This is a genomic window from Pseudomonas muyukensis, assembly GCF_019139535.1.
Classification (GTDB): domain Bacteria; phylum Pseudomonadota; class Gammaproteobacteria; order Pseudomonadales; family Pseudomonadaceae; genus Aquipseudomonas; species Aquipseudomonas muyukensis.
In genome coordinates, this window is the sequence record NZ_CP077073.1 from 308,961 (window position 1) to 365,915 (window position 56,955).

The 56,955-nt window shown below is 63.0% G+C and carries 54 protein-coding genes and 2 tRNA genes (2 of these 56 running past the window's edge); 27 read left to right on the forward strand and 29 right to left on the reverse strand.

Features of this window, described 5'->3' with window-relative positions:
• Positions 1-460, forward strand: partial view of a choline ABC transporter ATP-binding protein gene (gene choV / locus KSS95_RS01475; RefSeq protein ID WP_186653708.1) — the 3' end only. Its footprint begins 719 nt before the window's first position; only the last 460 of its 1,179 coding nucleotides appear in the window; its start codon lies beyond the left edge, outside the window; the stop codon is at positions 458-460.
• Between the two features lie 109 nt (positions 461-569).
• On the opposite strand, the gene hisF is transcribed toward choV, so the two are convergent.
• From hisF to KSS95_RS01505, 6 genes are all read right to left on the reverse strand, one after another.
• Positions 570-1,340 carry an imidazole glycerol phosphate synthase subunit HisF gene (gene hisF, locus KSS95_RS01480; RefSeq protein WP_186731760.1) on the reverse strand — a complete coding sequence of 257 codons (771 nt, stop codon included), beginning with the start codon at positions 1,338-1,340 and terminating at the stop codon, positions 570-572.
• 9 nt (positions 1,341-1,349) lie between these two features.
• On the reverse strand, positions 1,350-2,087 hold the full coding sequence (hisA, locus tag KSS95_RS01485) for a 1-(5-phosphoribosyl)-5-[(5-phosphoribosylamino)methylideneamino]imidazole-4-carboxamide isomerase (RefSeq protein ID WP_217851008.1): 738 nt from the start codon (positions 2,085-2,087) through the stop codon (positions 1,350-1,352).
• A gap of 27 nt (positions 2,088-2,114) precedes the next feature.
• Positions 2,115-2,375, reverse strand: coding sequence for a DUF2164 domain-containing protein (locus tag KSS95_RS01490; protein WP_217851010.1), 261 nt, complete (start codon positions 2,373-2,375; stop codon positions 2,115-2,117).
• Positions 2,376-3,014: an imidazole glycerol phosphate synthase subunit HisH gene (gene hisH, locus KSS95_RS01495; RefSeq protein ID WP_217851012.1), complete on the reverse strand. Its 639-nt coding sequence runs from the start codon at positions 3,012-3,014 to the stop codon at positions 2,376-2,378.
• Positions 3,015-3,608 carry an imidazoleglycerol-phosphate dehydratase HisB gene (gene hisB, locus KSS95_RS01500; RefSeq protein WP_084941144.1) on the reverse strand — a complete coding sequence of 198 codons (594 nt, stop codon included), beginning with the start codon at positions 3,606-3,608 and terminating at the stop codon, positions 3,015-3,017.
• A gap of 273 nt (positions 3,609-3,881) precedes the next feature.
• Complete coding sequence (locus KSS95_RS01505) at positions 3,882-5,540, reverse strand: OFA family MFS transporter (protein WP_217851014.1); 1,659 nt, start codon at positions 5,538-5,540, stop codon at positions 3,882-3,884.
• Between the two features lie 358 nt (positions 5,541-5,898).
• Here KSS95_RS01505 and KSS95_RS01510 point away from each other — a divergent pair, with 358 nt between their 5' ends.
• From KSS95_RS01510 to KSS95_RS01535, 6 genes are all read left to right on the forward strand, one after another.
• Positions 5,899-8,148, forward strand: coding sequence for an AsmA family protein (locus KSS95_RS01510; RefSeq protein ID WP_217851016.1), 2,250 nt, complete (start codon positions 5,899-5,901; stop codon positions 8,146-8,148).
• Positions 8,145-9,212, forward strand: coding sequence for an A/G-specific adenine glycosylase (gene mutY, locus KSS95_RS01515; protein ID WP_217851018.1), 1,068 nt, complete (start codon positions 8,145-8,147; stop codon positions 9,210-9,212). Before KSS95_RS01510 ends, mutY begins: the two co-directional genes overlap by 4 nt.
• Positions 9,209-9,481, forward strand: coding sequence for an oxidative damage protection protein (locus tag KSS95_RS01520; protein WP_011536185.1), 273 nt, complete (start codon positions 9,209-9,211; stop codon positions 9,479-9,481). Before mutY ends, KSS95_RS01520 begins: the two co-directional genes overlap by 4 nt.
• A gap of 90 nt (positions 9,482-9,571) precedes the next feature.
• Positions 9,572-9,647 (forward strand) — tRNA-Phe (locus tag KSS95_RS01525).
• A 187-nt stretch (positions 9,648-9,834) separates the two neighbouring features.
• Positions 9,835-10,845 (forward strand): polyphosphate kinase 2, encoded by a 1,011-nt coding sequence (gene ppk2 / locus KSS95_RS01530; protein ID WP_225935550.1) that lies wholly within the window; start codon positions 9,835-9,837, stop codon positions 10,843-10,845.
• A 173-nt stretch (positions 10,846-11,018) separates the two neighbouring features.
• The gene (locus KSS95_RS01535; RefSeq protein WP_217851020.1) at positions 11,019-11,462 is read left to right on the forward strand and encodes a hypothetical protein; all 444 of its coding nucleotides are present in this window, start codon (positions 11,019-11,021) and stop codon (positions 11,460-11,462) included.
• 141 nt (positions 11,463-11,603) lie between these two features.
• On the opposite strand, the gene gabP is transcribed toward KSS95_RS01535, so the two are convergent.
• Entirely contained in the window at positions 11,604-12,989 is a 1,386-nt protein-coding gene (gabP, locus tag KSS95_RS01540) for a GABA permease (RefSeq protein WP_217851022.1), read from the reverse strand.
• Positions 12,986-13,396 (reverse strand): hypothetical protein, encoded by a 411-nt coding sequence (locus KSS95_RS01545; protein ID WP_217851025.1) that lies wholly within the window; start codon positions 13,394-13,396, stop codon positions 12,986-12,988. The genes gabP and KSS95_RS01545 overlap by 4 nt, the downstream gene beginning before the upstream one ends.
• 196 nt (positions 13,397-13,592) lie before the next feature.
• Between KSS95_RS01545 and KSS95_RS01550 the strand changes: the two genes are divergently transcribed.
• The 5 genes from KSS95_RS01550 to KSS95_RS01570 all read left to right on the forward strand — a co-directional run bounded on the left by KSS95_RS01550 (position 13,593) and on the right by KSS95_RS01570 (position 17,959).
• Positions 13,593-14,366 carry an ABC transporter ATP-binding protein gene (locus KSS95_RS01550; RefSeq protein ID WP_217851027.1) on the forward strand — a complete coding sequence of 258 codons (774 nt, stop codon included), beginning with the start codon at positions 13,593-13,595 and terminating at the stop codon, positions 14,364-14,366.
• A gap of 13 nt (positions 14,367-14,379) precedes the next feature.
• Positions 14,380-15,141: an ABC transporter substrate-binding protein gene (locus KSS95_RS01555; RefSeq protein WP_217851029.1), complete on the forward strand. Its 762-nt coding sequence runs from the start codon at positions 14,380-14,382 to the stop codon at positions 15,139-15,141.
• A gap of 57 nt (positions 15,142-15,198) precedes the next feature.
• Positions 15,199-15,891 carry an ABC transporter permease gene (locus KSS95_RS01560; RefSeq protein ID WP_134689923.1) on the forward strand — a complete coding sequence of 231 codons (693 nt, stop codon included), beginning with the start codon at positions 15,199-15,201 and terminating at the stop codon, positions 15,889-15,891.
• Positions 15,892-16,581: an ABC transporter permease gene (locus tag KSS95_RS01565; RefSeq protein ID WP_134689924.1), complete on the forward strand. Its 690-nt coding sequence runs from the start codon at positions 15,892-15,894 to the stop codon at positions 16,579-16,581.
• Positions 16,582-16,723: 142 nt separating this feature from the next.
• Positions 16,724-17,959, forward strand: a complete 1,236-nt coding sequence (locus KSS95_RS01570; protein WP_217851031.1) for a methyltransferase — start codon at positions 16,724-16,726, stop codon at positions 17,957-17,959.
• Positions 17,960-18,172: 213 nt separating this feature from the next.
• Here the strand turns inward: KSS95_RS01570 and mdtI are convergent, their stop codons facing one another.
• Complete coding sequence (mdtI, locus tag KSS95_RS01575) at positions 18,173-18,490, reverse strand: multidrug/spermidine efflux SMR transporter subunit MdtI (RefSeq protein WP_134689926.1); 318 nt, start codon at positions 18,488-18,490, stop codon at positions 18,173-18,175.
• On the reverse strand, positions 18,484-18,843 hold the full coding sequence (locus KSS95_RS01580) for an SMR family transporter (protein WP_217851033.1): 360 nt from the start codon (positions 18,841-18,843) through the stop codon (positions 18,484-18,486). Before KSS95_RS01580 ends, mdtI begins: the two co-directional genes overlap by 7 nt.
• Before the next feature lie 523 nt (positions 18,844-19,366).
• On the opposite strand from KSS95_RS01580, the gene KSS95_RS01585 reads away from it, so the two are divergent.
• From KSS95_RS01585 to KSS95_RS01630, 10 genes are all read left to right on the forward strand, one after another.
• Positions 19,367-19,945: a hypothetical protein gene (locus KSS95_RS01585; protein WP_217851034.1), complete on the forward strand. Its 579-nt coding sequence runs from the start codon at positions 19,367-19,369 to the stop codon at positions 19,943-19,945.
• Between the two features lie 9 nt (positions 19,946-19,954).
• Positions 19,955-20,161, forward strand: a complete 207-nt coding sequence (locus KSS95_RS01590; RefSeq protein ID WP_023629980.1) for a helix-turn-helix domain-containing protein — start codon at positions 19,955-19,957, stop codon at positions 20,159-20,161.
• Positions 20,162-20,179: 18 nt separating this feature from the next.
• Positions 20,180-20,566 carry an Aq_678 family protein gene (locus tag KSS95_RS01595; protein WP_217851036.1) on the forward strand — a complete coding sequence of 129 codons (387 nt, stop codon included), beginning with the start codon at positions 20,180-20,182 and terminating at the stop codon, positions 20,564-20,566.
• A 22-nt stretch (positions 20,567-20,588) separates the two neighbouring features.
• Positions 20,589-20,840 carry a hypothetical protein gene (locus KSS95_RS01600; RefSeq protein WP_437179567.1) on the forward strand — a complete coding sequence of 84 codons (252 nt, stop codon included), beginning with the start codon at positions 20,589-20,591 and terminating at the stop codon, positions 20,838-20,840.
• 98 nt (positions 20,841-20,938) lie between these two features.
• Positions 20,939-21,014, forward strand: a tRNA-Thr gene (locus KSS95_RS01605).
• A 163-nt stretch (positions 21,015-21,177) separates the two neighbouring features.
• Positions 21,178-22,497, forward strand: a complete 1,320-nt coding sequence (locus KSS95_RS01610) for a tyrosine-type recombinase/integrase (protein ID WP_217851038.1) — start codon at positions 21,178-21,180, stop codon at positions 22,495-22,497.
• Between the two features lie 929 nt (positions 22,498-23,426).
• On the forward strand, positions 23,427-24,407 hold the full coding sequence (locus KSS95_RS01615) for an integrase domain-containing protein (protein ID WP_217851040.1): 981 nt from the start codon (positions 23,427-23,429) through the stop codon (positions 24,405-24,407).
• On the forward strand, positions 24,404-24,679 hold the full coding sequence (locus KSS95_RS01620) for a hypothetical protein (protein ID WP_217851042.1): 276 nt from the start codon (positions 24,404-24,406) through the stop codon (positions 24,677-24,679). The genes KSS95_RS01615 and KSS95_RS01620 overlap by 4 nt, the downstream gene beginning before the upstream one ends.
• 127 nt (positions 24,680-24,806) lie before the next feature.
• The gene (locus KSS95_RS01625; protein ID WP_217851044.1) at positions 24,807-25,919 is read left to right on the forward strand and encodes a nucleoid-associated protein; all 1,113 of its coding nucleotides are present in this window, start codon (positions 24,807-24,809) and stop codon (positions 25,917-25,919) included.
• Positions 25,900-27,384 (forward strand): hypothetical protein, encoded by a 1,485-nt coding sequence (locus tag KSS95_RS01630; protein WP_217851046.1) that lies wholly within the window; start codon positions 25,900-25,902, stop codon positions 27,382-27,384. The genes KSS95_RS01625 and KSS95_RS01630 overlap by 20 nt, the downstream gene beginning before the upstream one ends.
• A 700-nt stretch (positions 27,385-28,084) precedes the next feature.
• Here KSS95_RS01630 and KSS95_RS01635 read toward each other — a convergent pair.
• On the reverse strand, positions 28,085-29,038 hold the full coding sequence (locus KSS95_RS01635; RefSeq protein ID WP_225935551.1) for an endonuclease domain-containing protein: 954 nt from the start codon (positions 29,036-29,038) through the stop codon (positions 28,085-28,087).
• Between the two features lie 371 nt (positions 29,039-29,409).
• Here KSS95_RS01635 and KSS95_RS01640 point away from each other — a divergent pair, with 371 nt between their 5' ends.
• A complete protein-coding gene (locus KSS95_RS01640) occupies positions 29,410-30,285 on the forward strand; it encodes a reverse transcriptase family protein (protein ID WP_217851048.1) in 876 nt (291 codons plus the stop codon).
• Here the strand turns inward: KSS95_RS01640 and KSS95_RS01645 are convergent.
• A complete protein-coding gene (locus KSS95_RS01645) occupies positions 30,277-31,761 on the reverse strand; it encodes a hypothetical protein (protein ID WP_217851049.1) in 1,485 nt (494 codons plus the stop codon). The genes KSS95_RS01640 and KSS95_RS01645 overlap by 9 nt on opposite strands.
• A gap of 672 nt (positions 31,762-32,433) precedes the next feature.
• On the opposite strand from KSS95_RS01645, the gene nirK reads away from it, so the two are divergent.
• Positions 32,434-33,525 carry a copper-containing nitrite reductase gene (gene nirK / locus KSS95_RS01650; RefSeq protein WP_437179596.1) on the forward strand — a complete coding sequence of 364 codons (1,092 nt, stop codon included), beginning with the start codon at positions 32,434-32,436 and terminating at the stop codon, positions 33,523-33,525.
• Between the two features lie 78 nt (positions 33,526-33,603).
• Complete coding sequence (locus tag KSS95_RS24515; protein WP_225935552.1) at positions 33,604-33,861, forward strand: DUF3079 domain-containing protein; 258 nt, start codon at positions 33,604-33,606, stop codon at positions 33,859-33,861.
• Here the strand turns inward: KSS95_RS24515 and KSS95_RS01660 are convergent.
• Positions 33,813-36,107, reverse strand: coding sequence for a TonB-dependent siderophore receptor (locus KSS95_RS01660; RefSeq protein WP_217851053.1), 2,295 nt, complete (start codon positions 36,105-36,107; stop codon positions 33,813-33,815). The genes KSS95_RS24515 and KSS95_RS01660 overlap by 49 nt on opposite strands.
• A 142-nt stretch (positions 36,108-36,249) precedes the next feature.
• On the opposite strand from KSS95_RS01660, the gene KSS95_RS01665 reads away from it, so the two are divergent.
• Entirely contained in the window at positions 36,250-36,969 is a 720-nt protein-coding gene (locus KSS95_RS01665; protein WP_217851055.1) for a response regulator, read from the forward strand.
• A 1-nt stretch (position 36,970) separates the two neighbouring features.
• A complete protein-coding gene (locus tag KSS95_RS01670) occupies positions 36,971-38,350 on the forward strand; it encodes an ATP-binding protein (RefSeq protein ID WP_217851057.1) in 1,380 nt (459 codons plus the stop codon).
• On the opposite strand, the gene KSS95_RS01675 is transcribed toward KSS95_RS01670, so the two are convergent.
• From KSS95_RS01675 to tagH, 16 genes are all read right to left on the reverse strand, one after another.
• The gene (locus KSS95_RS01675; RefSeq protein ID WP_217851059.1) at positions 38,351-38,764 is read right to left on the reverse strand and encodes a type II toxin-antitoxin system HicB family antitoxin; all 414 of its coding nucleotides are present in this window, start codon (positions 38,762-38,764) and stop codon (positions 38,351-38,353) included.
• Positions 38,765-38,781: 17 nt separating this feature from the next.
• Complete coding sequence (locus KSS95_RS01680) at positions 38,782-38,973, reverse strand: type II toxin-antitoxin system HicA family toxin (RefSeq protein ID WP_134693260.1); 192 nt, start codon at positions 38,971-38,973, stop codon at positions 38,782-38,784.
• A 179-nt stretch (positions 38,974-39,152) separates the two neighbouring features.
• On the reverse strand, positions 39,153-39,578 hold the full coding sequence (locus KSS95_RS01685) for a hypothetical protein (protein WP_217851061.1): 426 nt from the start codon (positions 39,576-39,578) through the stop codon (positions 39,153-39,155).
• Entirely contained in the window at positions 39,575-40,435 is an 861-nt protein-coding gene (gene ssp4 / locus KSS95_RS01690) for an Ssp4 family T6SS effector (protein ID WP_217853917.1), read from the reverse strand. Before ssp4 ends, KSS95_RS01685 begins: the two co-directional genes overlap by 4 nt.
• A 298-nt stretch (positions 40,436-40,733) precedes the next feature.
• Positions 40,734-41,660: a type VI secretion system-associated lipoprotein TagQ gene (gene tagQ / locus KSS95_RS01695; RefSeq protein WP_217851062.1), complete on the reverse strand. Its 927-nt coding sequence runs from the start codon at positions 41,658-41,660 to the stop codon at positions 40,734-40,736.
• Between the two features lie 78 nt (positions 41,661-41,738).
• Positions 41,739-43,505 (reverse strand): formylglycine-generating enzyme family protein, encoded by a 1,767-nt coding sequence (locus tag KSS95_RS01700; protein ID WP_217851064.1) that lies wholly within the window; start codon positions 43,503-43,505, stop codon positions 41,739-41,741.
• Positions 43,498-44,700, reverse strand: a complete 1,203-nt coding sequence (locus KSS95_RS01705) for an FtsX-like permease family protein (RefSeq protein ID WP_217851066.1) — start codon at positions 44,698-44,700, stop codon at positions 43,498-43,500. Before KSS95_RS01705 ends, KSS95_RS01700 begins: the two co-directional genes overlap by 8 nt.
• Positions 44,700-45,404, reverse strand: a complete 705-nt coding sequence (locus KSS95_RS01710; protein WP_217853918.1) for an ABC transporter ATP-binding protein — start codon at positions 45,402-45,404, stop codon at positions 44,700-44,702. The genes KSS95_RS01705 and KSS95_RS01710 overlap by 1 nt, the downstream gene beginning before the upstream one ends.
• The gene (locus KSS95_RS01715; protein WP_217851070.1) at positions 45,404-48,406 is read right to left on the reverse strand and encodes a serine/threonine-protein kinase; all 3,003 of its coding nucleotides are present in this window, start codon (positions 48,404-48,406) and stop codon (positions 45,404-45,406) included. The genes KSS95_RS01710 and KSS95_RS01715 overlap by 1 nt, the downstream gene beginning before the upstream one ends.
• A 7-nt stretch (positions 48,407-48,413) precedes the next feature.
• A complete protein-coding gene (locus KSS95_RS01720) occupies positions 48,414-49,133 on the reverse strand; it encodes a PP2C family protein-serine/threonine phosphatase (protein ID WP_217851072.1) in 720 nt (239 codons plus the stop codon).
• A complete protein-coding gene (tagF, locus tag KSS95_RS01725; protein WP_217851074.1) occupies positions 49,130-49,786 on the reverse strand; it encodes a type VI secretion system-associated protein TagF in 657 nt (218 codons plus the stop codon). The genes KSS95_RS01720 and tagF overlap by 4 nt, the downstream gene beginning before the upstream one ends.
• The gene (tssM, locus tag KSS95_RS01730) at positions 49,783-53,289 is read right to left on the reverse strand and encodes a type VI secretion system membrane subunit TssM (RefSeq protein WP_217851077.1); all 3,507 of its coding nucleotides are present in this window, start codon (positions 53,287-53,289) and stop codon (positions 49,783-49,785) included. The genes tagF and tssM overlap by 4 nt, the downstream gene beginning before the upstream one ends.
• Positions 53,286-54,602 (reverse strand): DotU family type VI secretion system protein, encoded by a 1,317-nt coding sequence (locus tag KSS95_RS01735; protein WP_217851078.1) that lies wholly within the window; start codon positions 54,600-54,602, stop codon positions 53,286-53,288. The genes tssM and KSS95_RS01735 overlap by 4 nt, the downstream gene beginning before the upstream one ends.
• 57 nt (positions 54,603-54,659) lie before the next feature.
• Complete coding sequence (tssK, locus tag KSS95_RS01740; RefSeq protein WP_217851080.1) at positions 54,660-55,994, reverse strand: type VI secretion system baseplate subunit TssK; 1,335 nt, start codon at positions 55,992-55,994, stop codon at positions 54,660-54,662.
• 16 nt (positions 55,995-56,010) lie between these two features.
• Entirely contained in the window at positions 56,011-56,508 is a 498-nt protein-coding gene (gene tssJ / locus KSS95_RS01745; protein ID WP_217851082.1) for a type VI secretion system lipoprotein TssJ, read from the reverse strand.
• 47 nt (positions 56,509-56,555) lie between these two features.
• Positions 56,556-56,955 carry the 3' end of a type VI secretion system-associated FHA domain protein TagH gene (gene tagH / locus KSS95_RS01750; protein WP_217853919.1) on the reverse strand. 971 nt of this gene lie beyond the right edge of the window, so only the last 400 of its 1,371 coding nucleotides appear in the window; the start codon falls outside the window, past its right edge; the stop codon is at positions 56,556-56,558.

Genomic DNA, 56,955 nt, shown 5'->3' on the forward strand with positions numbered 1-56,955 from the left:
CATGAAGGACGGGCGGATCATCCAGTACAGCAAGCCCGAAGAGATCGTGCTCAACCCCGCCGACGAGTACGTGCGCACCTTCGTCGCCCATACCAACCCACTGAACGTGCTGTGCGGGCGCAGCCTGATGCGCAGCCTGGACAACTGCAAGCGGGTCAACGGCTCGGTGTGCATCGACCCGGGCATCGATTCCTGGCTCGACCTTGGCGAGGGCGGTTCGATCAAGCGTGCACGCCAGGGCCAGAACGGCCTGGATCTGCAAAACTGGGCGCCGGGGCAGGATGTGGAACTGCTCGATCGCCGGCCAACCTTGGTCAACGCCAATATCGGCATGCGCGAAGCGCTGCAGATTCGTTATCACACGGGCAACAAGCTGGTGCTGCAGGATAACGACAAGGTGGTGGGAATTCTTGGGGATACCGAGCTTTACCATGCCTTGCTGGGCAAGAACCACGGGTGATGCCTCTGGGGCCGCTGCGTGACACAAGGCCGCCCCTACAGGGGAACGCGTATCCCTGTAGGAGCGGCCTTGTGTCGCGATAGGAGGGCGAAGCCCTCCCGGCGATCTGTCAGCGCACGACGATCCCGCGCGCAGCCATGTAGGCCTTGGCCTCAGGCACCGTGTACTCGCCAAAGTGGAAGATACTGGCCGCCAGCACCGCGCTGGCATGCCCTTCCAGGATGCCATCGGCCAGGTGCTGCAGGTTGCCCACGCCACCCGAGGCGATCACCGGAATCCCCAGCGCATCGCTGATGGCCCGGGTCACCCCTAGGTCGAAGCCATTCTTCATGCCGTCCTGGTCCATGCTGGTCAGCAGGATTTCACCGGCACCCAGGCCTTCCATCTTCTTCGCCCATTCGACGGCATCCAGCCCGGTAGGCTTGCGCCCACCGTGGGTGAAAATCTCCCAGCGCGGCGTTTCGCCGGGGCCGGACACCTTCTTGGCATCGATGGCCACCACGATGCACTGCGAACCGAAACGGTCCGCTGCCTCGCCGACGAACTCCGGGTTGAACACCGCGGCGGTGTTGATCGACACCTTGTCGGCACCGGCGTTGAGCAGGTTGCGGATGTCCTGCACGGTGCGCACGCCACCGCCCACGGTCAGCGGGATGAACACCTGGCTGGCCATGCGCTCGACGGTATGCAGGGTGGTGTCACGGCCATCGACGCTGGCGGTGATGTCGAGGAAGGTGATCTCGTCGGCACCTTGCTCGTTGTAGCGCCGGGCGATTTCCACCGGGTCGCCGGCATCGCGGATATTCTCGAACTTGACGCCCTTGACCACCCGGCCGTTGTCCACGTCCAGGCAAGGGATGATGCGCTTGGCCAGTGCCATGGTCGCTCCTCAGCCTTGGTAGTTGTCGCAGAAGGCCTGGGCCTCGGCGACGTCGAGGGTGCCTTCGTAGATGGCACGGCCGGTGATGGCGCCGATGATGCCCGGGGCCTTGGCGTCCAGCAGGGCCTTGATGTCACCCAGGTTGTGGATGCCGCCCGAGGCGATCACCGGAATGCGCGTGGCTTCGGCCAGGGCCTTGGTGAAGGGCACGTTGCAGCCTTGCATCATGCCGTCCTTGGCGATGTCGGTGTAGACGATCGCCGACACGCCATCAGCCTCGAAACGCTTGGCCAGGTCGATGACCTGCACGCTGCTCACTTCGGCCCAGCCGTCGGTGGCGACGAAGCCGTCCTTGGCGTCCAGGCCGACGATGACCTTGCCGGGGAAGGCCTTGCACGCTTCGGCAACGAACTCAGGCTGCTTGACCGCCTTGGTGCCGATGATCACGTAGCTGACGCCGGCCTTGACGTAGTGTTCGATGGTTTCCAGCGAGCGGATGCCGCCGCCGATCTGGATCGGCAGGGTCGGGTAGCGCCTGGCGATGGCGGTGACCACCTCGCCGTTGACCGGCTGGCCTTCGAAGGCGCCGTTGAGGTCGACCAGGTGCAGGCGGCGGCAGCCACCCTCGACCCATTTGGCGGCCATGCTCACCGGGTCGTCGGAGAATACGGTGGAGTCTTCCATGCGGCCTTGGCGCAGACGTACGCAGGCACCGTCCTTGAGATCGATAGCGGGGATAATCAGCATGTGAGGAACCTGTCTAATCGTTGGAATTCAGGGCTTCTCGAGCGCCCACAGGTCGCTTTCGATGCTCTCGAACCGCTCCTTGAGGTGCAGCTGAACATCGCTAATCGCCCTGTTGTAGTAGTGAGGTGCAATCTCTTTGCTGAACAGCTCGAGGACCTCGGCCACCTCGAACGACCCCAGTTGCAGCTCGAAGCGCTCTTCGAGGAAGCGCTTGAGGGTGTCGAGCGCCTCGCGCTCCTGCTCGGGGGCCAGGGTGATGACGGCGGCCTTGTTCCGCGATCTGCTCATTTACCAGCGCCCGTCCCAGGCCACGAAGTTCTGCAGCAGCTGCAGGCCATGGGTGTGGCTCTTCTCTGGGTGGAACTGCACGGCGAAGCGCGAGCCCTCGGCCAGCGCGGCGGCGAAATCGACGCCATAGTGGCCGCGACCGACCACCTGGCTCGGCTTGCCGGCATTGATGTAGTAGCTGTGCACGAAGTAGAAACGCGCGCGATCCGGAATGTCGTGCCACAGCGGGTGGTCGTTGGTCTGGCTGACTTCGTTCCAACCCATGTGCGGCACTTTCAGGTGCTCGCCGTCTTCCTTCAGGCTTTTGCCGAAGAAGCGCACCTGGCCGGGGAACAGGCCGATGCAGTCGACGCCGTCGTTTTCTTCGCTGTGCTCAAGCAGCGCCTGCATGCCCACGCAGATACCGAGGAACGGACGGTCCTGGCTGACTTCGCGGACCAGGCTGTCGAAGCCCAGGCGGCGGATCTCGGCCATGCAGTCGCGAATCGCGCCAACGCCGGGGAACACCACGCGGTCGGCCTCGCGAATCACCGCGGCGTCACTGGTCACCAGCACCTTGCCGGCGCCCACGTGCTCCAGGGCCTTGGCCACCGAGTGCAGGTTGCCCATGCCATAGTCGATTACGGCTACCGTCTGCATTTACAGGCATCCCTTGGTGGAAGGCATCTGCCCGGCCATGCGCTCGTCGAGGGTGATGGCCATGCGCAGGGCACGGCCGAACGCCTTGAACACGGTCTCGATCTGGTGGTGGGTGTTGTGGCCACGCAGGTTGTCGATGTGCAGGGTCACCAGGGCGTGGTTGACGAAGCCCTGGAAGAACTCCTGGAACAGGTCGACATCGAAGCCGCCCACGGTGGCGCGGGTGTAGGGCACGTGCATCTGCAAGCCCGGGCGGCCGGAGAAGTCGATGACCACCCGCGACAGCGCTTCGTCCAGCGGCACGTAGGCGTGGCCGTAGCGGAAGATGCCTTTTTTGTCGCCGATGGCCTGGGCGAATGCCATGCCCAGGGTGATGCCGACGTCCTCGACGGTATGGTGATCGTCGATATGCAGGTCGCCCTTGCACTCGATGTCCAGATCGATCAGCCCATGTCGGGCGATCTGGTCCAGCATGTGTTCAAGGAAAGGCACGCCGATTTCGAATCGGGCCTTGCCGCTGCCATCGAGGTTGATCGAGCACTTGACCTGGGTTTCCAGGGTATTGCGCTCGACGGAAGCCTTACGTTCGACCATCACCAGCTCCGCTAAATCATTGGGCGAAAAGGGCTCCATTATAGGCCCAGAACGCGCCGGCTTGAAACGCGGATGACATATGGCAGGGCTAGTAATTACGGGGGTGGGACAGGCCTACAGGTCTATACAACTGCGCCTTGGGGCTGCTGCGCAGCCCATCGCGACGCAAGGCCGCTCCTACAGAAACCTCGTAACCCCTGAAGGTACGCAATGCCTGTGGGAGCGGCCTTGGGTCGCGAAAGGGGCGCAAAGCGCCCCCCAGGGCCAGCTAACTCACTGGAACAGCACCGCCGTCTTCTGCAAGGTCACCCACACCCCCCAGGCCAGCGGAATCACCACCACTGCCCAGGCCAGCAGCACCAGCGGCAGGCTGCCCGGCGCCGCGTGCCATTCCAGCGCGCGCGCCGAATCGACGCCCTTGTCGTGGCTCAGCGCACGCTCGGCGGCAAGCTCGGCGTCGGTCATGAAGTACTTGTCCGCCACCGGCCGCACCAGCAGGTTGCAGACAAAGCCCAGCACCAGCAGGCCGGCGAGGATGTACAAGGTCATGTCATAGGCCGCGGCCCGCTCCACCCCCGCCGCCAGCTGCGCCTCGCGCAGGTAGGTGATCAGCACCGGGCCGAGCACGCCGGCGGCGGCCCAGGCCGTCAGCAGGCGGCCATGGATTGCGCCGACCATCTGCGTGCCGAACAGGTCCGCCAGGTAGGCCGGCACCGTCGAGAAGCCGCCGCCATACATCGACAGGATGATGCAGAACGCCGCGACGAACAGCGCCACGTTGCCCAGGTGCCCCAGGTTCGGAATCAGGCCGTAGAGCCCCACGCCCAGGGCGAAGAACACGAAGTAGGTGTTCTTGCGGCCAATGTAGTCCGAGCACGACGCCCAGAAGAAACGCCCGCCGATGTTGAACAGGCTGAGCAGGCCGGTGAAGCCGGCGGCGATGGCGGCGATCTGCGCCAGTTGCGCGGCGTTCAGCTCGCCGAAGGTCAACCCGTTGCCCAGCAGCTTGCCGGCGAACACTTCCTGCAACAGCGGCGAGGCCATGCCGAGGATGCCGATGCCGGCCGAGACGTTCAGGCACAGCACCAGCCATACCAGGGCGAATTGCGGGGTCTTCCAGGCCACGCTGACGTGCACGTGACGGTCGGTGACCATGGCGTTGGCCTTCTTCGCCGGCGGCGTCCAGCCTTCAGGCTTCCAGCCGGTCGGCGGCACGCGGTAGGCCAGGGCGCCGGCGGTCATGAACACGAAGTAGATCGCGGCCATGGCGACGAAGCTCTGCCATACCCCCACCTCGGTGCTGCTGCCAAAGTGGCCCATGAGCGCGGTGGCCAACGGAGCGCCCACCATGGCACCGCCACCAAAGCCCATGATCGCCATGCCAGTGGCCATGCCGCGCTTGTCCGGGAACCACTTGATCAAGGTCGATACCGGCGAGATGTAGCCCAGGCCCAGGCCGATCCCCCCGATCACCCCCGAGCCCAGCCACATCAGCCACAGCTGATGGGTCTTCACGCCGATTGCCGAGATCAGCAGGCCACCGCACCAGCACAGCGCCGAGACCAGCCCGGCCTTGCGCGGGCCAGCGTGCTCCAGCCAGCCGCCGAGCACCGCGGCCGAGCAGCCGAGGAACACGAAGAACAGGGTGTAGATCCAGCTGAGCATGGAGATCGGCCAGTCGCACTCGGCGCTGAACAGGCGGGCGACGAAGCCCATGTCGGCGGCGCAGGCCACTGGCGCGCTGACGCCCAGGGCCTGGGACAACGGCAGCCAGAACACCGAGAAGCCATAGGCCATGCCGATGCACAGGTGGATGGCCAGGGCCGCCGGCGGCACCAGCCAGCGGTTGAAGCCCGGACGGGCGATGATGCGCTCCTTCGACAGGAAGCCCGGGGCGCTGGCCACCGCTCCTGCCGTGATACTGCTGTTCATGGATTGTTCCTTTTGTAGGTGGGCTGTGCGCGTGGACGGCTCTGTAGTTGGCTGCACGCAAGGCAGCCCGGCCGTTTGCGGCATCGCCCGCGACAATGGGTCGCGGGGTTCCACGGGCGGGCGCAAGATTACCAGCAGCCGGTGACATGAAAGCAATCTGATATCGTGTTTTTTTCGACAACTGAAACGGTATTGCCACCGGTTCGCCGGCAAGCCGGCCCCCACGGGCTTCGGTAGGAGCCGGCTTGCCGGCGAACCGGTCCACCCACGCACGGTCGAAACGTCGAATGCGCAGAGCCAGGCGCCACGGCGCTATACTCGCCGCTGAATTTCACTTTCGGACTACAAGGACTCGCCCATGAAAGCGTTCGGCAAAATCCTGGGGCTGGGGCTTCTCGGGTTGTTGCTGATCATCGTGGCGCTGGGCTTCGCCCTGAGCCACCTCTTCGATCCCAACGACTACAAAGACGAAATCCGCCAGTTGGCCCGTGACAAGGCCCACGTCGAGCTGACCCTCAACGGCGACATCGGCTGGAGCCTGTTCCCCTGGCTGGGCCTGGAGCTGCACGAGGCGAGCATCGCCACGTTGAACAACCCCAAGGTGCCATTCGCCGACCTGCAGATGCTCGGCCTTTCGGTGCGCGTGCTGCCCCTGCTGCGCCGCGAAGTGCAGATGAGCGACGTGCGCGTCGAGGGCCTGAACCTGACCCTCACCCGCGACGCCAACGGCCATGGCAACTGGGAGGACATCGGCAAGCCGCTGCCCGACCCGGCCGTGGCCAGCGCGCCAGCCGCCACGCCAGGTGAAGTGCCAGCCAGCGAAGCGGCCAAGCCTGCTGCCAGCGAGCGCGCGGTCAAGCTCGACATCGACAGCCTGACCGTGAACAACGCCCGGGTGCAGTACACCGACGAGAAAGCCGGCCAGAGCTACAGCGCCGAAAGCATCCAGCTGAGCACCGGGCCGGTGCACGAAGGCGCGAACATCCCGCTCAAGGCCAGCGCCTTCCTCAGCGCCAGCCAGCCGAACCTCAAGGCACGCACCGAGCTGACCGGCGAGCTGCGCTTCGATCGCAAGCTCAAGCGCTACAACCTCGAGGACATGCGCCTGTCCGGCGAGACTTCGGGCGAACCGCTGGCCGGCAAGACCATGACCTTTGCGGCGCAAGGCCAGGTGCTGGTCGACCTGGCCGCCAACGTCGCCTCGTGGAGCGGCCTGAAGGTCTCGGCCAACCAGCTGCGCGCCCTTGGCGAGCTGAACCTGCGCGACCTGGACAAGGCGCCGCAGGTCAGCGGTGGCCTGTCCATCGCCCAGTTCGACCTGCGCACCTTCCTCGATGGCATCGGCCACCCGCTGCCGGCCACCGCCGACCCTGCCGCGTTCAAGAAGCTCGAGCTGGTCACCCGCCTGGAAGGCACGCCGAACAGCCTGGCCCTGGAAGACCTGGCGGTGAAACTGGACGACAGCACCTTCAGCGGCCGCGTGGCCGTGGAAGACTTCGCCAAGCAGGCCCTGCGCGTGCGCCTGAAGGGCGATACCTTCGACGCCGACCGCTACCTGCCGGCCAAGAGCGAACAGGCCAAGGGCGCCAGCGCCGCGCGCCAGGCCGAAGTCAAGCAACAGGAGGCCACGGCGGTGGCCGGCGCCGGCTCCACGCCGCTGCCCAACGCCCCGACCCAGGTCGCCTGGAGCACCGACAAGCTGCTGCCGGTCGACCGCCTGCGCGCCCTCGACCTGCAAGCCGAGCTGTCGTTCGGCGCCCTTACCCTGGACAAGCTGCCGATCAGCGACGCCCAGCTCAGCGCCAGCGGCCAGGGCGGCCTGCTGACCCTGCAGGCCCTGCGCGGCGGCCTGTACAACGGCACCTTCGAGGCCAAGGGCAACGTCGATGTGCGCCCGGCCGTGCCGCAGATCGGCATCAACACCAAGATCAACCGCGTGCCGGTGGAGCACTTCATCAAGCGCGAAGGCCCGGACCAGGCCCCGCCGGTCAAGGGCCTGCTGACCTTGAACAGCGACCTCACCGCCACCGGCAACAGCCAGAAGGCCCTGGTCGACACCCTCAACGGCAACGCCAGCTTCACCATCAACGATGGCGTGCTGGTCAACGCCAACCTGGAGCAGCAACTGTGCCAGGCCATCGCCACCCTCAACCGCAAGCAACTGAGCGGTGAGCCGCGCGGCAAGGACACGCCGTTCCAGGAACTGCGCGGCAGCCTGGTGATCCGCAACGGCGTGGCCAGCAACCCGGACCTCAAGGCGCGCATCCCAGGCCTGACCGTCAACGGCCACGGCGACCTCGACCTGCGTGTGCTGGGCATGGACTACAACGTCGGCGTGGTCGTCGAAGGCGACCAGCGCGCCATGCCCGACCCGGCCTGCCAGGTCAACGAGCGCTATGTCGGCGTCGAAGTGCCGCTGCGCTGCCGCGGCCCGCTGGAGCTCGGTGCCAAGGCCTGCCGCCTGGACCAGGACGGCCTGGGCAAGGTGGCCGCCAAGCTGGCCGGCAACCGCCTGAAAGACAAGATCGACCAGAAGCTTGAAGAAAAACTCGGCGACAAGGTCAGCCCGGAACTCAAGGACGCGCTCAAGGGGCTGTTCAAACGATGAGCCCACAGCAGTTCTCCAGCGCCGTGCTGGACTGGTACGACCAGCACGGCCGGCATGACCTGCCCTGGCAACAGGGCATCACCCCGTATCGGGTGTGGGTCTCCGAAATCATGCTGCAGCAGACGCAAGTCAGCACCGTGCTCAACTACTTCGACCGCTTCATGCAGGCCCTGCCCACCGTGCAGGCGCTGGCCGAGGCGCCCGAGGACGAGGTGCTGCACCTGTGGACGGGCCTGGGCTACTACACCCGCGCGCGCAACCTGCAGAAGGCCGCGAAGATCGTCGTCGAGCAGCATGGCGGCGAGTTCCCGCGCAGCGTCGAGCAGCTCACCGAGCTGCCCGGCATCGGCCGCTCCACCGCCGGGGCCATCGCCAGCATCAGCATGGGCATTCGCGCGCCGATCCTCGACGGCAACGTCAAGCGCGTACTGGCCCGTTTCACCGCCCAGGCCGGCTACCCCGGTGAGCCGAAGGTGGCCAACCAGCTGTGGGCAACCGCCGAGCGCTTCACGCCGATGACCCGGGTCAACCACTTCACCCAGGCGATGATGGACATGGGCGCCACGCTGTGCACCCGCAGCAAGCCCAGTTGCCTGATCTGCCCGTTGCAGCGCGGCTGCGAAGCCCACCTGCACGGCGAAGAGACCCGCTACCCCGAGCCCAAGCCACGCAAGGCCCTGCCCCAGCGCAAGACCCTGATGCCGCTGCTGAGCAACCACGAAGGCGCGATCCTGCTCTACCGCCGGCCCTCCACCGGCCTGTGGGGCGGCTTGTGGAGCCTGCCGGAGCTGGACAGCCTGGAACAGCTCGACGACCTCGCCTACCAGCACGGCCTGAGCCTGGCCGGCCGCCAGGCCCTGGAGGGGCTGACCCACACCTTCAGCCATTTCCAGCTGGCCATCGAGCCGTGGCTGGTGCGTGTCGAGCCCGTCGGCGCGCACGTGGCCGAGCCCGACTGGCTCTGGTATAACCTCGCCACCCCGCCGCGCCTGGGCCTCGCTGCCCCGGTCAAGAAGCTGCTGCAACGCGCGGCCGACGAACTGATTGCAGGAGAGAAGCCATGACCCGCACCGTGAAGTGCCGCAAGTACAACGAAGAACTCCCAGGCCTGGACCGCCCACCCTACCCGGGCGCCAAGGGCCAAGACATCTTCGAGCACATCTCGCAGAAGGCCTGGAAGGAGTGGCAGGACCACCAGACCATGCTGATCAACGAGAAGCGCCTGAACATGATGAACGCCGAGGACCGCAAGTTCATCCAGGCCGAGATGGACAAGTTCTTCGCCGGCGAGGACTACGCCCAGGCCGAAGGCTACGTTCCGCCTTCGAATTGAGCCCGGAAAACGTAAGCGACGGAATTAATTTAAATTTTTTCGAAAAAGTCGTTGACGACCCGTTCGGAAATCTATTTAATGCACCTCGTCGCCCAGATAGCTCAGTCGGTAGAGCAGAGGATTGAAAATCCTCGTGTCGGCGGTTCGACTCCGTCTCTGGGCACCACCTTCAGCTTCTGGTGGTTGCAAAGTTACCCGAAGCGACACAAAAAACCCGCCTAGTGCGGTTTTTTTGTTGCCTGCGATTTCTTGTCTCACGTTCCTTCACGCCCGGTTGATCGACATCAAAAAGCCACCCGCCCTGTGCTCATAGGATGGCAGGTGGACATTCGAACGACCCCGCAAGGACCTCCATGAGCGAAGAATCCGCCACCCTCCTCCTGCCAGCGCCTGCCGAGGCCGGCAGCAGCGCCAAGCCCATCCCTCGCACCCGTCGCCCGCGCCAGCGCAAGCCTGCCGCCAGCGCCGCCGCGCCAGAGACCATCACCCAGGTCAGCCAGCAGCCCGCCGCCCTGGAAGTGGCCAACGCGCGCAAGGGCAGCAGCGAGGACAGCACCTCGGCGCGCCTGCCGGCCAGCTACCCGTACCGCACGCGCATGCGCCGCCAGGACTACGAGAAGGCCAAGCACGACCTGCAGATCGAGCTGCTCAAGGTGCAGAACTGGGTGAAGGAAACCGGCCAGCGCATCGTCGTGCTGTTCGAGGGCCGCGATGCCGCGGGCAAGGGCGGCACCATCAAGCGCTTCATGGAACACCTGAACCCGCGCGGCGCGCGCATCGTGGCGCTGGAGAAACCTTCCGAGCAGGAAAAGGGCCAGTGGTACTTCCAGCGCTACATCCAGCACCTGCCCACCGCCGGTGAAATGGTGTTCTTCGACCGCTCCTGGTACAACCGCGCCGGGGTCGAGAAGGTGATGGACTTCTGCTCGCCGCTGCAATACCTGGAGTTCATGCGCCAGGCGCCGGACCTCGAACGCATGCTGTGCAACAGCGGCATCCTGCTGTTCAAGTTCTGGTTCTCGGTGAACCGCGAAGAGCAACTGCGCCGTTTCATCTCCCGCCGCGACGACCCGCTCAAGCACTGGAAGCTCTCGCCCATCGACATCAAGTCGCTGGACAAGTGGGAGGACTACACCGCCGCCAAGGAAGCCATGTTCTTCCACACCGACACCGCCGATGCGCCGTGGACGGTGATCAAGTCGGACGACAAGAAGCGCGCGCGGATCAACTGCATCCGCCACTTCCTGCATTCGCTGGATTATCCGGGCAAGGACCACAGCGTGGCGCATGCGCCGGATGCGTTGCTGGTTGGCCGGGCTTCGCGGGGGTTCGAGGAGGATGAGCCGGCGGTGCTGGTCAGTTAAGCCCCTGGGGCTGCTGCGCAGCCCTTTCGCGACACAAGGCCGCTCCTACAGAGGTTACGCGATCGCCTGTAGCAGCGGCCTTGCGCCCCCGGCGATCTCGAATCCCCCTTGGGTTTCCCGGGCAACTACGCTTCAATACGCGCCTTTACCGACACCCCAAGGACCTGCCGCCCATGGCCACCAACAGCAAACAACAGAAACGCGCCAAGCGCGCCGCCACCAAGGCCAAGCAAAACCGCATGGTGCGCAGCGGCCAGGCGGTCAAGAGCAGCGCCGGTGACAGCGCCAGCGTCGAGCAGGTGTTCAACAAAGCCATGGAGTCGGGCAGCTACAACAGCCTGTTCGACAAGATGAAGGAAGCCCAGGAAAACGGCCTGGTGCCGATGATCTCGGTGTTCCTGGTCGACCCGCTGCTGGCCTTGGTGCTCAAGGGCCACAAGGAAGAACACGCCACCGACTACATCGTCATGGTGTTCACCGCCTACCGCAAATGGCTCGACGGCACCGACGAGGACGCGACCATGGCCTGGCTGGAGAGCGACGAGTTCCAGGACGCCTACGTTACCGCCTCGGAAGTCGTGGCCAAGCAGCAGCAACAGCAGAAGCAGTTCGGCTGACCTTCCGGGCCCTGTTCGCCGGCAAGCCGGCTCCTACACACGCCCCTCGTAGGAGCCGGCTTGCCGGCGAACAGGGCCCGCCCAGGCAAACAAAAAGGCCGCGCCCCTCACAGGACGCGGCCTTTTCATTCAACCCGCAGATCAGCTATCCAGCGCCACCCGCGCGGCAACGCCACGCTTGCGATGCACCAGCAAGCCGGCAGCGACCACGCCGATGCTGAGAATGGCCGTGGCGATGATCTCGGCACGGTGATCCTCACGCAGGGCCATCACCACCAGCACGGCGACGATGAAGGCGATGGTCGCCCAGGTCAGGCCCGGGAACATCCACATCTTGAACGAGATCTTCTCGCCCTTGGCTTCACGCTGGGCGCGCATGCGCAGTTGCGACACGGCGATCACCAGGTACACCAGCAGGGCGATGGCGCCAGAGCTGGCCAGCAGGAACTCGAACACCTCGGCCGGGGCCAGGAAGTTGGCGAACACGCACAGGAAGGCCGCGGCGGTGGACAACAGCACCGCCCAGTGCGGGGTGCCCGCCTTGGTAGTGCGCTGGGCGATGGCCGGGGCGTCGCCACGCTTGCTCAGGGAGAACAGCATGCGCGAGGAGGTGTACAGCGCCGAATTCAGGCAGCTGGTCACGGCGATCAGCACGACGATGTCGACGATCAGCTTGGCATTCGGCACGCCGATCAGGCTGAGCACAGTCTGGTAGGAGCCTTTTTCCGCCAGGGTCGGGTCGTTCCACGGCACCATGGCCACCACCAGGAAGATCGACACCAGGTAGAACAGGCAGATACGCCAGATCACCGAGTTGGTGGCACGGCTGATCTGCTTGCCCGGGTCTTTCGATTCGGCGGCGGCGATGGTGACGATCTCGGTGCCCATGAACGAGAACATGGTGGTCAGCATGGCGGCCAGCACGGCGCCCAGGCCATTGGGCATGAAGCCCTGGGTGTCGAACAGGTGGCTGATGCCGCTGACCTGGCTGCTCGGCACCATGCCGAACATGGCCGCGCAACCGACGACGATGAAGCCGATGATCGCCAGCACCTTGAGCAGGGCGAACCAGAACTCGAACTCACCGTAGTTCTTCACGCTGAACAGGTTGGTGATGGTCAGCGCCAAGGTAATGACCAGGGAGAACGCCCACAGGTCCACCGAGGGGAACCAGGCATGCAGAATGGCCGCGGCGGCGTTGGCTTCGAGCGGGATCACCAGGACCCAGAACCACCAGTACAGCCAGCCGATGGTGAAACCGGCCCAGCGCCCGATGGCGCGGTCGGCGTAGGTGGAGAACGAACCGGTGTCCGGCGAGGCGACGGCCATTTCACCGAGCATGCGCATGACCAGCACCACCAGGGTACCGGCGGCGGCGTAGGCCAGCAGCACGGCAGGGCCGGCGGCAGCGATGGCGTGGCCGGAGCCGACGAACAGACCGGCACCGATCACACCGGCAATGGACAGCATGGTCACATGCCGTTGCTTGAGCCCCTGAGCGAGGTCATTGGAATTGTTACCGCTCATAAAACTACCTTTGCAAGGAGGTGGACTACACGAATGACTGCCAGCACGCCCGGGGTGAGAATGGCAGCGCTGCATTCAGTGTTTTCCAGACGGCAATAACCGGGCCAGGCGACAATCGCTTTCGTCTGAAATGCTTCAGCGACCAATAACGGCGCGGCTTGCAGGGCATAGTGCCAAGGCCTGGCCGAAAGGCCATCAAAACGCCGTGCCAAGTGCAGATTACTGAAATACTCACTTACAAACGCAGCAAAGGCGCTCCCCGGTAACACCTTTGCCCAAATGATGAGCAGAAAAAGAGCAACCCAACGGCGCAACCCCGCCCCAGGATAACGGGCAAAGCAGTACCACCCGGCCAAAAACGGCTTCCCAGAGCGGGCCAAAACTGGCACCATCGCGCCTTTTTTCATCAAGGCTCCGGTGCTGGGCAAACGCCCCTGCGGACATCCTGGCGACAGTCCACTGCAGCGATGCGACAAACTGTCCCACCAGCGACCAGAGCCCCTCGCGACCCCGTTGGCCGTCGTTGCGCCGCTATGCTAGCGTGGCGCTCGCCAGGAAGGCCGCCAACAGCTGGGAACGCACCCGTATACATGAGGACCGCACATGGCCCAGGCCACGCCCGCGCTGGAAATCCGCAACCTGCACAAACGCTATGGCGAGCAGGAAATTCTCAAGGGCATTTCGCTGACCGCGCGCGACGGTGACGTGATTTCCATCCTGGGGTCGTCCGGCTCCGGCAAGTCCACCCTGCTGCGCTGCATCAACCTGCTGGAGAACCCGCACCAGGGCGAGATCCTCGTCGCCGGCGAGGCGCTCAAGCTCAAGGCGCAGAAAAACGGCGACCTGATCGCCGCCGACAACCGCCAGATCAACCGCCTGCGCAGCGAGATCGGCTTCGTCTTCCAGAACTTCAACCTGTGGCCGCACATGTCGATCCTCGACAACATCATCGAGGCGCCACGCCGCGTGCTCGGCCAGAGCAAGGCCGAGGCCATCGAGCAGGCCGAGGCCCTGCTGAACAAGGTCGGCATCTTCGACAAGCGCCACAGCTACCCCGCACAGCTTTCCGGCGGCCAGCAACAGCGCGCCGCCATCGCCCGTACCCTGGCCATGAAGCCCAAGGTCATCCTGTTCGACGAGCCAACCTCGGCGCTCGATCCGGAAATGGTCCAGGAAGTGCTTAACGTCATCCGCGCACTGGCCGAAGAAGGCCGTACCATGCTGCTGGTGACGCACGAGATGAACTTTGCCCGCCAGGTGTCCAGCGAAGTGGTCTTCCTGCACCAGGGCCTGGTCGAAGAGCAGGGATCGCCGCAACAGGTCTTCGAAAACCCGACCTCGGCGCGTTGCAAGCAATTCATGTCCAGCCACCGCTAACGGAGCAACACGAATGCAGACCTACAAGAAATTCCTCCTGGCCGCTGCCGCCACCCTGGTGTTCTCGGCCAATGCCATGGCAGCCGAAAAGCTGAAAATGGGCATCGAGGCGGCTTACCCGCCGTTCAACAACAAAGATGCCAGCGGCCAGGTGGTCGGCTTCGACAAGGACATCGGCGACGCCCTGTGCGCCAAGATGAAGGTCGAATGCGAAGTGGCCGTCTCCGACTGGGACGGCATCATCCCGGCACTGAACGCCAAGAAGTCCGATTTCATCATCTCCTCGCTGTCGATCACCGACGAGCGCAAGCAGGCCGTTGACTTCACCGACCCCTACTACTCGAACAAGCAGCAGTTCATCGCGCCGAAAAACGTCGACTTCAAGACCGACCGCGCCTCGCTCAAGGGCAAGACCATCGGCACCCAGCGCGCCACCCAGGCGGCTACCTGGCTGGACGACAACGGCGGCATGGACGGCGAGTTCAAGGTCAACCTGTATGACGGCCAGGAAAATGCCTACCTCGACCTCACCTCCGGTCGCGTCGATGCCATCCTCGCCGACAAGTACGCCAACTACGACTGGCTGAAATCCGAAGCCGGCAAGAACTACGAGTTCAAAGGCGAGCCGGTGAACGAGAGCGACAAGGTCGGCATCGCGGTACGCAAGGGCGACAACGAGCTGCGCAACAAGCTCAATGCTGCGCTGAAGGAAATCGTCGCTGACGGTACCTACAAGAAGATCAACGACAAGTATTTCCCGTTCAGCATCTATTGATTCGCCCCGACAGGCATCGCCGCCCTGGTGATGCCTGTCCCTTGAACAAACTTACCCATGAATATCGACCTGCACGGATTCGGCCCGGCCATGATGGCCGGCACCCTGATGACCGTAAAACTGGCGCTCTGCGCCTTGCTGCTGGGGCTGGTCCTGGGCCTGCTCGGCGCCCTGGCCAAGACCTCGTCGGTCAAGCCGCTGCAATGGCTTGGCGGCTTCTATTCCACGCTGGTGCGCGGCGTACCTGAACTGCTCTGGGTGCTGCTCATCTATTTCGGCACCGTCGGGCTGATGAACAGCCTGGGCGAAGCCCTGAACATGCCAGGCCTGGAGCTCAGCGCCTTCGCCGCCGGCGTTATCGCCCTGGGCCTGTGCTTCGGCGCCTACGCCACGGAAGTATTCCGTGGCGCGATCCTGGCCATCCCCAAGGGCCACCGCGAAGCGGGGCTGGCCCTGGGCCTGTCCAAGGGCCGCATCCTGTCGCGGATCATCCTGCCGCAGATGTGGCGCGTGGCCCTGCCGGGCCTGGGCAACCTGTTCATGATCCTGATGAAGGACACCGCGCTGGTGTCGGTGATCGGCCTGGAAGAAATCATGCGCCACGCGCAGATCGGCGTGACCGTGACCAAGGAACCGTTCACCTTCTACGCCGTGGCCGCCTGTATCTACCTGGGCCTGACGGTGATTGCCATGACCGGCATGCATTTCCTGGAAAAGCGCGCCGCTCGCGGCTTCGTGAGGGCTGAGTAAATGAACTGGGAAGTCATCATCAAGTGGCTGCCACGCCTGGCCCAGGGCGCGACCCTGACCCTGGAACTGGTGGCCATCGCCGTCATCGCCGGGCTGATCCTGGCCATCCCGCTGGGTATCGCCCGCTCCTCGCGCCACTGGTACGTTCGCGCCCTGCCCTACGGCTACATCTTCTTCTTCCGCGGCACGCCGCTGCTGGTGCAGCTGTTTTTGGTGTACTACGGCCTGGCACAGTTCGACCTGGTCCGCGACAGCTCGCTGTGGCCGTACCTGCGCGACCCGTTCTGGTGCACGGTGCTGACCATGACCCTGCACACCGCCGCCTACATCGCCGAGATCCTACGTGGCGCGCTGCAGGCGATCCCCAAGGGTGAGATCGAGGCGGCCCGGGCACTGGGCATGTCGCGCGCCAAGACGCTGTTCTACATCATGCTGCCGCGCGCCGCGCGCATCGGCCTGCCGGCCTACAGCAACGAAGTGATCCTGATGCTCAAGGCCAGCGCCCTGGCCAGTACCGTGACGCTGCTGGAACTGACCGGCATGGCCCGCACCATCATCGCGCGCACCTACCTGCCGGTGGAGATCTTCTTCGCCGCGGGCGTGTTCTACCTGGTGATCTCGTTCGGCCTGGTCCAGGGCTTCAAGCTGCTGGAGCGCTGGTTGCGCGTGGATGCCTGCCAGGGGCGATAAGTAAGACAGTGAACCCGGGGCCGCTGCGCGCCCCATCGCGACACAAGGCCGCTGCTACAGGCAGGACGCAATGCCCTGTAGGAGCGGCCTTGTGTCGCGATGGAGCGCACAGCGCTCCCTCTCGATAGCGCCGCGGTGCCCCATGCAAACCATCCCCCATCTCCAAGGCCAGCAGCTCATCGAGCGCTTCCAAGCCCTCGACCACTTCCTGACCCAGCACCAGCACCTATGGCGCCCGCGGCCCTTCACCCAGCCACGCCTGGAGTGGGAAACCCAACACCCCGAACTCGCCACCTGGCTACGCAACCGTACCCTGGAGCAAGCCGAAGCCGCCCAGCAACACCTTGAGCAACTGCCGGCCCCGGCCCCCTTCGCGCAATTAGCCGCCCAGGCCTTGCAGTTATCCAGCGTCGGCGAACTGCCCGACGCCGGCCTGCACCCGGCCGGCCACCGCCTGGACGTCAACGTCCCTGGCCGCAAGTGGCAACAGATCGAAGCCTTCACCCGACGCCTGGCCTTCAGCCAGCCGAGCAGCCACTGGCTCGACTGGTGCTCGGGCAAAGGCCACCTGGGCCGCCGCCTGCTGCAACCCGGCCAGCAACTGACCTGCCTGGAGTACGACGGCGCACTGGTCGCCGCCGGCCAGGCCCTGAGCGACCACCACCACCTGCCCGCTCGCCATCTGCGCCAGGACGTGCTGGCAGCCGACAGCGCGCAGCACCTGGATCACGACAAAAGCGCGGTGGCCCTGCATGCCTGCGGCGACTTGCATGTGCGCCTGCTGCAACTGGCCAGCCAGCAAGGCTGCCGGCAAGTGGCGATCGCCCCGTGCTGCTACAACCGCATCCAGGGCAGCAGCTACCAGGCGCTGTCCACCGCCGCCCGGCACTCGTCGCTGCACTTGTCGCAAACCGACCTGGGGCTACCGTTGAACGAAGCGGTCACCTCCAGCGCCCGGGTGCGCCGCCAGCGCGATGCCTCCATGGCCCGTCGCCTGGGCTTCGACCTGTTGCAACGCGAGCAGCGCGGGGTGGACGACTACCTGTCGACCCCCTCCCTGGCCATCAGCTGGCTGGAAAAACCCTTCGCCCAGTACTGCCGTGACCTGGCAGGCCTGCGCCAGGTGGCCATCAGCGGCGAACCCGACTGGACGGCCCTGGAAGCCGCCGGCTGGCAGCGCCTGGCCGCCGTGCGCAACCTGGAGCTGGTGCGCAACCTGTTCCGCCGCCCGCTGGAAATGTGGCTGGTGCTGGACCGTGCCCTGTATCTCCAGGAGCAAGGCTACGCAGTGCGCCTCGGGACCTTCTGCGACTACCCGCTGACCCCGCGCAACCTGCTGCTGCTGGGCGAGCGCGACGGATCGCCGCAGAACCCTTGAAAACCTGTGGATAAGTCTGTGAACAAGCTTGTGATGAAAATCACGAAATCTTCGATCCCAGGGCTATTTGCGCCGCTTTGCTTATTCCGATGACGTCCTGAAAACCAGGAAAAACAGGCCTTTGCGCAAAGACCGGTGGTTACACCGGTCGGCATGCCTTTCGCGCAACGGGCAAATGCCTCTTGTGCATAAGCCTTTGCGCGAGGGCTGTTTTCACGCCAGTTTCAGCAGGCTCATGCCCACCAGCAACAGCACCAGGCCAAGCCAGCCACGCCCGGCCAGACGCTGGCCAAACAGTGCCCAACCCATGGCCACGGTGGCGAGGATGCCGAAGCCACCCCAGATGGCGTAGGCCAGCGACAGCTCGATGTCCTGCACGGCCTGGGCCAGGGCGGTAAAAGCCGCCAGCACGGCGATGATCGAGGCCACGCCCAGCCCTTTGCGGCGAAAACCGTCGGAATACTTGAGCAGCAGGTTGGCCAGCACTTCCAGCACGATGGCCAGGGCCAGCCAGGCGAATGGCATCAGCATGGCAGCGCCTCCCCTTCAGCCGCGGTCGGCTTGCTGCGGGTACCGGCTTTTACCAACAGGATGCCGGCGATCATCACCGCCAGCCCCAGGGCCTTGGTCCAGCCCAGGCTCTCGCCCAGCCACAGCACGCTGACCAGGGTAATCAGGACAATACCGATACCCTCCCACAGCGCGTAGGCCACACCCACCGGCACACGCTTGACCGCCAGGGCGAGGAAGAAATAAGACAGACAGATCATGCCGTACATGACGACATAACCCATCACCGGGAAATGCGTGGCGGCGAATTTCATCGACGCCGTGCCGATCACCTCGGCGGTGATGGCGACGCTCAGATAGATCCAGGAACGCATGGTGCCCTCCCATGGGCGACAGCGACCGGGCGCACAGGCACCGGCAGAAAGAAATGTTTACGGCTGCAGAGGGAGGGTGGCGCTAGAGGTCGCCGGTCCAGTGACGTTCACGGGAAACCAGGCGGGAGGAAGAGAGGAGCTTGAAAGCTTTACTGTTCAACATAATGAACAGAAGATTAGCTCAGGTGATCGATTAAGTCAAAATGATAGCTAGAGACTAATAATTTCTCGCGCGTACATTGCGTCTTTCAGAAAATCCCCCTTAAAGCTTGCTGAAAGCTTCGTAAATTATATTCCCCGCCCGGTTTCGCCGGCAGCCAGCGCTTGCGCAGCCGCAGGTTGCGCCAACCTGGGCCAGGCCCGCGCCCACGCTCGCGCGACACCCTCACGCCCTAGGCATCCAGCGCCACGGCCCGGCCCTGCGACAAAGCGTCGCCATTGTCACAGATCAAGAATTAATTATTGTTTTACGATAATTTATCAAGAATAATCCACCCCGTTCATCACTGTACGGAGGCACCCCATGAACAGTAGATCCGTGGCCTATGCGCGTTCGCGCCTACGGGCCATTGGCGTATTCGCCGCTTATATGGCCTGGACCACCGCCGCCCTCGAACTGCTCGCCACACCACTGCTGTGCATGTTCGACTACCCCGACATGCAGGCGGCCTACCTGCAAATCCACGGCGAGCACATGCCCTTGCTGCTGGAGCCCGGCTATCAGGCATCGACCCTGGCGATCAGCCTGGTGCTGGCAGTCGAGATGATCCCCACATTCATCTCGGTCACCGCCCTGGGGCTGACCGGCCTGTTCTTCCACCGTCTCTCCCGTGGCCAGACCTGGACCTCGGCCAACATCAAGATGCTGTGGTGGGTCGGCCTGCTGTGCATTGGCACGCCGTTGCTGTGGCCGGTGACCTACACCCTGCAAGGCCTGGCACTGGCCATCGACCTGCCGGCCGGCGAGAGAAGCTTCAACGTCTCGATCGGTGTATCATCGCAGGCTGTCTACGAGATCATGAAAGGCATCCTGCTGTGTGCCTTCTCGCTGCTCATGCGTGACGCCAAGACCATCAGCGATGAACACAACTGTTATGTCTAACCGCCTCCTATGCCGATAATCATCCGCCTCGACGTCGTCATGGCCCGGAACAAGATGCGTTCCAAGGACCTGGCGGAAATCATCGGCATCACGGAAGCAAACCTGTCGCTGCTGAAGAACGGCAAGATCAAGGGTTTCAAGATCGAGACCCTGGAGAAGCTGTGTCGCGCCCTGAACTGCCAGCCTGGCGATCTGCTGGAGTTCAGCGACGAATGATCAAGGACTGCAACACCCATGGCACTTTTCCACAATGGCCTGGCCGCCTTCGTGCTGGCCTGCCTGGCCTTGGCTTTGGCCGGCTGCGGCCCGAGCTACACCTATAGATACTCGCCACCGCCCAGCGCGCATGGCATGAACTGCATCAATAGCTGCTCGATGGAGCGCAACCACTGCAAGCAGATGGCCCGCTTGCAGGAAAACAGCGAACGCGCGCTGTACCAGGCCGAGATGCGCACCTACGAGTACTGCCAGAAAGGCAAGAGCAAAAAAGAAGCGCGTCACAGTTGCCACTACCCGAGCTACCCGTTCAACACGGGCAGCAGCTACAGTTGCGGGTCTGATTACGACTCTTGCTACATGGCCTGCGGCGGCACCATCCAGCGCATTTTGATCAAAGACTGAACCCGGAACGGACTCGAACATCGTGAAACACGTGAAATCCCTCGCCCTGCTGACCGCCCTCCTGGCCATGACCGGCTGCGCCAACGACTTCCCGGCCAGCAAGCCAGCCCCACTGGGCTGGAACATGCCCGGCATGCAACTGGGCGGCGACCGCGGCCTGCCGCTGCACAACCTCGACGGCAGCTGCCGCAAGCGCGGTTGCGACAACAGCAAGCTGATTTTCAACCCCGGCAAAATGGAGCCAGGCGTCAACTCCATGCACCGCGGCTGGTAGGAAAATTCTCCTTTCTGCCCGGTGACTTAGGGGATTGTGCGATGGATGCGATGAAGTGGTTTACAGCCGCGAATCCATCGCTATAATGACGCCCCTGTGCCGGTATAGCTCAGATGGTAGAGCAACTGACTTGTAATCAGTAGGTCCCGGGTTCGATTCCTGGTGCCGGCACCATTCAAGGTTCCATAGAAGGCTTTCAAAATCTCTGGAACCCCCGAAAAACCCGCCTTCTGGCGGGTTTTTTCGTTTTGGCGTTCCGTCGGATTCCGAGGGTAGCCAGCGCTAATAAGGGTAGTTTTAAGGATAGAGGTCCGTTTCGATATCGGAGACTACCCTTATGGCACGCACCACTGCCCCGCTCACAGACACCACCTGTCGCACGGCAAAGCCCAGAGAGCGCGAGTACAAGCTCTTTGACGGCGACGGTCTGTACCTGCTTGTGCAACCCAACGGCCGCAAAGGCTGGCGACTCAGGTACGTGAAACCCGATGGCCGCGAAGGCCTGACCGCCCTCGGCAGCTACCCGGTGGTCGGGCTGGGCGACGCACGCCGCAAGCGCTTCGAGATCAAGCAGCAGCTCGCCAACGGCATAGACCCCATCCAGTACAAGCAACAAACCAAGACCCAAGCCGTGATAAATGGCCGCACCTTCGAAAGCGTTGCGCTCGACTGGCATGCGAGCATGGTGCCGAAGTGGGCGCCCGGCCACGCCAAGACTGTACTCAGCCGATTGAAGACCCACGTGTTCCCTTTAATCGGTGCCAGAGCAATCGTTGAGCTGGACACCCACGATCTCATGCAGCCCCTGGAAGCCGTGACGAAGCGCGGCACCATCGACGTGGCGCTCAGGATCAAGAACTACCTGCAAAGCATCATGCGTGAAGCCAAACGGCTGCGACTGATCACGGCGAACCCGGCTCACGACCTTGATGGCTCGATCAAGACACCACGGGTAACTCACCGACCCGCACTACCCCTATCGCGACTCCCAGAGCTATTGGCATGCATCGAGGACTACAGAGGTCGCCCGCTCACGCGCCTCACGGTGATGCTGTCGTTGCATGTATTCGTACGCTCCAGTGAACTGCGTTTCGCCCGCTGGAACGAATTCGACCTCAAGCGCGGCATCTGGGAGATCCCCGACACTCGCCCGGCGCTCGACGGCGTACCGTTTTCCACAAGGGGTACGAAAATGGCCGGAGACATTCACGTTGTACCCTTATCGCCGCAGGCAGTGGCCTTGCTTGAGCAAATCCACGCGATCACTGGCAAGTTCGACCTGGTGTTCGCGGGAGATGCCAAACCGTGGAAACCGATGTCCGAGAACACGGTGAATGCCGCGCTCAGGACGATGGGCTACGACACCAAGGTGGATATCTGCGGCCACGGGTTCCGAGCCATGGCGTGCAGTGCGCTGGTCGAGTCCGGCCTGTGGTCGGAGACGGCTATCGAGAGACAGATGAGCCACAAGGAACGCAACAACGTGCGGGCCGCCTATACCCACAAGGCCGAGTTCCTCGAAGAGCGTCGGATGATCATGACCTGGTGGAGCCGGTTTCTAGAGGCAAACCGCGAGGACCATGTGACGCCGCATGAGTTTGCCAAGCAGACGGGCGAGAACGTCACGCGCCTTCGCAGTGCCAAGAGGACCGAGTAACCCGCCGCACCACCGCCTCAACTCGCTGTGAAGTTACCCACAGCACTGCATGAAGCTCCTCCGCGCGGGTCCTTTCAAACGGGGCTGCAAAGCCGCCCCGTTTGAAAGGACCATACCTAAGAAAAAAACTGCTGGCACAGCTCACGTCTGTGGAAAACCACTGATGTCCACCGGGGGATAGTTTTATCCACAGGCGCTAAATCCCTGAAATCTCTTTGCTTGACGAATATTGTCCACAGGCGTAGACCGGGAGTTGCAAGCGCTGTCAATGACAGCACCCCAGGTGACCCGAACCTTAAAGGTCACGCCGCTCCCGCGGTGGTTCTCCCCAAGGGTGATTCGCATCCGGCAGCTCGCCCGGTCACTACCCATGTGATGGATGCTCTTACACATATGGCGCTCGTGCGCCAGATACTCCGTACCTCGCTGCCCTGCAGCAACCTATCCGCTTGGCCGAATCTTGCGCCAACCTGTGCCCGTCTCTTTCTGTGGAAAGAGACGGGCACTTCTACCACTGCTGCAACCCTTGTCGCACATGGCTTTGCGGCAATCCCCCTCGTGACAATCGGCGTGACAAACGCCGATGTCACCAGCAACAGCCATGCAGATGATGGTGCCGCAGACCAAGAAATGGACTGCACCTGACTGACAGTCAGGCATGCCCCCGGTCATCGCACCGCTGCGTTCACCCGGCTCAGGATCTTCAGGCGCTGGTCACGTCAGCCAGTGCTGCCTCCACCCGCCCACCGGTATCGGTGTTTAGGAGGCCAGATCATGAGATGCCCTTGCTCCCGGATGTAAGGAGCCGCCAGTCCCGCGTTAGAGGACATCCCCACAGGTCGCAGGGGCCTTGATCCCTGATAACACTCAACATTCTTGGCGGGATGACGTGGGGCGAGGATCGGATATCGGAAAGTGAGGTGACTGACATGGCATTGGTGGGTAGACGAGATGGCCGCAATTTCGGCTATGGCAGGCAATTGAGCTATGCAGGGCCGCAGGCGCTGAAAGACATGTTCGGCGGTGGCCACTACGGTACGGTCAAGGCGCACTGTGATCGGTGGCAGGCATTCGTGAAGTGGTGCCGCTCCGAACAAGGGCCCGGTATCAATGATGCGCGGCAGATTGATCGGAAAGTGTTGGCCGACTATGCGGCGTATCTACGCGAAGTCGTTGAGCGCGGTGACCTCGCCATCAGCACCGCGCAAAACCGGCTCTCCAGCCTTAACAGGACCATGGCAGCGCTTCGCGGTGATCAGTACGTAAAATTGCCAAGTCCGAGCAAGGCACTGGGCATGCAGCGCACCGGGGGTCGTCAATCGGTGCCGCAGGGCCAAGATCGCGACCACATCCAGCGAATAGTCGAGGCACTTTGCAGCTGTCAACATCCAAGGGCTGCAGCGATCGTGCAACTGGCACGTGCCACCGGTATGCGCTTGCGTGAGGCCATCTTGGCTGATCTGCCAAGACTAAGCCGTGAGGCTAACGACCTAGGCAGGATCAACATTCAGGATGGCACCAAAGGCGGTCGCGTCGGTGCCTCGGCGCCGCGTTGGATTGCGGTGGACGACCATGTTCGAGGTGCACTTAGTTTTGCACGGCAGGTGTCGCCTGCCGGTAGCCGCAATCTGATTGCGCCAAGCGAAAGCTTCCTGAAAGTTTTGCAGACAATCGTCCGCCCTGCCCGGGACATCCTGCATGCACACAATCTCAGAGGCTTCCATGAACTCCGCGCCGCGTACGCATGTGAGCGCTATCAGCAAATCACTCAGCACCGGGCGCCTATCAACGGCGGGCAACGCTGTGAGCTAAATCAGCACCTTGACCGCGAAGCCCGGAGACAAATCAGCTATGAGCTGGGGCACGGTCGGATCGATGTGGTCGCTGCCTATGTAGGAGGCCGGCCATGAGCAAGCCCTTCGACATGGAGCTGTTCCTCGCTGGAGTGCTGACAGGCTCGCACGCTACGCGGCGACGTCATTTGCGCCAGGCAAAAATCATTCAGGCTGCAATCGAAGAGCGCTGGCAGCGGGAAAACCCTTGGACTTGGCAAAGGAAGCATGTGGTGTGGTTTCTTGAAAATCGCTTGAGCGATCACAGTCATGCAACGCAGTATTACTACGTGCTGACGGTCCGGCTGCTAGCGCGACGTCTAGGAACGTCATGGGTATTCAAGCCCTGATGGGGACACTGCTGGCGCTCACAATCTATTCATGTTGCGCATCAATACACCGACGATCAGCTTTCTAGTCCGACGAAGCTTTTCGAGCTATGATGAAGTCAAATAGCCATCATTCTCGGGAGCCGTAGTGAACCAAATTCAAACCATGGACGGGGCAGTGAATGGTCCGCAGCCCGCAGACGGCGCAGCTCTTCAACCGAATCAGCTCAAAATTTTTAATGCTGCAATTCAAAAAATTGATGTTCAGAATCAGACTTTGGGAGATCCATTCTATCGGACAGCTGAAACTGACATTAAAAATTACCTAACAGGTCTGATTGACGAGCTTTTGAAAAACAAAAGGAATCAGTCATTCAAAATCGAGACAACAGGCGAAGTCGGAAAACTAGTAACCGGACTTTCAACAACAAAATTTAAAGAATTTGCAAAAGATCTTAGTGAACGGCTTCTTAATCTCGAAGTCAACGTTCAGACTCAGCTAGGTAAATTTACCACCTTACGCAGCGGCAGCCTATTTTGCTGTCATTTTCAGCTTGATGAAAAAGCATGCTTACTAATTGTAAAGGTTGACCACGCCGACTTCATAAACGAGACCACCTTCATAAAAGACACTGGATTACCCGCCAAACATCGCGCTCAGAAATGTGCTATTTTCGAGATAATTAATGGAATACTTGCTGAGACGGTTATCATTATTGATAGTGCACCTTCGGTAACCGAGTACTGGTGGAAAGACTTTTTAACACTCACAGCATTATCTTCACCCCAGATAAACACGCTTCGAGCATTCACCGCCGTAGAAGGCCTCCTAGCCGCTAAGGTGAAGCCAAAATCAAAAAGTGACTACTGGACACTCCGCAACGCTCTTGTGGGATATTTTACAACACGCCCCCAATGCAGCTACCCGGACATGGTGAACGAGTTATTTAGCGCGTACAAGCCTGATAATCCGGATGTTTCTATGCCGGAATTTATAGTGGCAGCAAACTTGCTCCCCAGTAAGAAAATTGATGGATTTGATACCCATTTTGATCTAACCCCCTCAGTCATCAATGCAAAAATCAAAAGACAGATCAAACTATCACATAACGTGGACCTTCGCATTACTGGCGAAGTTGAAGACATTAAAAACTTCTTTTCCACAGGCGAAGAAAATGGAAGAAAGTTTCTGAAGATATACTCTGAAGAAGGTTATAACGCATTTAATCGCAAGGAAAGCGATGATGATTCCATTGGGTAACATAATTTATTCTATATCACCTGGTGCAACTTTAAAATCGGCCACCGAGTCCACTGAGGATTACACCACGGCATATAACTGTTCAGCTTTTAATACAAATTCTGAAGCATTAGCGGAGGTCCTTAAAGAGATCAACTCTCGCGACAGTTTTACCTTAGCGTTCACACCGCGATCATCTGAAACCTCGTTTTCGCTTTCTAGTCGTGACCCAGGCAAAATTGAAGAATTTTATCAAAACCTGAAAATTTGGAATGACGCATTCGGAAGCCTCAGCGGGTCATTGAAGCTCAGGGTAGGTAAGGTCGCCCAAAGAAAAACTCTGTCGATCTACTCACTTTCCGCTTTTGCAGACTATTTATGCAAAGGCAGCCCAGCCGAGGTAATAGGAAAGGTTTTCAACCTAGCTAAAACCGCATATTATCTTGAATCCAGCGAGCTTAACCAATTGACCAAAAGCTCGCTATTATGCTTTGGTCCGAAGCTGGCAACTGACAACTACCCCACAAATCCTGAGCCCAGCTACAAGTCAAAACACATTGAGCTTAGGTCAAAGGCCTGTTCCGTTTACGCAAATATCAATACTAACTTTATACCATCTGACTTTGTATTTGATAAGAGTATCCTTGGGCATCCTCTATCTGAAACTTTTGACAGGCTATCTTTAATATGCTGCCTAATGGCACTGTCTGACATCACCAAAATTGATTCCAGTGGAGAGATAGCTTATACAGTCAAAGGGTACACCACCGAAAAACTTTCTGTAACCAATCTTTCAGATGTGGACACATCTTCAATCCATCAATACCTCGCCGTTTATCAATGGGCGTATACTGAAGGCAATATAATAGACAAACTCGGCATCTGCCGAAACCTCCTCACTATACATGCAACTGATGGAAAGCTCTTAAAGCTGAAAGAGGGGTTGCTAGAATCAATCACGTCCAATCATTCAATTTACTTAAAAGACAACCTAAAACAGTACATTGATTTAAAGAACAAACTTTCTGAACAAATACAGAAAGGTTCAGAAAAGGCATCCGACATCGCAAAAAATATCACCAACTATCTACGCACATCTATTTTCTCACTGACATCTTTTCTCTTTTCAGCCTTTTTAGTTCGAACCCTAGCCAAACCGACAGCTGCCGAACCATCAATAATAACACCTAGCGTATACTGGCTGTTTCTGCTTATAGCCGGTATCTCCCTTGCGATTCTGGCCTACGCACTCGCAGAAACTAACGCAGAAAAAATTCGATATATCAAGAGCTATAAGGCATTCAAATCCCGGTACACCGACCTTCTCAGCAAAGAAGATATTAGCTTTATTTTTAACAATGACAAAGATTTTAACCGAGACATAAACTACATTAAACGCACAAGAAAAAAGTCAGTCATACTGTGGCTATGCATTTTAACAATTACGACATCAATTGTGACTGTCATGCGGATAAATTGCCTGTAGCCCTGCACACCTACAACAGGGGCTGTCGCTGAGTATAGGCCCACCAGGCAACATCTGGACCGCGTAGGTCTTTGACCAAATCTGCAACACGCTCCATAAATAGGCATAGACCACAAATTGAATGCAGGTGTAAGTCAACAGCGCTAATAGCGTGACGCTAGTACTCATGAAAACACCTATGTCGCGTGTCATGTAAGCGTAAACACGCCAGCTTTTTCAACATAGGGTGTCGTCGCCAGGAAGCCAACAGCGAATATAAGCATCACCATCGCTGCGATCACAAATGCAATCGGAGCGCCTATGTAGTTACCCTATGCGATATGGTACGTTACCACCAGTTACAGTCAGTAGTGCGGGGGCCTGTTGCTCCATGGTGCTGCCGTCACGCAGCTTCTGCCTCTATGCGGTTTAGCTCCGTGAGATCAATCTTTGAGGAGGCTTACGCATTCCACGGTTGCAAAGGGGGCAACCTGCGCACCTCACTCGACATTTGGGCTTTGATCGCTTGAGTTTACTTAACGGGTTCCCGAGACTGTGGATCTAGCGAAGGTCCGCTCTGGGTCGGTCGCAGCATTTCGCAACAGGCAGCAAACGGCCAAAAGCGGTCGCCTGCAATTGCCGAGATTGGAATAGGTCAACAGCTAATGACTACCCCACCCTCTGCGTGCCATTCACCTCGAAAAAAGTACAGTTCAAATAACTATAGTTCGTATATGCTCAGTCCCAGAGCAAATCCGATTGGGTAAAATATGTTTTGCCAGCGTACGTAAGCTAACTCTGTACCCGCGAAGGAGGTCTCATCGTTTCCTAGGCGTAAAAGTTTGGCATTAGCAAGGTATTTGTGAGTGTAAGCTCCGATAGTGTTTTCACTGATCTTTTCTGGCAGCACAGCACGAATAGGGGCTCTATAGACCGGATCATCTGCAACCACCATGAACTCGTCAAAAAAATGCGCAAAACTTTCTAGGTGTTCGCCCAAATCCAACGAATAAAGTTCACTTGCCAAAGTATTGAACTTAATTTCACCCTTATCATACTCCACGATAGTTGCATTCAGATGTTCTATTTCATTGTGTAATTCTTTAGGACAGAATACGAAAGCCGTGACAAATGATTTTTCATGCAGCCACTCAATTGCATGAGGGATAATTTTTTCAAGCGACTGAGGGGTGAGTTTCTTCTCGGGGTGAATCTCGCGGTAAAACTTTAGAGCCTCATTCATCTGCTTTTTGACAAATGAGTAGTCAACGTACATAACCCGATACTTAGCAGGAGCCCGCTGCATGCGCTCTTCGTACATCTGACGCACCTCCGAAACGCACCCCAGTGCGTCTTTCGCGATCTCTCGACCTGTGAAACGGATAACAGTGTAGCCGGCTCGGCTTAGATAGCGTTGTCTGACAGCATCCTTCTCCAACTGTTCTCTTGTTGAATGTGAGGAATGACCATCAAGCTCAATGATTAGTCGCGCATCTTTTAAGATAAAATCCACCCGATAGCGATGGTGCTTATCCGCATCACCAAACCAATGCTCTCTTTCAATCAGGCCCGCGAGGTCAGAAGCAGCTTTACTGAACTCGTCCTCAATAGGGGATGGCCCTCGATCGTGAAACCAACTCGGCGGTGTCATGGGGCGACCTAAGTTTTTCATCATGTATTTTTCTGATTGCGAAAACCGTACTTTCAACTTTTAGGTGCTCAATGTCTAGTAGCTGAGGTTCATGCGTTGCTTCGGGCTCTGTCCAAGGCTTCGTTTTAGCCAATTCTCTAGCGTTTCCTACGAGGTATTCGACTAGAGTAGAAGAGCGAATCGAAGACGGGCTTCACATTCAAGCCAAGCATATGCTATATTTTGCGCGGCGGCTGGATGACTGACCGCGGTTATGTCCGTGGGCACGAGTCCGTGCTCGACCTTTGAGGTCTTACATATTCCATCCAGCCGCCCCTCATACTCTGCAGCCTCTAATGACTACAAGACGCCTGAAAGACATTCATTCCGCCCATGAGCTAGCTCAAGCCGTAGGTGTGAGCGAGTCAAAAATATTCGAGTACGCAGTTTCGGATTGCCAGGAAGGATTTTACGAAAAGCTCGAAATCCCAAAGCGTGGAAGAAATCGTAAAGGGGAATTTAGAGAAGTCTATAAGGCAAACCACAAGTGGGTCACCCAGCTTCACCGATCTGTTTCGATGTTGGTTACGAACAGTGCAAGCTTTGGTCGGCACGTTCAAGGTTTTCTCAAGGGGCGTTCGACCCTAACTAACGCTGAACTCCACCTCCGTAAAAGCCTAATCCTTCATGCGGATATAAGAAATTTTTTCAACGCAATTACAGAACTACAAGTTGCAAAAGCTTTTTTAACAATTGGGGCGACTCCTGAAATTTCGAAATTACTAGCAAGGATTTCTACCATTGACGGATTCTTGCGTCAAGGAACTCGCTGCAGTCCAATAATTTCGAATCTAGTTTGCAAGGGGCTGGATCAAGCGATGCTAGATTTAGCCTCCACCCATGACTGCATGTATAGTCGCTATGCGGACAATATGACCATATCAGGGGCGGAAACCCCAGATATTAGCGCTATTAGTACAATTGTTAAAAACAATGGGTTTGAGCTTAGGGGGAGCGGCTGCTATATTCAGCGACGAGGCTCGAGACAGTTTGTCACAGGGCTATCCGTAGTTGATCGAGAAAGACCACGACTTCCAAAAAAATTGAAAAGCAGGCTTAGGCTTGCAGTTTACTACGCAAGCAAGTATGGAAAAGAACATTTTGAAAGAAGTAGGCACGTAGATACAGTTACACCTTCTTGGGCTCAGATGAAAGGCATGATAGCTTATGCACACTCAATTGAGCCGGATTTCGCAGAAAAACTATGGAAGCTTTTGAGGCAGTCACGCTAGCGGATTGCGGTCTCGTAAGTGCTTTTCCCTCGTGGCAACATTCTCGCCATATCTGATTCTCGTTTTTATATAGCCGATCTGGCCAACTGCAACTTGATCACCTGCGATGAAGCTAGCAGTTATTTTAGCGATAACATCCGCAAGCTCTTTAATTGCTGATATTTTTCCAAAGCTGGCCTTTAGTATAGGGCTTTCGATTTCACGGTGATAGTTTTTAGATACAAGTCTTATGGCGGCTTCTGAAAATCGTTTGGCGTTTGCTTCAGCAGTGTAAATCTCACAAATCATTTCGCGCTTGCTGCTTAATCTGTGAAGCAAGGGCAGTGTCTTAAACTCTAGTTCGTATCTAGCCTCATCCCATTTTTCAATATTTGTTTTTTTTGCGTAATAAATATAGGCAGAAAAATCTGCCACAGCCAGGTTCTGAAGGAGGACATACGCTAACACCGGTTGCGCGACTATATTTTTTAGTGGCTCCCGAACAATCTCAGATCTATTCTCATCAGGGATTAATGCGCTCCGAGCAACTTGCTCTTTCCAAGACTGTATCTGATCAGATAACTCTTCAGGTTCGTCTGTTACAATTAATGCGGTAACTGCGACATCGCTCTGCTCTATACCAACATGCGAGAACGCAAGAGAGCAAGTGATTGGGGTGGCGCCCGAGGCTCCACTGCCGGATCGTTCGGCTATCGCTTTTACTTCCTGCTGAGCAGCTATGTCTTTGAAGGAAAACAATACCAATTTACGTTGAAGTGACCTTTTGTTGTAGGTGGCAGCTTGGCCCGCTCCTTCTCTTGCTATTCCTTTAAGAGCCTCCCATAAATCAGTAGCGCGATGTTCCGCTCTGAGAACTGTCTTAAGTTCATTTATCGCTGACGTGAGCAATGGTGCACCCGAAGTCATGACTCGTAAAGACTCTATATAAAACCCTTGGAGAAATTCATATAATTCGTGCGGGGTCGCCTGGATCTGTGCGCTATCTAAAATCTTGCATAGCACATCAATGAACTCCCTGAATTTTACGCTAGCCTGAGCTTCTATAGCCCAGAATGATTCGCTACTCTCGCTACTTCGAGCACTTTCACAGACAGTTTGAACATTTCTCAGCGATGAGCTGGCGATTTCGTCTGTTAGCGCCCCATAAGTGTCATTACGGTTTTCATTTTTTGAAATGATGTAGGTCTTCCAAGAGTTAACAACAACCTCCTTGAAATCTTCATTGGTTTTAGAGGCAGATATTATAAGATGTCGTTTGACTTGAAAGTGCGCCTTCATCTGAATTGAAGTATCAAGTTCGATGACAACATCATCAAGAGGAGCGCCCAGAGCGGCTTGTTGAAGACGTACACTTTTAATTTTACTTTGTAATGGTGGCCTGACGGTCTCCGCCAGAAGAGCAGACATGAAATATGCAGCCACATGGCTTTCATAGACAAACCCGGCGCCACCGGTTAATTCAGTTGACTGAGACATAGTAGATCCATCTAGGATTTTTAAAAGGCCAATTCCATCTAATTCCGATTATTCTAAGTCGCGAATTGACCACCTTTAATGCTATCAACCCTGTCGAGAGCCTACTCCCAAATGGCCTAGGGCTTGGCGCTCCAGATCTTGCGAGTGCTTTTTACCACGGACGCGGTCCGAAAACCGCTTTTGGCCGATAGATGCCGTCTAGCAACGGTAGCCTTTCATCGATAGGTGTCGCTTACCGTCGTTGGAGAACGAGCCCCTGCTTCAGGAAAGCATGAGAGGCAGCCATGCACTGGGGGCAATCGGTCCCATTTTGACATTTCCGCCTGTATCAATGCTTAGCAAGCCCCAGGTGCCGGGATAGTTTTAGAGATAGACGAATCATCACATACAAATAAAAGCCTTACAGATCAATTAGTTAAAAACTTTTTCGATTCTTGGTGCCACCATCTCCCAAAAGCCTCGACTTCTGTCGAGGCTTTTTCGTTTCAGCTCTCCACCCCCCCTGCGACACATCGCCCACCCCACCCACTTCTTGTTTTCGCTCAATAAACCTTACGTTTAAAGCGGCTATTCCTGTGCCCGACGATTCCCGTCGACTTAAGGAGAAGTCCCATGAGTGAGCAAGAAGGCGTTGCCCTGACCCGGCGTGGCATGCTCGCCGGCAGTGTGTTGCTGGGCGTCGGCACCTCGGTGCTCGGCACTGGCCTGGCCCGGGCCGCAAGCGCCGCCCCCGCTGCCAGCACCGTCCCCGCCGTGGACCTGGCCAAGCTGGAGCGGGTCAGCGTCGAGCTGGTGCCGCCGCCGCAGGTGCATGCCCACAGCCAGCGGGCGCCGGGCAAGCCGCGGATCGTCGAGTTCCGCATGGTCATCGAGGAAAAAGAGCTGGCCATCGACACGGCCGGGGCCTACATCCATGCCATGACCTTCAACGGCTCGGTGCCGGGGCCGTTGATGGTGGTCCACGAAGGCGACTATGTGGAGCTCACCCTGGTCAACCCGGCCAGCAACAGCATGATGCACAACATCGACTTCCACGCCGCCACCGGCGCCCTGGGGGGCGGCGAGCTGACCCATGTGAAACCGGGCGAGCAGGTGAAGCTGCGCTTCAAGGCCGACCGCGCCGGGGTGTTCGTGTACCACTGCGCGCCGGGTGGGGCGATGATCCCCTGGCATGTGGTGTGCGGCATGAACGGGGCGATCATGGTGCTGCCGCGCGATGGCCTGAAGGACGCCGAGGGCCGGGGGCTGAAGTACGACAAGGTGTGGTACATCGGCGAGCAGGACTACTACATCCCCCGCGACAAGGACGGCAAGTACAAGCGCTACGCCAACCCCATGGCCAGCTTCGGCGACATGAGCCAGCTGATGAAGGGGCTGGTGCCCAGCCATGTGGTGTTCAACGGCAGCGTCGGCGCGCTGACCGGCAAGCAGGCGCTGACCGCCAAGGTCGGCGAAACGGTGCTGATCGTCCATTCCCAGGCCAACCGCGACACCCGCCCGCACCTGATCGGCGGCCACGGTGACTATGTCTGGGCGGCGGGCAAGTTCGCCAACCCGCCGCAACGCAACCTGGAAACCTGGTTCATCCCGGGTGGCGCGGCGGGGGCGGCGTTGTACACCTTCCGCCAGCCGGGGCTGTACACCTACCTCAACCACAACCTGATCGAGGCGGTGATGCTCGGCGCGGCGGCGCATGTGCAGGTCGAGGGCCAGTGGAACGACGACCTGATGAGCCAGCTGCAAGCACCGGGGCCGATCCGCTAGCGGCATTGACCTCGGTCAAGCCACTTGGCCATGCGCGGCATAGCCTGAGCGCAGGCACTCACTTCATGGAGGGAGACCATGGCCAAGAAATTTCCCAGCAACCCCAGCCATCCGGAGCGGATCTGCTGGGGCTGCGACCTGTACTGCCCGGCCAAGGCGCTGGCCTGCGGCAATGGGGCGGAGCGGACCATGCACCCGGTGGAGCTGTTCGGCGAGGATTGGGACCAGCTTGATGCGCGGCTGGACCAGCCGATAGCACCAGCGCAGGATCTCCCAGCCAACAGCCCTCAAAACGCCGTACTCACCGTCAACGCCAGGTTGCGCGGGTCGCCGTAGATCGCCCCGGCATAGAACCCGTAGCGGGTGTAGTAGTGCTTGTCGAACAGGTTGTTGGCGTTGAGGCTGACGCTGGTGTCGTCGGTCAGCTGGTACTTGGCCATGGCATTCCAGATGGCATAGCCCGACCAGTTCACATCGCTGGCGCCGCGGCTCACGCCGTTGCTCGGCTGGCCGGCTGGCGAGGAGATCGCGCGGATGTTGCTCTGCGCGGTGACCCCAGCGCCGAGGGTCAGGCGCTCCAGCGGGCCGGACAGGCGATAGGTGGTCGAGGCCTTGAACAGGTGCGACGGGTCGCTGCGCCCGTCGCTGTCCAGGCGCCGGTAGTGCAGGTAGGTATAGCCGCCGTAGACATTCCAGTTGGGGCTCAGGGCGCCGGCGACTTCCAGGTCGATACCGTCGGTTTCCTGGCCGGAACCCGCCTTGTAGGCGGTGGCGCCGGTCGGGGTCAGCAGGTCGCCGTCCATGACGGCCTTGTTTTCCTGCTTGGTGCGAAAGTAGGCGGCGGAGGCGTTCAGGCGGCCATCGAACCATTCCCCCTTGATCCCGCTCTCGTAGCTCTGGCCACGGATTGGCTCGACCTTGGTGCCGCTGGCGGTCTCCTCGGTCTGCGGGTTGAAGATATCGGTGTAGCTGGCGTACAGCGAGTAGCTGTCGTTCAGGTCGTAGACCACGCCCATGTAGGGGGTGACGATGCCATTGTTCTGCTGGTTGCTGCGCACGCCGCTGACGTTGCGGCTGGTGGCTGAGTAGTCGGTGGTACGCACGCCGAGGATCACCGCCAGCGGGTCGCTGAGGCTCAGGCGCGTGGCGGCATACATCCCTTGCAGGCGGGTGGTGGTCTTGCTGTGCAGGCCGGTTTTCGACGCCAGCATGGCGTAGTCGTCGTCCACGCCGTCGAGCCAGTTGCTCAGGCCCAGGCCGTTGTTGGCGCGGAACTGGCAGCCGGCGCCGCCGTTCACCGTCTTGCCGCCGCCGACCATGCTGCAGCTGTACTGCGGCGACCAGGCCACGGTGCGGCTGTCGTTGTAGCCGACCATCGCCTGGTGGGTGCGGCCGAGCAATTGGAACGGGCCGGACAGGTCGATCTGCGCCGATTGCTGGGTGGTGTCGGTGGAGCTGTGCACGCCATTGAGCACCGCGCCGCTGCCGTCCTGGTCCCAGTAGCCGCCGTAGACGCCACGGCCGGATGAGTTGACCTTGGCCAGGCCGCGATGGTTGAGGGCCTCGCCGCTGCTCTGGGCGACCTTGAGGTCCAGGCTCCAGTCGTTGTCGAACTGGTGCGACAGCGAGCCGAAGGTGGTGCGGGTGATGTATTCGCCGAAGCTCCAGCTCGGCACCACGTTGGTGCTGCGCGGCAGGTCGGTCTTGCTGCCGTCGCCGTACCAGATCGGGATGTTGGCGCCCCAGCCGCCACCGACCACCTTGTTGTATTCGTATTGGTAGCCGGCGCCGAGGGTGGTGGCATCGTCCAGGTCGAATTCGAAGTTGGCCAGCGCGGCGCGTGAGCGCTCGGACTGGTTGTCGCGGAACGAGTTGGCGTCCTGCTGGGTCATGACCAAACGCGAGCGCAGGCGGCCGTCCTCGCTCAGCGGCAGGTTCAGGTCGGCCCCCAGGCGGCGCTTGTCCCAGCTGCCATAGGTGGCGTAGGCACTGCCGCCGAAGGTCTTGCCCGGCGCCTTGCGAATCAGGTTGACGGTGGCCGACGGGTCGCCGGTACCGCCGAGCAGGCCGTTGGCGCCGCGCACGATGTCGATGCGCTCGTACAGGTCCATGTTCAGGGCGTTGCCGCCGCCACTGAAGTCCGAACCGCCGGGGAACTGCAAGCCATCGATCTTCCAGTTGCTGATCGAATAGCCACGGGCGCGGAAGTCGGTGCGCCCGCCCACTTCCATCTTGCTCATGCTCACCCCGGGGGTGGTGTCCAGCGCCTGCTCGATGGTGTGGATGTCGCGGTCGTCCATCTGCTGGCGGGTGATGCTGGTGACCGACTGCGGGGTCTGCCGCGGCGTCAGCTTCAGCCCGGTCGAGCTGCGGGTGCTTTCGACGGTGTAGCCGATCTGGCCGCTGTCGTCGGCCACCGGCAGGGCGCTGCTGTCGATGGTGGTGGCATCCAGCTCCACGGCCTGGTTGCCGGCCGTGGCGGTGGCTGACAGCCCAAGGGCAACGAAGAAGGCAAGCGGGGTGAGGCGACTGCCGCCTCGGTGAACGGGGTATGCGTCGGTCATGATGCTCTGTCGTACCATTTGGGAAGGTTTCGTATTCGCAGATGATTTTTTGTTACGATTCTAGGCATCCGCCCCTTCGGCGCCATGGACGGCATGTACGGGGATGTAATCGAACGTAATGCGCAGCCAGGCTGCTGCCTCGCACAGGTATCCCCGCACCATGAGCACGACCCTGCTGGTCGTCGACGATGACGACGAAATCCGCGAACTTCTCTGCGATTACCTGGCCGATGCCGGTTACCAGGCCCTGGCCGCCGGCAACGGCGAGCAGATGCGCGAGCAGTTGGCGCGCCATGCCGTGGACCTGGTGGTGCTCGACCTGATGCTGCCCGGCGAGGACGGCCTGAGCCTGTGCCGGCAGTTGCAGGCGCAACCCGGCCTGGCGGTGATCATGCTGTCGGCCAAGGGCAGCACCCTGGACCGCATCATTGGCCTTGAGGTGGGTGCCGACGATTACCTGGCCAAGCCTTTCGAGCCCCGTGAGCTGGTGGCGCGGATCAAGGCCGTGCTGCGCCGGCCACAACGCCTGGAAACCGCGGCGCAGGACGCCACAGTAGAGCCCCAGCGGTTCGCCGGCTTTCGCCTCGATCACGTCAAGCGCCTGCTCACCCTCCCCGACGGCCAGGCGCTGACCCTGCCCCGCTCCGACTACCGGGTCTTGCGCGAACTGCTCGAGGCCAACAACCGCGTGGTCTCGCGCGATCAGCTGACGCGCAGCGCGTTTGGTCGCGACCACCTGCCCGACGACCGTTCGGTGGACATGTGCATCAGCCGCCTGCGCCAGCAACTGCGCCGCGCCGCCAGCCAGGGCGCGCAGATTCTCACCATCCGCAACGAAGGCTACCTGCTGAGCCTGGCCCGCGAAGCCCTGGGCGCCTGAGGTGCGCTGGCTTCGCCGGCTGTGGCCGCGCACGCTGTTCGGCCAGCTGCTGCTGATCATGATCAGCGGCACCCTGGTGATCCAGTTGCTGTCCAGCAGTATCTGGTTCGACGTGCGCTTCGCCCAGGTGCTGGAGGCGCCGGTGCGGTTGATCGCGGCGCGCAGCGCGCCGTTGATCGCCCAGGCCGACTGCCATGGCGCGGCCCTCGCGGTGCCCCGTCACTACCAGGTGCGTTGCGCCGAAACCCTGCCCGAGGGCGAGCACGACGAACGCCGCGGCCGACGGCGGATCGAACTGCTGCTGCACCAGGCGCTGGCCTACGAACTGGGCCGCGACCCACAGGCGCGCTTGCTCAAGGTGCGGCTCACCGACGAACAGGGCCAGCCAATCGTCTGGCGCAGCCTGTTCGGCCTGCGCACCGCCCAGGCCCACCTGGAGTTCGCCGTGCCCCTGGCCGACGGCCATTGGCTGACCATCGATGGCCAGGAGCTGCAGGGCTGGAGCGGCGAGTCGGCCTGGGTGCTGATCAGCGACTACCTGCTGCGGGTCTATGCCTTGCGCATCGTCGCCGTGCTGCTGGTGTGCCTGGTGGCGGTGCGCCTGTGCCTGCGCCCGTTGCGCCGCCTGGCCGATGCGGCCCGGGGCCTGGGGCACAACCTCGAACAACCGCCGCTGCCGCTGGATGGCCCGGAGGAAGTGCGCCAAGCCGCCCAGGCCTTCAATGCCATGCAGCAACGGCTGATCGGCATGGTCAACGACAAGGCCTACTTCCTCGCCGCCGTGTCCCACGACCTGCGCACCCCGCTGACGCGCATGCGCCTGCGCCTGGAGCGGCTGGAAGATGGCGAACACAAGGAGCGCCTGCGCCACAACATCGCGCAAATGGACGGCATGATCGGCCAGGTGCTCGACTACCTGCGCGCCGGTGAACAGCAGAACCTGCAACAGGTCGACCTCGACCGCCTGGTGGCCCGGCTGTGCGTCGACCTTGCCAGCACCGAGGAACCCTTGCCCATGCATGGCCAGGCGGGCCAGGCGCGGGTCGACGCCCTGCTGTTGCAGCGCTGCCTGCAGAACCTGCTGGTCAATGCCCTGCGTTATGCCCAGGACGTGTCGGTCACCCTGGAAAGCACCCGCCATGGGCTGTGCATCCACGTCGACGACCGCGGCCCCGGTATCGCGCCGGGCTTGCTGGCGACCGTCACCGACCCGTTCGTGCGTGGCGAAGGCTCGCGCAACCAGGCCTCGGGCGGTTACGGCCTGGGGCTGAGCATCGCCCAGCGCATCGCCGCCAGCCACGGCGGTGAACTGCAGCTAAGCAACCGGGCAGACGGTGGGCTGCGGGTCAGCGTGCGCCTGCCCGCAGGTGGCCCGGCCTGACTACTTGCACTCGCCCTGGAGGATCTTCAGCGCCGCCTCGGCCAGAAAGCCCGAGCGGCTCTTGTGTTCGGGGTGGTTCTGCACGTAGCTGTCGATGCGGGTGAGCAGGTAGGCCGGCAGGGTGATGTTGAGCTTCTCGGCCTTGCCCAGGTAGCGGGTGATATCGATATCGATCAACGCCCAGGTGCAACCGGCGTAGGCCGGATTGGCCGCATGCGCGGTGACCTTGCTGGCCTTGGGGATCTCCTGCTGGTCCTGGGCAAGCAGCTCGAGATGGCCCTCGATCGCCTCGCGGGCCATGGCGATGGCGTTGTCGAGGTCTTCACCCGCCGAAAAGCAGCCAGGGATGTCCGGTACTTCCACGCCCCAAGCGTACTGGTCGTCACCGGGAAGGATGGCGATGGGAAACAACATGGGATAAAGCCTCCTCGTCAGCTGGCGTAGACGATCCGCGCCTGGCGCAGGATGCTGGCCGCGGTGGCGGGCAGCAGGTCCTTCTTCGGGTGCGGGATGGTTACCAGCCCAGGTTTGTCGGGGTGCTTGAAGTGATGGTGGCTGCCTTTGCAACGCACCAGGTACCAACCATCGGCCTCGATCACCGAAATCATTTCACGGCTGTTCATGAACCCATTCCTTGGGCTGGCCGATTGGTGGTTAGTATAACCACCAAACAAGCATTATCAACACCATACCCACCACGGCGACGAGCGGGCACCCCGAGTGGGGCAAGTATGGTGAGGGGATCCGGGTTGCGAAGCAGAGAAGTGATGCGCGATCTTTCGCCAACAAAACTGCCCAGGGCCTAGCGACGCGCCTGGCGCCTTTGCTGGCGGTACTCCGCCAGGCGCATGCGCATCTCGCGATAGCGCTGGCTGTTGAGCAGCAGCAAGGCCACCAATGCCGCCAGCAGGCTGCCGCTGTAGATGAACATGTTCGGTCCATGCCCATAGGTGGGCAAGGTGATCAGCATGCACGCCACGCACATCCCGGCTATCAGCCAGCAACCCCAGGCCCGGCCACGCACCACGGCGCCATGGCCCAGGGCGAACAGCGCAAACAGGCCATACAGGCCCAAGGGGAACAGGCCGTCCTGCGCACAATGACGGCAGTAGGTGCTCCAGGCCAGGGCGAAGGTCCAGGCAACGGCGATGATCGAGGCGAAAAACGCAGCGATGAACACGCCGAAGTAGCGCCGGAGAAAATCCTTGAGCGGGGCATGGCGCGTCATTCGCTGAGTTCCTCGTAAAGCCCGACAGCCAATCCTTGCACCGTGCCGCTACCAGCAAGGCCGATGAAGCCCCCCACAGAGTCCTTGATCAGTGTCTGGGTGGAGTGGCTGATCTGGGTTGGGGTAAAGCGCTTGACCAGTTCACCCGCGCTCTGCCTGAGCTTCAGTTGCTTGGCGGTCAAGGCAGGATGCTTGATGGTCAGCAACTCGGTAGTCAAAGCCTTGCGTTGCTGGCGGCTCAGCGAACGCGTCAGTTGATACCAGCTGTTGCCGGTAGCGGCCTTGCGCACCTGGAGAAACTTCAAGGTGGTCAGGCCCGATGCCCCCACGCCCATCAGCGACACCGCATCGAGTACAGGCGTGGCCGCCTGGTACCAGGTTTCCTGGTCCATGGCGTCATTAAGCGACGGATCGGTGGCCTCGAAGGCCGTGCGCACCAGGCCGATGCCGCACTGCGCGGTACTGGCCGTGGCGGCTGCGTAGCCGACGGCGGTCAGGGCCAGGCTCGCACCACCGGAAAACGGCACCGCGATGGTGCCGCTGAACATGACGATCCACCCCAGCACGGCGCCGGCGCATGACAGGGTGGTGTTGACCGCCTCCTTCACCACTCGCGCTTCTCGTGGGTTGGTTTGCAGTTGGTTCATGAACTGCTCTGGCGAGGTGTAGCGCGGTGCCTCGCGCAGGATGATGCGCTTGGGTTTGATACTGCAGATCGGTTGAAACTCGCGCAGCGTCATGACGTTGTAGTCGGCGTCGATATACACGACGCCCGCGCCGACGATGCCGGGGTCGGCGTCAATCGCCTTGAACAGCTTCTGCTGATCGATACGCCCCTGCATGCGCTGACGCGCCATGAATTGCGAGGTGTTGCCCAGGGGATTGGCAAGCAGGTCTGTCACGAATCGGTTTCCTTACACAAAGATCAGGGCCTTCAGGGCAAGTCGCATCGGCGCACCGCCGCTCCCACAGAAACAGCGCAGGCCGCTGGCACCGAGATTTCTCAGTCCGGCGCGATCCCTGTGGGAGCGCTTCAGCCGCGAACACCGGCATAGCCGGTGCCAGCCATCGCGCCGCCTGGTTCGCCAGCAAAGCTGGCTCCTACATGTTCCGCGCGGCGGATGTGGGAGCCGGCTTGCCGACGCGGCCGCGGTATCAAACGTTAGGGCAAGGCACCGGCGCCCAGTCACCCATGTCCGGGTTGCGGCACATGGCGTTGACCTGGTCGGCGCCAGCCTTGGCCACCTGCTGGGCCTCGGTCTTCTTGCCGTTGGCGTTCTGCAGGGTCTTCTCGGTGGCTACCGCTTCCTGCGGCACCTTGGTGTTGGTCTTGGCCGGCTGAACCTTTTTAACGTCCTTCTTCTTGCCGGTGGTGACCACCTTCGGCGGCTCGGCCACGGCCACCACCTCGGTGCGCTGCACGCCCACCTGCTTGAGGTCCTGCTCGTAGGCCTGGGTGTAGTTGTTGAGGTTCTCACCGAGACGGCCGTTGACCGTGGTCAGCAGGTTGTTCGACTCCTGCAAGCCGGCAACGATCTCGGCCAGGCGCTTGCGGCCTTCGGTGTCGTTGATGCGGCCCGACTTGCGGTTCTGGATCAGGCTGGCGAACTCGCGCTGGTAGCAGCTCTGCGACGACTTGGCGTAGGCGGTGGTGCGGTCCAGGTCGGCGGCGCTCTTGTCGATGTCGGCCGCGTACGAGGCAATGCGCTGCTTGTCGTCGCTGATCTGCTTCTGGCGCTCGGTGTAGTAGCCAGCCGCGCCGCCGACCAGGGCACCCCCGGCGGCGCCGATGGCGGCGTTGCGGCCGCGGTTTTCCTTGTCGACCAGGGCGCCTGTCAGGGCACCGCCGACCGCGCCGAGCAGCGCGCCGGTGGTGACCGAGCGGGTCATGTCACCGTCGGTGGAACGCAGGTGCTGCACCGGCTCGTAGCAGTTGGGGTAGTACTCGACCTTGGTCGTGGCGCCGACCTTGGACGCCGGCGAACTGGCGCAACCGCTCAGCAGCACGGTGCTGAAACCGGCGGCCAGCAGCAGCGCGGTACGGGCCTGGGATGCGGTGATCAGGGGTTTGCGGGTGGACATGGTCTGGTTTCTCTTCTTGGGTTTCTCGGTAACCGGGGGCGTCATGCCTCCCGGGAGTCCTTTCTAGGGAAGCTGTCCTTAGGCTCGCGGGGCGGCCGATGCCAGCAGCTCCTTGAGGATCGTCGCCGGATCGGCCCGCCGGTTCTGGCGGTACTCCCCGACGTGGCGGACGAACAGGGTGGCGCGGGTCACCAGGCTGTTGCCCAGGACCGGCTTGCGATTGAGTTCTTCCTTGACCCGCTGGAACTGCGCCTGGATCACCGCATCGGTGTAGCGCGTGCCACTGGCCAGGTTGTCGATGTAGATCGCCACGGCACCGTCGAGGGCCGCGCGGCCGTTGGCGATGGCCGCGCCGTACATGCGCGCGCTGGTCTGGTCGCCCGAGGCCTGGGCCTTGGCCTGGGTGTTCTGCAGGTTGGTCAGGCGGATGTTGTAGTTATTGATGGTCTCGGCCACCAGCGCGGCGGACTGGATCAGGTTGCCGGCGGCTTCCTCGCGCTGGCGGGCGATCAGCGAGACGTTGCGCTTGAGCTCTTCGTTGACCAGCCCCAGCTCGGCCTGCTGGCGTGGGTCGCTGGCGGCGGCGATGATGCTGTCCAGGCGCTTAGTCGGGTCCTGGGCGGCGTCGATGTCATCGGTCAGGCTGGCCAGGCGGCCTTCCTTCTGCCACTGCTCGAACAGCTCCTGGTAGCGCGAGCGCGGCGCCGACAAGGCGCCGATGGCGACCCGGAAACCGGTGGTCTCGTTGCGCTGCTCGGTGCCATCGGCGCCGAACAGCGGGTACTCGCGGCGCATGCCGGTGAACAGCGTGCCCTCGCCTTCGAGGTAGTTGCCGCCCTTGACCACGAAGCCGCCGTAGGCGCCTTGCAGGCGGCCGGCATGCACCAGCTGGAACGACTCCTGGACCATCTCGGCGGCGTTGCCGATCACATCAAACAGGCCCAGCGGGTTGGGTTGCTTGCTACCGATCGGCATCAGTCGCGCCGCCTGCCCGGTGCCGCCGGCCACCTGGTTGAACACCGCGAAATCACCCAGCGGCCCCTCGCTGTCGGCGCCCTCGACCTTGCGCGGGAACAGACGCCCTTCCAGCTCCTGGCGGCTGACCGCCGAACCACCACGGGCAGCGAACTCCCACTCGACTTCGGTGGGCAGGCGCACGAAGCCCGTGCCGCCATCCTCGGCCTTGCTGCCACGGCCACTGACCGGCAGCAGGTCGCGGTGATGTTTCATCAGCCAGGCGCTGTACACCGCGGCGAAACGCTCGGCCTCGAAGCGCGACAACTTCACCTTGGGCAGACGCCCCGCCGCATCGTTGCTCGCGTCGCAGGCCGGGGCAGCCTCGCCGCTGGCCAGCGACTGCGCCTGGGCCATCACCTGGGCATACTGGCGCGCGGTAACCTCGTACTTGCCGATGAAGTACATCATCGGCGTCAGCGGGCTACCTTTGTCGACCTTCGGCAAGGTCGGGCCAACGGCCTTCTGCCACTGCGGCGCCAAGTCCTGCAGGCTGAACTGGCCATTGATGAAGTCGCGTCGGTAGCCCGAGATGAACGACTGCTTGTAGCCGGCCTCGCCTTCGCTGAACGGGTAGCCGAGGTTGACCTCACGGTCGTCGAGGCTGCCCTGGGCCAGCACGTAGACACTGCGCAAAACCAGCTCGCCGCCACAGGGCAGCGGCAGGCTGACATCGCCCGGCAGCGGCTTGGGGTTATCAAGCTTGCTCTCACTCCCAGCCTGGGACTGGGCGACCGGCTTGGCCTTGTCGTCGCCATCGGCCTGGGAACAGGCGCCCAGGCTCAGTGCGGTGAGGATCAGGGCAGCGGCCCCGAGACGGCGGTCAGACATCACGGATTCCTTGGCAAGCCTCGATGCGCGCCACCCGCCAGCCGCCGAGGGCGGCGGCGGCAGTGCTGGCCAGCAGCACGGCGCACAGCGCAACGAGGTAGTGCATGGGTAGCAGGTGGCTGGCGAATTCGCCGGGCACCTGCATGAAAAGTCGGTTCAGGCCGTGCTCGGCCAACAGGTACAGCAGGCCCGCCAGGGCGGCGGCGAACAGCCCGCTGTACAGTGCCTGGAGCATCACGAACAACAGCAGCGCGGCGGTGCCGAAGCCCAGCAGGCGCAGCACCGCCAGTTCGCGTTGCTTGCGCTCCACCGCCGCCACCGCGCCCGCGGCGATGGCCGCCACCGCCCCGGCCACGGCCAGGCTGGCGATGATCCAGAACACCAGGTCGAGGTTGCGGCTGAGCGACTGCACCTGGGCGATCTGCGCGGCCTGGGTCGACACCAGCAACTTGCGCTGGGCAAAAAACTGGCGCAGCGGCTCGACATCGCCCAGCTCGCGGGCGTACAGGCGAAACGCCGGGTACACGCGCTGGCGCGCGTCATCCGCCGCGCTGCCCTGCCAGCCCAGCGCGGGTACCGCGCGGCCGTCACGGTAGTCTTCCACCGCCTCCAGCAGCGCCAGCGGCGCGAACAGGCCATCGCGCTCGAAGGCTGCCAACGGCAGCACCGCGCTCACCTGCAGCCGGGTCTGGCGCCACTGCACCTGCCCGGCCTGCTGGCGGCTGAAGCTGGCCTGCAGTTGGTCACCGGCCCCGGCGCCGAGCTTTTCCGCGGCGGTGAAGCTCAACACCACCTGTTGCAGGCCGGTGGGCGGCGTCACCTGTTGCAGCAGCGGGTCACCGGCGGCGGTGGGCAGCATCTCGACCGTCACCCCGCGCCCCTGCGCCGGCAGCAGCAGTTCGGCGGTGGCGGCGATCTGCCGGGTACGCGGGATAGCGAAGGCCACCCCCGGTTGCTGGGCCAGCTCGGCGATGAACGCCTCACGGAAACGCCCGCCCCCCAGCGGGATGATCTCGCGCACCCCGGGGTCGCGTTGCAGGCGCTCGGTCAGGCTGCCGACCAGGCCGAACTTCAGGCCGAACAGCACCAGCAACGGCGCGATCACCGCCACCAGCGCCAGCACACCACAGGCCGACAGCCGCGCATCGTTGCGGTAGTCCTGCCAGGCCAGCCCGGCGATCAGCAACGGGCGCATCAGGCGGCCCTCGCCAGGGTCGCGGTGACGCCACCGTCGGCATCGCGCCGGCAGCTCATGCGCAGCAGGCGCAAGCCCGCCGCGCGGGCCAGGGCTTCGTCATGGGTGGCGACCACGCAGGTCACCTGGCGCGCATCGGCTTCGCGCAGCAGCAACTGCATGACCCGCTCGGCGTTCACCGGGTCCAGCGCGGCGGTCGGTTCATCGGCCAACAGCAGCGCCGGGCCATGGGCCAGGGCACGGGCGCAGCTGACCCGCTGGCGCTGGCCGAGAGACAGCGTGGCGGGTTTTTTGGCCAGCTGGTCGTGCACATCCAGGGCCTCGGCCAGGTGCTCGACGCTGCCGTCGTCGCCCAGCCCGAGCAATTGCCGTGGCAGGCGGATATTGCCGCGCACATCGAGAAAACCCAGCAACCCGCCGGCCTGCAACACATAACCCAGGTGGCGGCTGCGCAGCGCCGCCAGGCGGTCGAGCTGGCGTTCGCGCCACAGCCCGGCCACGTCCGTGCCACCGACGCAAAAACCTGCCGCCGTATCCGGCGCCAGCACCAGTGCCAGCAGGTCGAGCAAGGTGCTCTTGCCGCAGCCGCTGGGGCCGACCAGCGCTACCCGCTCGCCCGCGCCCAGGTGCAGCTGGTCGACCTGCAGGCTGTAGCGCTGGGCACCCTGCCCGCGCGTCTTGCGCACCTCGTCCAGGCGAATCATCACGGCAGCGTCGACAGCGGCACACGGTACAAGGCGTCGCCCGGCTCGGCCTTGCCGAAGCGCACCCAGTTGGCCATGTCGTTGTGGAAGGTTTCGTACAGGCGGATCTTCGAGTCCAGCTCGTCGATGAAGTCCTCCTGCTCGGCCACCGACAGCGACAACCACAGGTCCTGGGTCATCGCCAGGGACTTGCTGCGGTACGGCAGGCCGTCGAGATATTCACCGAGCACGCCGCCCTGGGCCAGGTTGGCGCCCTTGCGCAGGGCGCCGGGGTCGCGGCTCATGTAGGCGCTGGCGCTGGCGATCTCGTTGAAGAAATCACCCGGCGAGCTGCGGGTCTTGCGCGCGGCGTCGACGATCAGCTTGAGCGACTGCTGCAGGTCGTTGAGCTGCAGCTTGGTCAGCATCACGCACACCTGCAGGGTCGGCAGCGCCGGGTTGGTCAGGTCGCGATCGGCGGTCCAGGCGCTGACCAGTTGCGGCGCCTGGCTGGCGCCGTGGCGGCCGAGGAAGTCCATGTGCATGGCATAGCCGATGGCCTGGGACTTGGCCGCCAGGCCCGAGGCCGAGGTCAGCAACGGCACCGCCTGCGGCTGCTGGTTGCGCACCTGGTGCACCAGCTCGGCGAAGGTCGAGCCGATCTCGCGCACGCGCTCGCCGAACACGCCGACTTCGCCGCCCGGCACGCCTACATAGAGGTCGCCGATCTGCGGGTTGCTGTCGGCGGTAAGCACCCGGTACTGGGCTTGCGCGGCACCGTGGTTCTTCAGGCCGGCCGGGGTCAGCAGGTGCAGGGCGTAGATCTTGATCTGCTTGCTCAACGCCGCCTGGCGCACTTCGGCTTCGTTCATCTGGGTGCTGCTGAACGGGTCGTTCTTGCGCAGCGCGCCGGCATCGCTGACCAGCAGGATGATGCGCCCGCCGTAGCCGGACCAGTCCATGCCTTCGACGGCCTGCATCACCCCGGCGAAGGCGTCCTCGTTGAACGAGTGGCTGGAGACGCTGGTGGCCTTGACCTGGGCCGCCGCCTTGAGGAAGCGTGCCGGGTCGCGACCCTCCTCCAGGCTGACCAGGGTCTTGCTCAGGTAATCGAGGCCGGGGGTGCGCTTGACGCTGTTGCGAAAGCCCACCAGGCCGAAGCTGACGCTGTCCAGCTCGCCACGGGCGGCCAGCTGCTGTTGCAGCTCGCTGACCACCTGGCGCACGCGGTCGATGTAAGGCTGCATGGACACCGAGGTATCCACCACCAGCACGATGCCGGTGCGAAAACCCTTCTCGCCCAGCGCAGCCACGCCAGCCGCCTTGGGCGCGCTGTCGCGGGCACTGGCGCCAGGGTCGATGGAGGCGATGTTGAGCAACTGCACCGGCTGGCCATCGGCATCGAAGCTCTCGCGGTAGTCGAAGATCGGCATCAGGTAGAACTGGTTCTGCGGCACCGCACTGGCCGTCGGCTCCAGGGCCATCACCTGCGGCACCTGGTCGGGGTTGTTCTGCGCCTGGAGCAAGCTGTCGCGGGCCTTGGCGGTGTCGTCGAGCAAGTGCTGCACATCGTCCACCTGGCGCATGAACATCACCGGCGCGCGGCCCGAGCGTTCGGTGAACTTGAGCACCAGGCTCTGCTTCCAGTCGCTGGTCTGCTCGGCCAGCAACCAGCCGTCGCGCTGGCCATCACTGGCGGCGCCCACCTGCAACCAGGCTTTACCCGCCACGTCCTTGCGCTGGTACACGTACAACACGGAAAACGCCGGCAGTTTCTCGCCCGAGGCCTCGCCGGGCTGGGCCTGCAGTTGTGCGTCGGGCTTGGTCAGCACCCGCTGGAACAGGGTCTTCTTGCCGGGCATCAGCAGCGGGCGGCCATCGTCGTGGGGCGCTAGCGCTTGCAGGGTTGGCTGGGCGGGGGCGTCCGCCGGGGCCTGCGCCAGCGGCGGCGCGACCGTCGGCTCGTCGCTGCCGCCGAGCAACCAGAAGAACGCGCCGCCCAGGCCCAGGGCCGCCGCGACGGCCACGGCCAGTACTGCCTTGGCGGGCTTGTTCGAGGCGGATTTCACCACCGGCGCGGGCTCTGGCCTGGGCTGTGGCTTGGCCTCGGGGCGCGGCGCAGGCGCGGCCACGGCGCTGGGGATTTCGATGGACACAGGCTCCGGCGCCAGCACTGGCGTTACCAGCAGCGGGCGAACCACCGTGCTGTCGCGCTCGTCCACCGCTGCCGGCAGCGCCAGGCGATCCAGCGCGGCGAGCAAGGCTGCGGCATCGGCAAAGCGCTGGTTGGGGTCCTTGGCCAGCAGGCCACGCAGGATGTCCTGGTAGCGACCGTGCTCGATCGGCAGCTCCGGCAACGGCTCGGTCAGGTGCGCCAGCGCCGTGGACAGTGCATCGGTGCCGTTGTACGGCAGCTTGCCGACCAGGATCTCGTACAGCACCACGCCCAGCGCATACAGGTCGGCGCGCCCGTCGATCTCCAGGCCACGGGCCTGCTCGGGGCTCATGTAGCTCGGCGTGCCGACGGCAAAACCGGCTTGGGTGAACTGGGTGCGGTCGTCCAGCGACTTGGCGATGCCGAAGTCCGACAGCACTGCGGTGCCATCGGCGCGGAACAGGATGTTGGCCGGCTTGACGTCGCGATGCACCAGGCCCTGGGCATGGGCGTAGCCCAGCGCCTGGGCGATCTGGCGCACGTACGCCAGCCCCTGCTCGGGCGCAAGCCCTTCGGCGATGCGCTCTTTCAGCGTGCCGCTGGGCAGGTACTCCATGGCCATGTAGTACAGCTCGGCGACATTGCCGATGTCGTGGATGGTGGCGATGTTCGGGTGTGCCAGCCGCGCCAGGGTACGGCCCTCACGCAGGAAGCGCTCGCAGAAGGTCGGGTCGGCGGCCAGGCTCGCGGCCATGATCTTCAGCGCCACCTTGCGCTCGAGCGAGCGCTGGGTGGCCAGGTACACGCTGGCCATGGCGCCCTGGCCAAGCTCGTGATCGATGTCGAATCCGGGGATCTGCATATTCATGGTGTCTTCAATTCGCCTTCACCACCACGGCGGTGATGTTGTCCGGGGCACCCCGGGTCAGGCCCAGGTGCACCAGGCTGCGCACCACCTCATAAGGGTCGCTGTGGCCGAGCACATCGGCGATCTCGTGGTCCTCGGCGGTCTTGTTCAGGCCGTCGCTGCACAGCAGGTAGGTGTCGCCGGGCTGCACCTGCAAGGCGACGGCCTGCAGTTCGATATGGTCCTCGACGCCGAGGGCGCGGGTGACGATGTTGCCGCGCGGATGCACCCGCGCCTCGGCTTCGTTGAGCAGGCCGCTGTCCTGCAGCTCCTGGACGTAGCTGTGGTCATGGGACAGGCGCTGCATGCTGCCTTCGCGCAGGCGATACAGGCGGCTGTCGCCGGCCCACAGGCCAATGGCCTGGTCGCCCCGCGCCGCCAGCACCACCACGGTGCTGCCCATCATCGCCACGCCCCGGCGTGCGGTTTCCTCGCGCACCGTGCGGTTGACCCACGACAGCCCGTCACGCACTTCGCCGGCAAACTCCTCCAGCGACTCGAGCATCGGCAGGCTGCGCAGGCTGTCCACCGCCAGGCTGCTGACGTAGTCGCCGGCGGCATGGCCGCCCATGCCGTCGGCCACCGCCCACAGGCCGGCCCAGGTCAGTTCCAGGCAGGCGTCCTCGTTGATCTTGCGCACCATGCCGACATGGCTGTAGCTGGCCGCGGTGTATTGCAGGTCGGTCATGCGTGCGCTGCCTCGCTACCCAGAAGAAACCCGGCGAAATCCTCGCTGCGCGGCAAGCCCGCGCAGCGCATCAAGCCCGGAGCGATACGTTCGGAGCCCCTGCCCCACCACAGGCTCATGCCCTCGCAGGCGCATTCGGCCAAGGCCAGTGCCCGTCCCTGCGGCGTGGTCGCATCCAACCGCTGCACCCCACCGACAGTCACGCGCGGTCCCTGCAGGAGCGGCCTGGCGTCGCGAAAAGGCGGCAAAGCCGCCTCAAAACCCTCAAAGGCCGCCCCAGGCTCAAGCGTCGCCAGCAACGCCTCCTCGACCGCCTCGAACCATTCCTCGGCCCCGGCCACCACAGGCGCCAACGGCTGCCCCGGCGCCAGCACCTGGGCCACGGTCAGCGGAAAATACCGCCCGACCCGGTCGATGCTCGGCATCAGCACGCCGACCACCGCATCCGCCCCACACACGCCCGGCGCCAGGGCAAAACGCCACAACGGGCTCACCAGGTAGGCCTCGAGCCAACGCTCGCCCAGCGCCTGCTGGCTGGCCTGCAACCCCGCCGCCAGCCACTGGTCCCAGGGCTGGATGAACTGCTGTGGCAGGCCACGGCTGACGAAGTCGCCGCGGCAGGCCAGCTTTCCGTAGAAACCCAGGTCGCTCACAGGTGCTCCGGCAGGCTGAAACCGCTGAGCACTCGGCTGCGGAACGGGTTGAAGGCGCTGCTGGCACGCAGCTCGTAGGACACGCTGGCGCCATCGACGCGCAGGCGCAGGTTGAAGCGCTCCGGCGAGCTGCCGGCCACCAGGTCGGACTGGTCGAGCAGGCGGAACCAGGCCCAGGGCCCTTCCACGGTCAGCCCGGAGCGGCCAGCGGCCGAAGGTGGCGAGATCGACAGGCGCACCACGCCGATGCTGTTGGGGTTGGGCCACTGCAACGCCACCGGTCGGCTCGGGCCGTGGTCGTAGCTGACCTGCTGGCCGTCGAGGTCGAGCAGGAACTGGGTGATGGTGGCATCCATCGCCACCGGTTTGAGCTCGAAGCGCACCCCCGGCTGCACGCCGTTGCTGTTGCGGAAGAACGCATCGCGGATGCTCGCCGCGCGCTGGAAGGTGTACAGCACGTTGCTGCTGATCCCCAGCTTCTGCGCCGCGCCCGGCTGCCAGCTCCAGGGCGTGCTGGAGGTGTTGACGTAGGGTTGCAGGTACTTGCGGAAGTAGTTGTCCATCACCCCGCCAACGCCAAAGAACTGGCCGAAATCTTCCAGGGTGGCGTCGCGCGCGCTGCCCGCCACCAGCGGATAGCGCCCGCTGAGGGACTGGCGGTAGACGCTGACCACTTCGCTGGCCCAGGCGGCGTTGAGCTGGTTGCGCACACCGCCCATGACCAGGTTGTGGGTCGAGCCGAGCACCGAACCCACCAGGTTCTGCACCACCTTGGGCTGGCGTGCCGCGCCCAGGGCGACGCGCTGCGCCGCGGCCTGGGCCTGGTTCTTGGCCTCGCCCAGCAGCGCATCGCCGCTGGCGCCGACCATGGCGCTGACCTGCACGTACAGGGCGTTGAGGTCGGTGAGCAGGCCATCGATGGCCGCCGGCTGGCCTTCGCCGGTGTCCACCAGGGCGGCCAGTTCGGCAAAGTGCGCGGTCACCGGGTCGACCTCACGGGCCGCCGGGTTGTCGCTGGGCAGCGGCGCATCGCCGAGCAGGCCGCCGAGGCGCTGGCGCAGCTGGTCGACGCCGGCCTGTTCGGCCTTGGCCTGGACCTTGTCGAGGGTGGTCGGCTGGGCCAGGTTGGTCTCCTTGGCCACGGCCTGCAGCAGCTTCTTCATCGGCGAAGTCGGCCCGGACAGCACCCGCAGCACGTCGGCCGCCTGGCCGACGCTGGTGATGGGCACGAAGTCCAGGTCCGCCAGCAACGCGTCCCAGTTGCGGATGTAGTCCTGGTAATACAGCTGCAGCACATCGTCGGCCAGGCGCTTGGCATCGCCTGCCTCGCTGGCCTCGCGACCGAGCACCCAGCGCTCTTCGGCCAGGGTCTCGCTGTGGGCCAGGCTGGCGGCGAGGAAGGCCTTGCGGTAGCCCTCGACGGTGAAGATGCCCGGCAACGGCTCGCCGAGCGGCTTGCCGTTCTTGAAGCGGAACACCAGCGCGGCGTCGCGACCGGCGGCCTCGCTGACCCGGAAGTCACTGACCCCGGCCGGCAGCTTCTGCCGCTTGACCCGGTCGTAGACCCGCTGGGCCACCGGCAGCTGCTGCAACTGGCGACGGGTGTCGTCGATCAGGCGTTGGTCGAGGCGGGCATTGGGTGGACGCTTGTCGAACAGCGCCGCCAGGTGCTGCGACAGGGCCTGGCGCAAATCCGGGGCCAGGTCGCGGGGCAGGCTGCGTTCCCAGTCTAGGGTGATCCAGGCCTTGATGAACTCAGGGTCGTAGTGCTCGCCGTCAGCCAGCATCAGGTAGGCCTTGAGCCCTTCGTACAGGTAGTCGGACGGGCCACCGGCGTACAGTTGCTCCTCGATGCGGGTGACCAGGCGCGGGGCGAAGATGGCGATCAGCAACTTGCGGTAGACGCTGTCGGACTCGCCTTCGAGCATGTCGCCCTGGTACAGGCCCAGGCCCTCGGCCCAGCCCGGTGGATCGTCGGCCAGGCGGCGCACGGCATTGAGCAGCGGCAGCACCTCGACCACGTTGCGCTGCGCCGGGCTCAGCTCCTGCACGCTCTTGCCCAACGGCTTGAGGCGGCTGTCGACCTCGGCGATGTATTGCTGATTGGCGCGGTAGCTCAGGGTCCACAGGGTGCCGACCACCAGCACCAGGGCCACGCTCAGGGCCAGGGCGCCACGGGCGATCCACTTGCGCCGCTGCTCGACCTTGGGGTTGCTGCCGACCAGGCCGCGCTCGGCGAAGGCCACCGCGCTGAACAGCTTCTCGATGAAATAGCTGCGCCCGCTGCCGCTCTGGCGCGCCAGGTGCGCGCGGTCCAGGCCCATGCTCTGGGCCATGCTGCCGATCAGGCGGTCGATCGGGCTGCCCTCCTGGGTGCCGCTGGTGAAGTACACCCCGCGCAGCAGCGCGCGCTCCTCGAAGGCATTGGGCTTGAAGATGCCGTCCAGGAAGCTGCCGAGGTTGCCGCGCAGGGCGGCGAACTGCTGGACGAAACCGTACACCAGGTCGCGCCGCGCCGGGTCACGCTCCTGTTGCAGGCGCTCGACCAGGCGCTGGTTCAAGCGCTGCTCCAGCAGGGCGAACTCGCTGCCGAACTGGGCCAGCGGGCCATCGCCCTGCTGGCCGTCATCCAGGGCGAAGGTCATGCCCCACACCTGGGCCCGCTCTTCCTTGCTCAGGTTGTCGAAGAACTCCATGAAGCCCGGCACCAGGTCGAGCTTGGTCAGCATCAGGTAGATCGGGAAGCGCACGCCCAACTGGCTGTACAGCTCCTGGATGCGCTTGCGGATGGCCGCCGCGTGGGCGGCGCGCTCGGCCTCGCTGCCCAGCAGCAGGTCGGACAGGCTGATGGCGATGAACGCGCCGTCGATCGGGCGGCGCGAGCGCTGGCTCTTGAGCAGGTCGAGGAAGCCCAGCCAGGCGGCCTTGTCCACCTGGGCATGGCTGTCCTGGGTGGTATAGCGCCCGGCGGTGTCCAGCAGCACCGCCTGGTCGGTGAACCACCAGTCGCAGTTGCGCGTGCCGCCCACGCCGCGAATGGCGCCCTCGCCCATCTGCGCCGCCAGCGGGAAGTGCAGGCCGGAGTTGACCAGCGCGGTGGTCTTGCCCGAACCGGGCGGGCCAATGATCACGTACCACGGCAGCTCGTACAGGTTGCGCCGCTCGTCACCGCCCAGGCGGGCCTTTTTCAGTAGCACCAGGGCCTCGTCCATGCGCTGGCGCAGGGTCGCCAGTTCCTCGGCGGTGGCGGCGCTGGCAGGGTCCGGCGCGGTTTCGGCGGCCAGGCTGGCCATCACCTTGGCGGCCTGGCGACGGGCCTGGACGATGCGCCAGGCGCGGTAGGCGACCCAGGCCGCAAACAGCAGGACGATCAGCACCAGCCGCGGCGTGACCGGCGCCAGTACATCCAGCAACGGGCCGACGAACCAGATGATCAGGCTCAGGGCCAGCAGGCCCAGCAGCGGGATCACCCAGCGAATGACAACACTGAAAAACGCCTTCACTCGACGCCCTCCGCCAGAACGGTGATTTCAACCCGGCGATTCTTCGCCCGGCCCTGCGCGCTGTCGTTCGACGCCAGCGGCTCGGTGTCGCTCAGGCCCTGCGCGGTGAAGCGCCCAGGCTGGCCGGTACGGGCCGCGAGGATGTCCTTGACCTCCTCGGCGCGGGCCTGGGACAGCGCCCAGTTGGACGGGAAGCGCAGCGTGGCGATGCGCTGGTTGTCGCTGTGGCCGGTGACCTTGACGTTGCCCTTGACCTTGGCCACGGCCTCGGCGATGCGCAGCATCAGTGGCTGGAAATCGCCCTTGATGCTGGCGCTGGCCGAGGCGAACAATTCGTCGCCGCGGATGGTCACCACCGAACGGTCCACCGCGTCTTCCACGGCGACCCGGCCGGCCTTGATGTCTTCGGCGAGGAAACCCGCCAGGCGCGGGCGCTCGACGGGCTTGGGCTGCACCACCGGGCGGTCCATGGCCTGCACCGGGATTTCGCCCAGGGCATGGATGCCGCGGAACACCGGCTCGGCATCGGCGGCCAGCTTCAGGCGCAGGCCGAACAGCACCAGCAACAGCAGCGCCAGGGCCACCGCCAGGCCAACCCAGGGCGGCACGAACTGCGCCAGGCGGTCGCGCGCCACGCTGACACCGCGCCAGTGCGGCGACAGCTCGCGCTCGATCTCGCCACGGGCGCTGCGGATGGTCGCGGCAGTGCGCTCGCGCAGGGCCTCGAGCTGGGCGCGGCCACCGTTCATCACCCGGTAGCGGCCTTCGAAGCCGAGGCTGGTGCACAGGTACAGCAGCTCCAGCAGGTGCAGGCGCTCGCGTGGGCTTTGCAGGCAGTGCTCCATCAGCTGGAACACTTTCTCGCCACCCCAGGCCTCGTTGTGCACGGTGATCAGCAGGCTCTGCTTGCCCCAGTCGCTGGCGCTGCCCCAGGGGGTGCTGAGCACGGCTTCGTCGAGGGCGGTGCACAGCGCATAGCGCGCCAGCAGCACCTCGTTGCGCGGCACCCCGGCGGCCTCGGCGCGCTCCTCGAACTGGCGCAGGTAGGCCAGCAGTTGCGCGCGCAGGCTGGCCGGCGCCGGGTGGGCGATGGTGTTGCGCAGGCGGGTAAGCAGCGCCAGCAGCGGGCCGGCGGCCTGCTCCAGCGGGTTGAGGCCCTCGGCCTGGCCGGCGGCCAGCGGTTCGGCGGGCACGTTCAGCGGCGGCGCTGGCGCAGCTTGCACAGGCCCCGGCGCGGCCGGTTGCGGGCCACGGCCACCAGGGCGCGGCATGAACTGGGTGCGGTCGAAGGCCTGCGGATCGTCTGGTTGCATCGTGGCTTAGTCTCCGGTCCTTGGATGGGGGGTCCGAGCATTTTCAAACATCACGATTTATCCCCGAATCGCCCAGAAGGCCAGGTTCAGGCCGGGGAACTCACCGGCGACGTAGAAGGCAAAACCACCGGAGTGCTGCAGCTGCTTCCAGTGCTCGCTGCCGCGGTCGAGTTCGAAATAGGTGGAACCGGCGTGGAACGGAATCTGCCGTGGCGCCACCGGCAGCGGCAGCAGGCCGATGCCCGGCAGTTGCAGGTTGACCAGGTCGCGAATGTGCTCCACCGAGCCGATCTTGCTCTGCTGGCCGAAGCGGCTGCGCAGGGTCTCGCTGGGCACGTCGGCGCGTACCACCAAGATGAAGCTGGCGCTGTCCAGCAGGCTGCGGTCGGCGAGCATGCCGACGTGGATGCCGTAGGCTTTCTCCACCAGCGGGATGGCCACCGCCTTGCTGTCGATCAGCATCGACAGCGCCTCGCGCAGGGCCACCATGACCGGCGCGAAAGTCGCCGCCAGGTCGTCGTGCTGGTACACCGGGAACGCCTCGGGCCGCCGCCCGTCGCGGGTGAAGGTGGCGAACTCGCCGGCCAGCGCCACCAGCTCGCTGTACAGGCGCTCGGGGTGCAGCGGGGTCAGCTGGTTGAGGTGCTCGACCAGCGGCTGGGCGCGGTTGACCAGTTGCAGCAGCATGAAGTCGGCAATCTCCGAGGCGCCGCCGTTGGCCGAGGCCACCACGCGCCCGGCCAAGGCCTCGCCGCGCTGGTGCAGCAGGCCCAGCAGCTCGCCGCGAAAACCCGACAGCGCGTTGTTGGCGGTGACGTCCAGCAGTGGCGGGATGTAGCTGTCGTCCAGCACCAGGGCGCGGTCGGCACGTTTCTCGCGCACCCGCACCACGCCGAGCGCGGCGTAGTCGCTCAAGCCATCCTCGCCGCGCAGCAGGCGCAGGGCACGGCTGCCCAGGGCCAGGGGCGCGCGGTTCTCGAACGGCGCGTTGTCGTCGCGCACCTCGCTGACCCGGCTGATGTAGCGCGCACCGTCCAGCGCCTCGCCGTCGTCGACGGTGTCGCGGGCGCCGGCGCGCTTGAGCGGCAGGCCCAGGTAGATCACGCCATCGCGCAGCTCGTCGGCAATCTCCAGCGGCGGCGGCGGCAGGTCGTCACGGGGGATATCGAACGGCGTGCCGTCGGGCAGCAGGCCGCGGGCACTGAGGATCGCCAGCTTGCCCTGGGCCAGCAGGCCCTGGTCGACGAGCAGCTCCGAGAAGCCCCAGGCAGCGGCGCTCAACGGCCGGCTGCGGGTATCGACGAAGTGCTCCAGGTAGCGGTCATGCTGCTGGAAGTGCTGGGTCGTGATGAACATCCCTTCCGACCAGACCACGCGATTGTTCCAGGACATCAAGTACTCCGACTGCCTAGCGGGCAGGCTCAGGTTGTGGGGTGGCCACGGCACTGCGCACGGCGCGCACATCGAGGCTGATCTGATAATCGCGGGGCGGCACCGGCAGCACGCTGCGCCACTGGGCCTGGTCGATCTCGCGGTAGCCGACCACCAGGCCGACCTGGCGGGTGGCCGGGTCGAGCGGGCGCTCCAGGCGCAGTTGCTCGCCAGGTTGCAGCAGCACTTCGTCCTGGTCGATCAGGTCGGCGGCCAGGGTCGCCGGGGCGCGCTCGGCCAGGGCGAAGTAGTCGGCGCGGCTGAACGCGGCGCTGTTCTTCAGCTCGAAGATGCGCACCCGTACCGGCGCTGGGCTGCCACCGGCCCCAGGGTTGAGCCCGGCGGCGGCGCTGAAGTACAGGGTGATGCCCGTGGCCGGCGCCGCGGCGGGGGCGGCGGCTTCGACCGGCGTGTCCTTGCTGCAGGCACTGAGCAGCACGATGGCCAGGGCTGCGATCAGTCTTGTTGCACTCATCCTCGTCCTCATGACGTGTTGTGTTCTTCCTGGCCCCGGCGTTGGCCTCAGGGGCGTTGCATGCGTTGGCTGTGGGCCTGGTAGGCGCGGCTGAACTCGCGGCCGAACAGGTCCTGGAAATCGTCCTCGGCCTCGCGGGAAATCTGCTGGTACAGGGTGGTGAACTGCTGCCAGCAATGGGCCTGGCGCGAACCACCGAACAGCTTCGACAAGCCGGCGGCAGGGGCCAGGCGCTCTTCCAGCCGGGCCGGCTCGAAACGCGCCAGCAAGTGCTTGAGCGCCGCCTCGACCCCGGCCATCACCGCCAGCTGGTGGGCGCGCAGGTCGTCGAAGCTGTCGCGTACCGCCTGGTCCGGCGCCATGAATGCCTGGCTGGCGTGGCGCAACAGCAACAGCAGCGCCTCGTCGGCATTGGGGGCGAACTTCAGCGGGTTGTTCTGCACCGGG

Bases quoted from the DNA above. Each gene is read 5' to 3' on its own strand.
- KSS95_RS01615 (WP_217851040.1), top strand. From the start codon at position 23,427: ATGGCATTGGTGGGTAGACGAGATGGCCGCAATTTCGGCTATGGCAGG.
- ppk2 (WP_225935550.1), top strand. From the start codon at position 9,835: ATGAGCGAAGAATCCGCCACCCTCCTCCTGCCAGCGCCTGCCGAGGCC.
- ssp4 (WP_217853917.1), bottom strand. From the start codon at position 40,435: ATGGCGCGTCAGCGCATGCAGGGGCGTATCGATCAGCAGAAGCTGTTC.
- KSS95_RS01505 (WP_217851014.1), bottom strand. From the start codon at position 5,540: ATGAACAGCAGTATCACGGCAGGAGCGGTGGCCAGCGCCCCGGGCTTC.
- tagQ (WP_217851062.1), bottom strand. From the start codon at position 41,660: ATGTCCACCCGCAAACCCCTGATCACCGCATCCCAGGCCCGTACCGCG.
- KSS95_RS01660 (WP_217851053.1), bottom strand. From the start codon at position 36,107: ATGGTACGACAGAGCATCATGACCGACGCATACCCCGTTCACCGAGGC.
- KSS95_RS01680 (WP_134693260.1), bottom strand. From the start codon at position 38,973: ATGAACAGCCGTGAAATGATTTCGGTGATCGAGGCCGATGGTTGGTAC.
- gabP (WP_217851022.1), bottom strand. From the start codon at position 12,989: ATGAGCGGTAACAATTCCAATGACCTCGCTCAGGGGCTCAAGCAACGG.
- KSS95_RS01565 (WP_134689924.1), top strand. From the start codon at position 15,892: ATGAACTGGGAAGTCATCATCAAGTGGCTGCCACGCCTGGCCCAGGGC.
- KSS95_RS01705 (WP_217851066.1), bottom strand. From the start codon at position 44,700: ATGCGCCCGTTGCTGATCGCCGGGCTGGCCTGGCAGGACTACCGCAAC.
- KSS95_RS01645 (WP_217851049.1), bottom strand. From the start codon at position 31,761: ATGTCTCAGTCAACTGAATTAACCGGTGGCGCCGGGTTTGTCTATGAA.
- KSS95_RS01635 (WP_225935551.1), bottom strand. From the start codon at position 29,038: ATGATGAAAAACTTAGGTCGCCCCATGACACCGCCGAGTTGGTTTCAC.
- KSS95_RS01535 (WP_217851020.1), top strand. From the start codon at position 11,019: ATGGCCACCAACAGCAAACAACAGAAACGCGCCAAGCGCGCCGCCACC.
- KSS95_RS01675 (WP_217851059.1), bottom strand. From the start codon at position 38,764: ATGTTGTTTCCCATCGCCATCCTTCCCGGTGACGACCAGTACGCTTGG.
- KSS95_RS01560 (WP_134689923.1), top strand. From the start codon at position 15,199: ATGAATATCGACCTGCACGGATTCGGCCCGGCCATGATGGCCGGCACC.
- KSS95_RS24515 (WP_225935552.1), top strand. From the start codon at position 33,604: ATGGCCAAGAAATTTCCCAGCAACCCCAGCCATCCGGAGCGGATCTGC.
- KSS95_RS01610 (WP_217851038.1), top strand. From the start codon at position 21,178: ATGGCACGCACCACTGCCCCGCTCACAGACACCACCTGTCGCACGGCA.
- KSS95_RS01550 (WP_217851027.1), top strand. From the start codon at position 13,593: ATGGCCCAGGCCACGCCCGCGCTGGAAATCCGCAACCTGCACAAACGC.
- hisH (WP_217851012.1), bottom strand. From the start codon at position 3,014: ATGCAGACGGTAGCCGTAATCGACTATGGCATGGGCAACCTGCACTCG.
- KSS95_RS01685 (WP_217851061.1), bottom strand. From the start codon at position 39,578: ATGACGCGCCATGCCCCGCTCAAGGATTTTCTCCGGCGCTACTTCGGC.
- KSS95_RS01720 (WP_217851072.1), bottom strand. From the start codon at position 49,133: ATGACCGACCTGCAATACACCGCGGCCAGCTACAGCCATGTCGGCATG.
- KSS95_RS01585 (WP_217851034.1), top strand. From the start codon at position 19,367: ATGAACAGTAGATCCGTGGCCTATGCGCGTTCGCGCCTACGGGCCATT.
- hisA (WP_217851008.1), bottom strand. From the start codon at position 2,087: ATGCTGATTATCCCCGCTATCGATCTCAAGGACGGTGCCTGCGTACGT.
- KSS95_RS01710 (WP_217853918.1), bottom strand. From the start codon at position 45,404: ATGATTCGCCTGGACGAGGTGCGCAAGACGCGCGGGCAGGGTGCCCAG.
- tssJ (WP_217851082.1), bottom strand. From the start codon at position 56,508: ATGAGTGCAACAAGACTGATCGCAGCCCTGGCCATCGTGCTGCTCAGT.
- KSS95_RS01510 (WP_217851016.1), top strand. From the start codon at position 5,899: ATGAAAGCGTTCGGCAAAATCCTGGGGCTGGGGCTTCTCGGGTTGTTG.
- tssK (WP_217851080.1), bottom strand. From the start codon at position 55,994: ATGTCCTGGAACAATCGCGTGGTCTGGTCGGAAGGGATGTTCATCACG.
- KSS95_RS01490 (WP_217851010.1), bottom strand. From the start codon at position 2,375: ATGAGCAGATCGCGGAACAAGGCCGCCGTCATCACCCTGGCCCCCGAG.
- KSS95_RS01520 (WP_011536185.1), top strand. From the start codon at position 9,209: ATGACCCGCACCGTGAAGTGCCGCAAGTACAACGAAGAACTCCCAGGC.
- KSS95_RS01595 (WP_217851036.1), top strand. From the start codon at position 20,180: ATGGCACTTTTCCACAATGGCCTGGCCGCCTTCGTGCTGGCCTGCCTG.
- KSS95_RS01620 (WP_217851042.1), top strand. From the start codon at position 24,404: ATGAGCAAGCCCTTCGACATGGAGCTGTTCCTCGCTGGAGTGCTGACA.
- hisF (WP_186731760.1), bottom strand. From the start codon at position 1,340: ATGGCACTGGCCAAGCGCATCATCCCTTGCCTGGACGTGGACAACGGC.
- KSS95_RS01580 (WP_217851033.1), bottom strand. From the start codon at position 18,843: ATGCGTTCCTGGATCTATCTGAGCGTCGCCATCACCGCCGAGGTGATC.
- hisB (WP_084941144.1), bottom strand. From the start codon at position 3,608: ATGGTCGAACGTAAGGCTTCCGTCGAGCGCAATACCCTGGAAACCCAG.
- KSS95_RS01570 (WP_217851031.1), top strand. From the start codon at position 16,724: ATGCAAACCATCCCCCATCTCCAAGGCCAGCAGCTCATCGAGCGCTTC.
- KSS95_RS01545 (WP_217851025.1), bottom strand. From the start codon at position 13,396: ATGAAAAAAGGCGCGATGGTGCCAGTTTTGGCCCGCTCTGGGAAGCCG.
- KSS95_RS01665 (WP_217851055.1), top strand. From the start codon at position 36,250: ATGAGCACGACCCTGCTGGTCGTCGACGATGACGACGAAATCCGCGAA.
- mutY (WP_217851018.1), top strand. From the start codon at position 8,145: ATGAGCCCACAGCAGTTCTCCAGCGCCGTGCTGGACTGGTACGACCAG.
- KSS95_RS01715 (WP_217851070.1), bottom strand. From the start codon at position 48,406: ATGAATATGCAGATCCCCGGATTCGACATCGATCACGAGCTTGGCCAG.
- KSS95_RS01735 (WP_217851078.1), bottom strand. From the start codon at position 54,602: ATGCAACCAGACGATCCGCAGGCCTTCGACCGCACCCAGTTCATGCCG.
- KSS95_RS01700 (WP_217851064.1), bottom strand. From the start codon at position 43,505: ATGTCTGACCGCCGTCTCGGGGCCGCTGCCCTGATCCTCACCGCACTG.
- mdtI (WP_134689926.1), bottom strand. From the start codon at position 18,490: ATGCTGATGCCATTCGCCTGGCTGGCCCTGGCCATCGTGCTGGAAGTG.
- KSS95_RS01555 (WP_217851029.1), top strand. From the start codon at position 14,380: ATGCAGACCTACAAGAAATTCCTCCTGGCCGCTGCCGCCACCCTGGTG.
- KSS95_RS01590 (WP_023629980.1), top strand. From the start codon at position 19,955: ATGCCGATAATCATCCGCCTCGACGTCGTCATGGCCCGGAACAAGATG.
- KSS95_RS01630 (WP_217851046.1), top strand. From the start codon at position 25,900: ATGATGATTCCATTGGGTAACATAATTTATTCTATATCACCTGGTGCA.